Source organism: Shewanella sp. MTB7 (assembly GCF_027571385.1).
Classification (GTDB): Bacteria; Pseudomonadota; Gammaproteobacteria; order Enterobacterales; family Shewanellaceae; genus Shewanella.
The window spans coordinates 4,753,428-4,811,098 of the sequence record NZ_CP085636.1; the positions used below are offsets into that span (position 1 = coordinate 4,753,428).

At 42.5% G+C, this 57,671-nt stretch carries 55 protein-coding genes and 10 tRNA genes (2 of these 65 cut by a window edge); 31 read left to right on the top strand and 34 right to left on the bottom strand.

Annotated elements, in window-relative coordinates:
* The 4 genes from HWQ47_RS20595 to HWQ47_RS20610 form a co-directional block, all read right to left on the bottom strand.
* Window positions 1-311, bottom strand: partial view of a porin family protein gene (locus HWQ47_RS20595; RefSeq protein WP_269967893.1) — the 5' portion only. Its footprint begins 253 nt before the window's first position; 311 of the gene's 564 nt are visible here — the first part of the coding sequence; it begins with the start codon at window positions 309-311; the stop codon falls past the left edge of the window.
* A gap of 200 nt (window positions 312-511) precedes the next feature.
* Window positions 512-1,519 (bottom strand): adenosine deaminase, encoded by a 1,008-nt coding sequence (locus HWQ47_RS20600; protein ID WP_269967894.1) that lies wholly within the window; start codon window positions 1,517-1,519, stop codon window positions 512-514.
* Between the two features lie 119 nt (window positions 1,520-1,638).
* Window positions 1,639-2,499 (bottom strand): sterol desaturase family protein, encoded by an 861-nt coding sequence (locus HWQ47_RS20605; RefSeq protein WP_269967895.1) that lies wholly within the window; start codon window positions 2,497-2,499, stop codon window positions 1,639-1,641.
* A 53-nt stretch (window positions 2,500-2,552) separates the two neighbouring features.
* Window positions 2,553-3,647: a DUF2804 domain-containing protein gene (locus HWQ47_RS20610; RefSeq protein ID WP_442802104.1), complete on the bottom strand. Its 1,095-nt coding sequence runs from the start codon at window positions 3,645-3,647 to the stop codon at window positions 2,553-2,555.
* A 142-nt stretch (window positions 3,648-3,789) separates the two neighbouring features.
* On the opposite strand from HWQ47_RS20610, the gene HWQ47_RS20615 reads away from it, so the two are divergent.
* The 4 genes from HWQ47_RS20615 (at window position 3,790) to HWQ47_RS20630 (ending at window position 6,962) form a co-directional block, all read left to right on the top strand.
* Window positions 3,790-4,356 carry a YajG family lipoprotein gene (locus HWQ47_RS20615; RefSeq protein ID WP_269967896.1) on the top strand — a complete coding sequence of 189 codons (567 nt, stop codon included), beginning with the start codon at window positions 3,790-3,792 and terminating at the stop codon, window positions 4,354-4,356.
* Between the two features lie 49 nt (window positions 4,357-4,405).
* Complete coding sequence (locus HWQ47_RS20620; RefSeq protein WP_269967897.1) at window positions 4,406-4,990, top strand: peptidylprolyl isomerase; 585 nt, start codon at window positions 4,406-4,408, stop codon at window positions 4,988-4,990.
* Between the two features lie 90 nt (window positions 4,991-5,080).
* Window positions 5,081-5,410, top strand: a complete 330-nt coding sequence (locus tag HWQ47_RS20625) for a hypothetical protein (protein WP_269967898.1) — start codon at window positions 5,081-5,083, stop codon at window positions 5,408-5,410.
* Window positions 5,411-5,549: 139 nt separating this feature from the next.
* Window positions 5,550-6,962: an AmpG family muropeptide MFS transporter gene (locus HWQ47_RS20630; protein ID WP_269967899.1), complete on the top strand. Its 1,413-nt coding sequence runs from the start codon at window positions 5,550-5,552 to the stop codon at window positions 6,960-6,962.
* A 92-nt stretch (window positions 6,963-7,054) separates the two neighbouring features.
* On the opposite strand, the gene HWQ47_RS20635 is transcribed toward HWQ47_RS20630, so the two are convergent.
* Entirely contained in the window at window positions 7,055-7,540 is a 486-nt protein-coding gene (locus tag HWQ47_RS20635; protein ID WP_269967900.1) for a YajQ family cyclic di-GMP-binding protein, read from the bottom strand.
* Between the two features lie 168 nt (window positions 7,541-7,708).
* Here HWQ47_RS20635 and HWQ47_RS20640 point away from each other — a divergent pair, with 168 nt between their 5' ends.
* The 4 genes from HWQ47_RS20640 to HWQ47_RS20655 all read left to right on the top strand — a co-directional run bounded on the left by HWQ47_RS20640 (window position 7,709) and on the right by HWQ47_RS20655 (window position 10,824).
* The gene (locus HWQ47_RS20640; protein ID WP_269967901.1) at window positions 7,709-8,086 is read left to right on the top strand and encodes a VanZ family protein; all 378 of its coding nucleotides are present in this window, start codon (window positions 7,709-7,711) and stop codon (window positions 8,084-8,086) included.
* 16 nt (window positions 8,087-8,102) lie between these two features.
* Window positions 8,103-9,074 (top strand): ketopantoate reductase family protein, encoded by a 972-nt coding sequence (locus HWQ47_RS20645; RefSeq protein ID WP_269967902.1) that lies wholly within the window; start codon window positions 8,103-8,105, stop codon window positions 9,072-9,074.
* 164 nt (window positions 9,075-9,238) lie between these two features.
* On the top strand, window positions 9,239-10,723 hold the full coding sequence (locus tag HWQ47_RS20650; RefSeq protein WP_269967903.1) for a sodium-dependent transporter: 1,485 nt from the start codon (window positions 9,239-9,241) through the stop codon (window positions 10,721-10,723).
* Window positions 10,720-10,824, top strand: coding sequence for a MetS family NSS transporter small subunit (locus HWQ47_RS20655; RefSeq protein WP_269967904.1), 105 nt, complete (start codon window positions 10,720-10,722; stop codon window positions 10,822-10,824). Before HWQ47_RS20650 ends, HWQ47_RS20655 begins: the two co-directional genes overlap by 4 nt.
* A gap of 3 nt (window positions 10,825-10,827) precedes the next feature.
* Here the strand turns inward: HWQ47_RS20655 and HWQ47_RS20660 are convergent, their stop codons facing one another.
* Window positions 10,828-11,664, bottom strand: a complete 837-nt coding sequence (locus HWQ47_RS20660; RefSeq protein WP_269967905.1) for a LysR family transcriptional regulator — start codon at window positions 11,662-11,664, stop codon at window positions 10,828-10,830.
* Window positions 11,665-11,830: 166 nt separating this feature from the next.
* On the opposite strand from HWQ47_RS20660, the gene HWQ47_RS20665 reads away from it, so the two are divergent.
* The 3 genes from HWQ47_RS20665 (at window position 11,831) to HWQ47_RS20675 (ending at window position 14,988) form a co-directional block, all read left to right on the top strand.
* A complete protein-coding gene (locus HWQ47_RS20665; protein ID WP_269967906.1) occupies window positions 11,831-12,211 on the top strand; it encodes a DUF413 domain-containing protein in 381 nt (126 codons plus the stop codon).
* Window positions 12,198-14,225, top strand: coding sequence for a flavohemoglobin expression-modulating QEGLA motif protein (locus HWQ47_RS20670; protein WP_269967907.1), 2,028 nt, complete (start codon window positions 12,198-12,200; stop codon window positions 14,223-14,225). Before HWQ47_RS20665 ends, HWQ47_RS20670 begins: the two co-directional genes overlap by 14 nt.
* Window positions 14,226-14,346: 121 nt before the next feature.
* Window positions 14,347-14,988 (top strand): phosphatase PAP2 family protein, encoded by a 642-nt coding sequence (locus HWQ47_RS20675; RefSeq protein ID WP_269967908.1) that lies wholly within the window; start codon window positions 14,347-14,349, stop codon window positions 14,986-14,988.
* On the opposite strand, the gene HWQ47_RS20680 is transcribed toward HWQ47_RS20675, so the two are convergent.
* From HWQ47_RS20680 to hemA, 14 genes are all read right to left on the bottom strand, one after another.
* Entirely contained in the window at window positions 14,985-15,857 is an 873-nt protein-coding gene (locus HWQ47_RS20680; protein ID WP_269967909.1) for a DMT family transporter, read from the bottom strand. The two genes, HWQ47_RS20675 and HWQ47_RS20680, sit on opposite strands and share 4 nt — an antisense overlap.
* A 207-nt stretch (window positions 15,858-16,064) precedes the next feature.
* Window positions 16,065-16,913: a 3-deoxy-8-phosphooctulonate synthase gene (gene kdsA, locus HWQ47_RS20685; protein WP_269967910.1), complete on the bottom strand. Its 849-nt coding sequence runs from the start codon at window positions 16,911-16,913 to the stop codon at window positions 16,065-16,067.
* Between the two features lie 64 nt (window positions 16,914-16,977).
* The gene (locus tag HWQ47_RS20690; protein ID WP_269967911.1) at window positions 16,978-18,231 is read right to left on the bottom strand and encodes a DUF819 family protein; all 1,254 of its coding nucleotides are present in this window, start codon (window positions 18,229-18,231) and stop codon (window positions 16,978-16,980) included.
* A 136-nt stretch (window positions 18,232-18,367) separates the two neighbouring features.
* Window positions 18,368-19,114, bottom strand: a complete 747-nt coding sequence (locus HWQ47_RS20695; RefSeq protein ID WP_269971815.1) for a transglutaminase family protein — start codon at window positions 19,112-19,114, stop codon at window positions 18,368-18,370.
* Between the two features lie 41 nt (window positions 19,115-19,155).
* Window positions 19,156-19,551, bottom strand: a complete 396-nt coding sequence (locus HWQ47_RS20700) for a SirB2 family protein (RefSeq protein ID WP_269967912.1) — start codon at window positions 19,549-19,551, stop codon at window positions 19,156-19,158.
* Window positions 19,552-20,016: 465 nt separating this feature from the next.
* Entirely contained in the window at window positions 20,017-21,186 is a 1,170-nt protein-coding gene (locus tag HWQ47_RS20705; RefSeq protein WP_269967913.1) for a hypothetical protein, read from the bottom strand.
* 320 nt (window positions 21,187-21,506) lie between these two features.
* On the bottom strand, window positions 21,507-22,670 hold the full coding sequence (locus tag HWQ47_RS20710) for a hypothetical protein (protein WP_269967914.1): 1,164 nt from the start codon (window positions 22,668-22,670) through the stop codon (window positions 21,507-21,509).
* A 454-nt stretch (window positions 22,671-23,124) separates the two neighbouring features.
* On the bottom strand, window positions 23,125-24,312 hold the full coding sequence (locus HWQ47_RS20715; protein ID WP_269967915.1) for a hypothetical protein: 1,188 nt from the start codon (window positions 24,310-24,312) through the stop codon (window positions 23,125-23,127).
* 416 nt (window positions 24,313-24,728) lie between these two features.
* Window positions 24,729-25,922, bottom strand: coding sequence for a flagellin lysine-N-methylase (gene fliB, locus HWQ47_RS20720; protein WP_269967916.1), 1,194 nt, complete (start codon window positions 25,920-25,922; stop codon window positions 24,729-24,731).
* 19 nt (window positions 25,923-25,941) lie between these two features.
* Window positions 25,942-26,376 (bottom strand): CPBP family intramembrane glutamic endopeptidase, encoded by a 435-nt coding sequence (locus tag HWQ47_RS20725; protein ID WP_269967917.1) that lies wholly within the window; start codon window positions 26,374-26,376, stop codon window positions 25,942-25,944.
* A 36-nt stretch (window positions 26,377-26,412) separates the two neighbouring features.
* Window positions 26,413-26,700, bottom strand: a complete 288-nt coding sequence (locus tag HWQ47_RS20730) for a hypothetical protein (RefSeq protein ID WP_269967918.1) — start codon at window positions 26,698-26,700, stop codon at window positions 26,413-26,415.
* A gap of 526 nt (window positions 26,701-27,226) precedes the next feature.
* A complete protein-coding gene (prmC, locus tag HWQ47_RS20735; protein ID WP_269967919.1) occupies window positions 27,227-28,069 on the bottom strand; it encodes a peptide chain release factor N(5)-glutamine methyltransferase in 843 nt (280 codons plus the stop codon).
* Window positions 28,070-28,128: 59 nt separating this feature from the next.
* The gene (prfA, locus tag HWQ47_RS20740; protein WP_269967920.1) at window positions 28,129-29,214 is read right to left on the bottom strand and encodes a peptide chain release factor 1; all 1,086 of its coding nucleotides are present in this window, start codon (window positions 29,212-29,214) and stop codon (window positions 28,129-28,131) included.
* Window positions 29,215-29,227: 13 nt separating this feature from the next.
* Complete coding sequence (gene hemA, locus HWQ47_RS20745) at window positions 29,228-30,478, bottom strand: glutamyl-tRNA reductase (RefSeq protein WP_269967921.1); 1,251 nt, start codon at window positions 30,476-30,478, stop codon at window positions 29,228-29,230.
* A gap of 275 nt (window positions 30,479-30,753) precedes the next feature.
* On the opposite strand from hemA, the gene lolB reads away from it, so the two are divergent.
* The 3 genes from lolB to HWQ47_RS20760 all read left to right on the top strand — a co-directional run bounded on the left by lolB (window position 30,754) and on the right by HWQ47_RS20760 (window position 33,268).
* On the top strand, window positions 30,754-31,407 hold the full coding sequence (lolB, locus tag HWQ47_RS20750; RefSeq protein ID WP_269967922.1) for a lipoprotein insertase outer membrane protein LolB: 654 nt from the start codon (window positions 30,754-30,756) through the stop codon (window positions 31,405-31,407).
* Window positions 31,400-32,254, top strand: coding sequence for a 4-(cytidine 5'-diphospho)-2-C-methyl-D-erythritol kinase (ispE, locus tag HWQ47_RS20755; RefSeq protein ID WP_269967923.1), 855 nt, complete (start codon window positions 31,400-31,402; stop codon window positions 32,252-32,254). The genes lolB and ispE overlap by 8 nt, the downstream gene beginning before the upstream one ends.
* 66 nt (window positions 32,255-32,320) lie before the next feature.
* Window positions 32,321-33,268 carry a ribose-phosphate pyrophosphokinase gene (locus tag HWQ47_RS20760; protein ID WP_269967924.1) on the top strand — a complete coding sequence of 316 codons (948 nt, stop codon included), beginning with the start codon at window positions 32,321-32,323 and terminating at the stop codon, window positions 33,266-33,268.
* Between the two features lie 1,089 nt (window positions 33,269-34,357).
* Here the strand turns inward: HWQ47_RS20760 and HWQ47_RS20765 are convergent.
* The 13 genes from HWQ47_RS20765 to HWQ47_RS20825 all read right to left on the bottom strand — a co-directional run bounded on the left by HWQ47_RS20765 (window position 34,358) and on the right by HWQ47_RS20825 (window position 39,375).
* Window positions 34,358-34,432, bottom strand: a tRNA-Gln gene (locus tag HWQ47_RS20765).
* Between the two features lie 46 nt (window positions 34,433-34,478).
* Window positions 34,479-34,563, bottom strand: a tRNA-Leu gene (locus HWQ47_RS20770).
* Window positions 34,564-34,784: 221 nt separating this feature from the next.
* Window positions 34,785-34,859, bottom strand: a tRNA-Gln gene (locus HWQ47_RS20775).
* A gap of 21 nt (window positions 34,860-34,880) precedes the next feature.
* Window positions 34,881-34,965 (bottom strand) — tRNA-Leu (locus HWQ47_RS20780).
* A 100-nt stretch (window positions 34,966-35,065) separates the two neighbouring features.
* Window positions 35,066-35,140 (bottom strand) — tRNA-Gln (locus HWQ47_RS20785).
* 46 nt (window positions 35,141-35,186) lie between these two features.
* Window positions 35,187-35,271, bottom strand: a tRNA-Leu gene (locus HWQ47_RS20790).
* A 125-nt stretch (window positions 35,272-35,396) separates the two neighbouring features.
* Window positions 35,397-35,473, bottom strand: a tRNA-Met gene (locus tag HWQ47_RS20795).
* Window positions 35,474-35,492: 19 nt separating this feature from the next.
* A tRNA-Gln gene (locus tag HWQ47_RS20800) sits at window positions 35,493-35,567 on the bottom strand.
* A 46-nt stretch (window positions 35,568-35,613) separates the two neighbouring features.
* Window positions 35,614-35,698 (bottom strand) — tRNA-Leu (locus HWQ47_RS20805).
* A gap of 79 nt (window positions 35,699-35,777) precedes the next feature.
* A tRNA-Met gene (locus tag HWQ47_RS20810) sits at window positions 35,778-35,854 on the bottom strand.
* Window positions 35,855-36,143: 289 nt separating this feature from the next.
* Window positions 36,144-37,235, bottom strand: a complete 1,092-nt coding sequence (gene ychF, locus HWQ47_RS20815; protein WP_269967925.1) for a redox-regulated ATPase YchF — start codon at window positions 37,233-37,235, stop codon at window positions 36,144-36,146.
* 150 nt (window positions 37,236-37,385) lie between these two features.
* A complete protein-coding gene (gene pth / locus HWQ47_RS20820) occupies window positions 37,386-37,970 on the bottom strand; it encodes an aminoacyl-tRNA hydrolase (RefSeq protein ID WP_269967926.1) in 585 nt (194 codons plus the stop codon).
* Between the two features lie 265 nt (window positions 37,971-38,235).
* On the bottom strand, window positions 38,236-39,375 hold the full coding sequence (locus HWQ47_RS20825; protein WP_442802111.1) for an FAD-dependent monooxygenase: 1,140 nt from the start codon (window positions 39,373-39,375) through the stop codon (window positions 38,236-38,238).
* Between the two features lie 253 nt (window positions 39,376-39,628).
* Here HWQ47_RS20825 and HWQ47_RS20830 point away from each other — a divergent pair, with 253 nt between their 5' ends.
* The 6 genes from HWQ47_RS20830 (at window position 39,629) to lnt (ending at window position 45,620) form a co-directional block, all read left to right on the top strand.
* On the top strand, window positions 39,629-39,931 hold the full coding sequence (locus HWQ47_RS20830) for a hypothetical protein (protein WP_269967928.1): 303 nt from the start codon (window positions 39,629-39,631) through the stop codon (window positions 39,929-39,931).
* Window positions 39,932-40,030: 99 nt separating this feature from the next.
* Window positions 40,031-41,455, top strand: a complete 1,425-nt coding sequence (gene miaB / locus HWQ47_RS20835) for a tRNA (N6-isopentenyl adenosine(37)-C2)-methylthiotransferase MiaB (protein ID WP_269967929.1) — start codon at window positions 40,031-40,033, stop codon at window positions 41,453-41,455.
* Between the two features lie 143 nt (window positions 41,456-41,598).
* Entirely contained in the window at window positions 41,599-42,642 is a 1,044-nt protein-coding gene (locus HWQ47_RS20840; protein WP_269967930.1) for a PhoH family protein, read from the top strand.
* Window positions 42,632-43,108: an rRNA maturation RNase YbeY gene (gene ybeY / locus HWQ47_RS20845; protein WP_269967931.1), complete on the top strand. Its 477-nt coding sequence runs from the start codon at window positions 42,632-42,634 to the stop codon at window positions 43,106-43,108. The genes HWQ47_RS20840 and ybeY overlap by 11 nt, the downstream gene beginning before the upstream one ends.
* A gap of 51 nt (window positions 43,109-43,159) precedes the next feature.
* Complete coding sequence (corC, locus tag HWQ47_RS20850) at window positions 43,160-44,023, top strand: CNNM family magnesium/cobalt transport protein CorC (protein ID WP_269967932.1); 864 nt, start codon at window positions 43,160-43,162, stop codon at window positions 44,021-44,023.
* 52 nt (window positions 44,024-44,075) lie between these two features.
* The gene (lnt, locus tag HWQ47_RS20855; protein WP_269967933.1) at window positions 44,076-45,620 is read left to right on the top strand and encodes an apolipoprotein N-acyltransferase; all 1,545 of its coding nucleotides are present in this window, start codon (window positions 44,076-44,078) and stop codon (window positions 45,618-45,620) included.
* Window positions 45,621-45,753: 133 nt separating this feature from the next.
* Here the strand turns inward: lnt and HWQ47_RS20860 are convergent, their stop codons facing one another.
* Complete coding sequence (locus HWQ47_RS20860) at window positions 45,754-46,254, bottom strand: zinc ribbon-containing protein (RefSeq protein WP_269967934.1); 501 nt, start codon at window positions 46,252-46,254, stop codon at window positions 45,754-45,756.
* Between the two features lie 120 nt (window positions 46,255-46,374).
* On the opposite strand from HWQ47_RS20860, the gene leuS reads away from it, so the two are divergent.
* The 11 genes from leuS to HWQ47_RS20915 all read left to right on the top strand — a co-directional run.
* The gene (leuS, locus tag HWQ47_RS20865) at window positions 46,375-48,966 is read left to right on the top strand and encodes a leucine--tRNA ligase (RefSeq protein WP_269967935.1); all 2,592 of its coding nucleotides are present in this window, start codon (window positions 46,375-46,377) and stop codon (window positions 48,964-48,966) included.
* A gap of 89 nt (window positions 48,967-49,055) precedes the next feature.
* The gene (locus tag HWQ47_RS20870) at window positions 49,056-49,562 is read left to right on the top strand and encodes an LPS-assembly lipoprotein LptE (RefSeq protein WP_269967936.1); all 507 of its coding nucleotides are present in this window, start codon (window positions 49,056-49,058) and stop codon (window positions 49,560-49,562) included.
* A 61-nt stretch (window positions 49,563-49,623) separates the two neighbouring features.
* Window positions 49,624-50,664 carry a DNA polymerase III subunit delta gene (gene holA, locus HWQ47_RS20875; protein ID WP_269967937.1) on the top strand — a complete coding sequence of 347 codons (1,041 nt, stop codon included), beginning with the start codon at window positions 49,624-49,626 and terminating at the stop codon, window positions 50,662-50,664.
* A gap of 6 nt (window positions 50,665-50,670) precedes the next feature.
* Window positions 50,671-51,306 (top strand): nicotinate-nucleotide adenylyltransferase, encoded by a 636-nt coding sequence (gene nadD, locus HWQ47_RS20880; RefSeq protein WP_269967938.1) that lies wholly within the window; start codon window positions 50,671-50,673, stop codon window positions 51,304-51,306.
* A gap of 116 nt (window positions 51,307-51,422) precedes the next feature.
* Window positions 51,423-51,752, top strand: coding sequence for a ribosome silencing factor (rsfS, locus tag HWQ47_RS20885; protein ID WP_269967939.1), 330 nt, complete (start codon window positions 51,423-51,425; stop codon window positions 51,750-51,752).
* On the top strand, window positions 51,752-52,222 hold the full coding sequence (gene rlmH / locus HWQ47_RS20890; protein ID WP_269967940.1) for a 23S rRNA (pseudouridine(1915)-N(3))-methyltransferase RlmH: 471 nt from the start codon (window positions 51,752-51,754) through the stop codon (window positions 52,220-52,222). Before rsfS ends, rlmH begins: the two co-directional genes overlap by 1 nt.
* A 97-nt stretch (window positions 52,223-52,319) precedes the next feature.
* Entirely contained in the window at window positions 52,320-54,176 is a 1,857-nt protein-coding gene (gene mrdA, locus HWQ47_RS20895; RefSeq protein WP_269967941.1) for a penicillin-binding protein 2, read from the top strand.
* Window positions 54,173-55,279 carry a rod shape-determining protein RodA gene (gene rodA, locus HWQ47_RS20900; RefSeq protein ID WP_269967942.1) on the top strand — a complete coding sequence of 369 codons (1,107 nt, stop codon included), beginning with the start codon at window positions 54,173-54,175 and terminating at the stop codon, window positions 55,277-55,279. The genes mrdA and rodA overlap by 4 nt, the downstream gene beginning before the upstream one ends.
* Window positions 55,280-55,418: 139 nt before the next feature.
* Window positions 55,419-56,426 (top strand): lytic murein transglycosylase B, encoded by a 1,008-nt coding sequence (mltB, locus tag HWQ47_RS20905; RefSeq protein ID WP_442802110.1) that lies wholly within the window; start codon window positions 55,419-55,421, stop codon window positions 56,424-56,426.
* A complete protein-coding gene (locus HWQ47_RS20910; protein WP_269971816.1) occupies window positions 56,416-57,210 on the top strand; it encodes a septal ring lytic transglycosylase RlpA family protein in 795 nt (264 codons plus the stop codon). The genes mltB and HWQ47_RS20910 overlap by 11 nt, the downstream gene beginning before the upstream one ends.
* A gap of 170 nt (window positions 57,211-57,380) precedes the next feature.
* Window positions 57,381-57,671 carry the start of a serine hydrolase gene (locus tag HWQ47_RS20915; RefSeq protein WP_269967944.1) on the top strand. 882 nt of this gene lie beyond the right edge of the window, so the window shows 291 of its 1,173 coding nt (coding positions 1-291); the start codon lies at window positions 57,381-57,383; the stop codon falls past the right edge of the window.

A 57,671-nucleotide genomic window follows, 5' to 3' on the forward strand; every position in this document is an offset into this window, starting at 1 on the left:
ACTTGCCCATAAATCGCACCTCGAAAACCTGTATAACTAATATTATCCACACTGGAAAATATACTGGATATCGCACTCACAATACCACCAGTACCGGCCATAAGCCCCGCTTCAACACCAAAGTGATTATTCAACATATATCGATAATAGATATCAGTGCTTAAGCTGTCCCCTGCACCGAACTCCTTACCATTATCGGACTCAAAATCCTGAGTTCCGTAACCAAGACTTCCGCCAATAATGTGGTTGGACTCACTGGCATAGGCTGGTACGCCCAACAAACATACAGCCACTAACAACGCCTTTTTCATGATCATTCCCTGTTTATTATTAAACCACTATCCTACGATGACACTGATAGGCAGCATCAAGTCAAACCACAAGCAAGTCACATTAGCTCTAGATAACTTTGCCACCCAAAATATAACATGCCATCTGAATTTGGAAACTGTACTGAAACTGAACGAATTGACATTGAATATATAAATAACGGATCAATCACGGTCTTAAGTTAACTATTGGTTTCCAAATAGGCCAGGGTACACGTCTTCATCACGGCTTTGGCATCATCATTGATGAAACTGGCTTCGATAGCATTAAGGGTAAATTGCGTCAGCTCCGCTTTAGTTAATGGTAATGCCTCAGCGACAGCATTAAAATTATCGGTCATATAGCCGCCAAAATAGGCGGGGTCGTCCGAGTTAATGGTGACACACAGACCATGACGCAAAAGCTGGGCAATATTGTGCTGATCCATGTTATCGAACACCTTAAGACGAGTATTTGACAGAGGGCAAACAGTCAGCGGCACACGGCTTTTCGCCAACAGCTCCATCAACACGGCGTCTTGAACACAGCTGACGCCATGATCGACTCGGCTCACTTTTAGCATATCCAGTGCATCATGAATATTCTGCGCAGGCCCCTCTTCGCCGGCATGGGCCACGGTCAAAAAGCCATATTCCAACGCCCTTTCAAAAACCCGTTTAAACTTCTCTGGTGGATTTCCCTGCTCGGAAGAATCTAACCCTATGGCCACTATTTTATCTTTATGAGGTAGGGCTATCTCCAATGTAGCAAAAGCAGCCTCCTCATCCAGATGACGCAGAAAGCACATAATCAACTGGCTGCTGATCCCAAGCTCACTTTCAGCTTGCAACAGCGCCATGTGGATCCCCTTAACGACAGTGTCGAAACAGATCCCTCTATCAGTATGGGTTTGTGGGTCGAAGAAAATCTCCGTGTGCATCACATTGTCCTGCTGACAACGCAAGAGATATGCCCAAGTCAGGTCAAAAAAGTCCTGTTCATGAATAAGTACATTCGCACCTTGGTAGTAGATATCGAGAAATGATTGCAGATTATGAAAGTCGTAGGCAGCCCTAACGGCCTCTGGAGTATCGAAAGGAATTGCCACCTTATTACGGTGCGCCAATTCAAACATCAACTCAGGTTCTAGGGTTCCTTCAATATGAAGATGTAATTCCACTTTGGGCAATTCTGAAATAAATGCTTTCATAGTCAACCTATTACATGATTACATGAGACATCAACCTTATCACACCTTGTTATTATTCAAAAAGTTAACTTTGCTTGCCATATCTCAATTTTTAAATATCACTTATAACAGAATACAGATTAATCTCGCTCTCGAGTCTGGGGTGGGGAGAACAAGCGACGCCATCTCTCGCCTATTGTTAACCCTGACGCAAATGCTTCACTCAACATATCTCGCCACTCTCTAAAGGTCACCACCAAGGGATTAAAACTGTTGACAGGTTTAGTGATCCCATACTCGACAGTCTCCTCCTCTTTGGCATAGGTACCAAACATCTTGTCCCAAATAATCAGCACGCCAGCATAGTTCCTATCGATATATTGCGGATTTCGTCCATGATGAACTCTGTGATGGGACGGAGTGTTAAAGATTAACTCTAAGGGACCCAATGATCTGACCGCCTGTGTATGAACAAAAAATTGCAAACCAAGATTGAGCAAGACAACGAATACCACCCAATTAGGATCAAAACCCAGTACCACTAAAGGAAGCCAAAATAGCCACATCCCTGCGAGGGGATACATAAGGGATTGACGAAACGCCGTGCTAAAGTTCATGGTTTCTGAACTATGGTGAGCCACATGAGCCGCCCACATCCAACGGATCCGATGGCTAGCTCGATGGAACCAGTAATAACAGAAATCCTGTGCGACCATGAGCAATATGAAGCTAAAAATCCCCATCTGAATATCAAAAAGACGCCAACCAAAAAAAAACAGATAGAGTTTTGCTATCAGCAAGCCCGTGAGGATATCAGTCCCTTGATGCAACCCAGCAAGGGACAGGTTACACAGGACTTCTGGCAAGCGATATTTTGCATTGGCGGGTAACTTATTACGCCTGTCTCCCAGATACCACTCCAGTAAAATGCAGATGAAAAAGAGTGGCGCTAACCCTAGGAGTAATAACTCTGGGTGAGCGATAAGCGCATTGAAATCCATATCATAATCCTAATCTAAATTTTATTATTATTGTCCAGATATGTCGATATCTATCACCAGCGTGCGAAGTGATCTTCTGTTAACCCCAATACTTTGTCTAGGGTATGCTTAGTGCCTGAATTGTCGATGATATAACCTGAGTAGTAACCGATATACTGCCTAAAATTACTTTTTAGCAAGAGTAAATTTAGCTTTTCTTGACGGCAGTTCTGTGACTTAAAAGAGAGCTCGATCTGACCGTTATCAGAATATATTCGCCATAACTCCCCCTGCTTACTTCCCTGTTTATCTCCTCTAAATCTGGCAAAGTCAAAATGCACAGATCCTAGCAAATGCCGCTCGCCATTAACCCAAAATACGTTTTCGTTGCAGCCTGTTTCATTGACCCCTGCGGCTAAGTTTAATCCGATTACCCCTTTGTCACTGTGCGCATTAATACAAGCCCAACGCCAGCTAGTTTCGCGGCGCATATAACCTGCAGAGAAATCATAACTGCCCAGTACTTGATTCAAAGGTTGAGGTTCATCATTTATCGTTAACTGACCTTGTGGTTTTAGCCCGTTATGCTTTTGGGTATAGGTCCAGCCGCTATAACCTGTTGGATTACACATGGCCATGGGCAAACTGAGTGCTGGTGGCAGCAAAGTCAATTCAGCTTTAATGTTTGATGTATCGATAGATAAAGACCAGATACCTTGGACTAGATTAAAAGCCACGGCTCCCTTGCGCCCAACAATTCTAGCAGTTCCATCCATCGGGGATGGCGCTAAGCTGTAACCCAAACTGGGAGGTTTAAGCCAACTAGTCTCAATAAGCTTGTTCTTACTGATATCGAAAAGGTAACAAAATGCACTGCCAACATAACGAATATCGGCAATCGCTACGCCAATAATGTAGTGCGGTGTCACTAAGCTGACAAACTGAAACTGTTTATAGTGAAAATAACGACTCAGAACCGAGGCGGGTCTATCCATCTCATTAACGTAATTAAACAACTCAAGCCCAAGCGAGGCCACTGGCCCATCAAAATAACCAAAGCTTGGTACTCCTCTTTCCGAGATAAGACTCGAGGGAGCAGGCCTACTCTCTATGTGCATAGGGGAAAACTCATTCACGCCCATCTCCAGATTAAATTCAATGTTGAACATTTACTCTAACCTGATGTTAACAAAGTTCAAAGCCTCTTAACGACTACCAATAGTCTCGGGGCAAGGAACAATGGCATCCAAAAGCATTTCTGGTATGCTGATACCATTCAGTTTTGTTCATTTAAATTAAGATAAAACCATCATGAAACGTTTATTTATTTCGCTAACTGCCGCGATTGCTCTATCGGGTTGTGCTTCTCAGATGCCGAGTCATATCGCGCTCAATCCTCAAGTCCCAAACATCGAATCCCAGCTACAATTGCCTGAACAACTAGCCATAGAGACCATAGATACTCGTTCGGCTAACTTTATTGTTCGATTCAATAATGACGACCAAGCAGCCAAGCTGATCAGCCCTTCTGAGGCCCCAAGAAAGCAATTGGATGACGTATTTCGTGAAGGATTTACTAAAGCCGGTTATCAAATAGATCCCAGCTCAACAAAACAGATCCAGCTCCAAATAGAGCAGTTACTAACCGATGTAGACACGGGCACATTCAACTACGAAGCCAACAGCAATATCATTATTAATATCATCGCAAAAAATGATAATCACACACTGACAAAGCGCTACACGGCCAAAAATACAGTAACGGGGCCATTCAGTGCCGATTTTGCCACTCTAGAGCTCGCCATCAATAAGCTACTCGATGAGCTAAGCAAAAAAATAATAACCGATCCTGAGTTAAATGAATTTTTGCAGCAGTGATAATCCATTAGTTAACGCCCACTAACAGAAGCAATAACAAGGAAGCCTTATGTTCCGTTTATTTAACGCCCTAATTTTATTGTGTCTAAGCCAAGCTGCGCTGGCTATCGACATTCAACCCAATACTCTCTACCCACAAGTGCAACTCGATACGAGTATGGGCAAGATAGTGGTTGAGCTCGACAGAACTCGAGCACCGATCACCGTCGATAACTTTCTCACCTACGTCGTTAATGGCCACTATGATAATACGCTTTTTCACCGTGTTATTGCCGAGTTTGTCGTGCAAGGTGGCGGTTTAGATCTTAAACAAGAAGAGAGACCTGTTGCCTCCCCTATTGTCAACGAATCAGGTAATGGATTATCAAATACCTTTGGTACTATTGCCATGGCAAGAGATCAGAACCCTCACTCAGCCACCAGCCAGTTTTACTTTAATGTTGGCGAGAATGACAGATTGGACCCATCATCCAGACGTTGGGGCTATGCTGTATTTGGTGAAGTAGTTGAAGGTGCTGAGATTATTCAAGCAATGTCGAATGTAAAGACTGAACAAAATTTGAAACTTCAATGGCCAGACTTTCCTATAAAAGACATTATCTTAGAGAAGGCAACTTTGCTGCCGAGAAAATAACTCTTCCATTACTCATTATTATTCACAAATAGTCAGCAATTACGTCTCATTTGCATCTATACTCAATGAGCACTAATAAGGAGGCGACCGATGACACCTAATGAGTTCATCGATAATAAAGCGCCCCAGCTGGCCCAATATGGAAAAGCGTTTCTGAGTAATCAGCTCGATTTTAATGAGGTACAGCTATATTTATGGGACACCCTAGAAGAGTGGCAACAGTTCAATCATCAGGGTGACGCGCAAACGGATGTAGAGCGAGTTTTTTGGCACCTTTTACATGCCTTTGACCGATGGCCCGACTGGATGATCCGCGGCAATCAATATCTACGTAAACAGATAGATGAATGTTGTGATTTTCTCAGTATCGGGGGGCAAATACCTAGAGGATGTATAGGTAATAGACCCAGCTTCGAGTAAGTTAAAAAAACAAAACCCAGACAACTTGTCTGGGTTTTTTATATTAAAAGTGTTTAATTGCGGCTGGTAACACTTTTTACCTTGAACCAAATTACGCCCCCCCTTAAGCTAGTCCTAATAACAACTTAGAACCTCTTTTATGTCTTTAACAGCAAACTCATCGCTTTCTCGCTTCAAAGATGCGCTCTCCATTTATTGCCATAAACGAGTTTTAGTCCTATTACTACTTGGCTTCTCAGCAGGCCTTCCTTTGATGCTGGTCTTCTCTACTCTCTCCTTTTGGCTTAGAGAGGCCGGAATCGACAGAACAGCCATAGGTTACTTTAGTTGGATAGCCCTCGCTTATGGCTTCAAATGGGCATGGTCTCCCTTAGTTGATAGGCTTTCATTGCCAATATTAACCCGTCTGTTAGGCCGCCGCCGAGGCTGGATGTTATTTGCACAAATACTGTTAGTAGCAGCTATCGTAGGCATGTCATTTAGCGATCCCGTTAAAGATTTGCAACGACTCGCTCTCTTTGCACTGATGGTCGCATTTGCCTCGGCCACCCAAGATATTGTCATCGATGCCTTTCGTATTGAATCTGCTCCAGAAAAGATGCAGGCCGCCCTCGCTGCCGCGTATCAAGTCGGTTATCGCAGCGCCATGATTGTGGCCACAGCAGGCGCCCTGACCATTGCCGCTTGGATAGAGCCGAGTAGTGATGCATATAATCTCATGGCTTGGCAAACCGCCTATCTGATCATGGCAGGCCTGATGTCGGTGGGGATTCTTACCACCCTTTTTAGCAAAGAGCCTGAAGTTGAAATGAAACTTGCTGATGAACAAGAACAGCAAATTAGAAAAGAATTTAACCAGCGTTATCCTAAAGTAGTTGCTAGTACCTTATCTTGGTTTTACACCGCCAGTGTTTTACCTTTTTTAGACTTCTTTAAACGTTATGGTCGCAATGCAATCCTTATTTTACTGCTGATCTCATGCTACCGAATATCAGATATAGTGATGGGAATTATGGCCAATGTTTTTTATGTGGACATGGGTTTTGCTAAAGATGAAATTGCCGCAATAAGTAAAATATACGGTCTAATAATGACCTTAGTCGGTGCAGGATTCGGGGGGATATTGCTGGCACGTTACGGCACCATGAAGATCCTATTTCTGGGTGCCTTGCTGGTTGCGGTGACTAACTTGCTCTTCGCCTATCAGGCCGTGATCGGTTATGACATCCCTCTACTCACCGTTATCATCTCTATCGATAACTTTAGTGCAGGTATAGCAACCGCAGCCTTTATTGCCTATTTGTCCAGCTTAACCAGTACAGGCTACAGTGCGACTCAATATGCCCTGTTATCTTCAATAATGTTGCTATTTCCCAAATTCATTGCCGGTTTCTCCGGCGCCTATGTTGATGCTTTCGGTTACATCAACTTCTTTATTACCGCCAGCGTGATCGGTTTTCCCGTATTATTCCTTGTCTATATTGTCGACAAACGCACTCGTCATCATGATGTTCTAAATAAGGTTAATGATAATAGAGACACATCCGACTAAAGCTTCTATGACTAAGACTTAGCTCTTACTAAAAAGAGGTTTAAAGCACTATTCTTTAAACCTCTTTTATCTTAATTTTTCACAAAAAAAAATTAATCTCGGAAATTATTAAACTGAAATGGCTGATCTAGACCTGATTCACGTGCTAATGCCATTACCGCTTGCAGATCATCACGCTTCTTGCCTGTGATACGAACAGAATCGCCCTGAATTGAAGACTGTACCTTTAACTTACTGTCTTTAATCATCTTAACTAATTTCTTAGCAGTAAGAACTTCAATGCCTTCTTTAAAGCGAACTTTCAATGAGAATGTCTTACCACTGTGCACTGATTTATCGTCGACATCCATAGAGGCCGGATCAACATTACGCTTGCTCAGTTGCATACGTAAAATATCCACCAATTGTAGACACTGAAAATCATCTTCTGCCGACAGCGTTACGATATGATCTTTATATTCGATACTCGCTTCTTTGCCGCGAAAATCAAAACGTGTTTTGAGCTCACGCACTGAATTATCTACAGCGTTTCTTAGTTCAACTTCATCGACTTCTGAAACTATATCCATTGAAGGCATTTCATGTGTCCTATACCTGTATTTATCGTGGCCGTAGTTTACCTCAGAAGTCTAATCGAGACTAGAAACGTGGTAGATAACATATACGATTAAATTTGTTATTTTTATAGGTGACAAGGAAGCAACATTTTCCTATGATGGCTCAAATGACCAAATGCGCCTGAACCAGTGATATCTAGACAAAATATTTTTAAGTTGGCTTTGCTCGTAACACTTATGGCGATCAGTTATCTGGTGTTTTCCCGACCCAACTACCCTTTTATGCTCCCTCAGACCATCCCCAACATGGATAAAATTGGCCATTTTGGTAGCTTTTTTTGCCTCTCTTATTTGACTCATCTCGCCTTTAAACCCAAATGGTATCTGCTCGCGATAACGCTTGCTTGTTATGGTATTTTTATCGAATTAGTGCAATCGACATTGCCCTACCGCAGCGCTTCAATAGCCGACTTTGTTGCCGATATGCTTGGAGTTTTACTATTCTATTTTTGTCATTGGAGTTACCTACGATATATCAAGGCGTCTGGTATTTCTGAGCCCGAATAAGTCAAGGAAACCCGTTATGAGCAAAGACAAATTGACATCAACTTTGGCATCAGAATCAGAAATCGCAATCTTAGGTGCCGGAGCAATAGGGCAACTCTTGTTCCATCAATTGATGGCGATAGGCTGCGCGCCCTACTTTATCACCAGAACGATAAATACAAGTAAGCAAACACTTACTTTTACCTCCTTAGAAAATCAAATATCCAGCTTATCTGCCCCATTTTGTTCCTCAGTAATTCAGCCAGGCGTTGATGACAAATTAGCTCACATAATGCAAGACACCCAACTCATCATTGTCTGTGTAAAAGCTTATCAAGTTAATGAGGCCATCGACTCAATCCTCACTCGCCTTCCTAAGCACTGTCATATCCTATTGCTGCATAACGGGATGGGGCCACATCTTCAGGTGAAAAAGCGGCTATCTACTCATGGATTAAGTGTAGGAACAACTTCACAAGGTGCACTAAAGCTTGCCAATCTGCATATACAGCAAACTGGTTGTGGCAGTTCTCAATTAGGACACGTTAGCGGGCCTCGACTCTCAAATAAACTTAAGCAGCGATTGCTTGATGCTATTCCACTGAGTCAATGGTGCGAACCTATTTTGCCTTTGCTTTGGCAAAAACTGGCTATCAATGCGGCTATCAACCCACTGACAGCGATAGAAGACTGTCGCAATGGCGCCTTAGTAGATATTCGCTATACGCCAATTATCAATCAGCTCATCTCAGAGCTGGTTATGGTTGCTAAAGCCGACGGGATTGAACTCGACGAGTTAGTACTTACCAACCGGGTGTATGAGGTGATTAAACTCACCGCTAACAACTTCTCTTCAATGCATCAAGATGTCGTGAACAAACGGCAGACTGAAGTGGGTTCGATTAATGGCTATATCATAGCGCGTGCACGAGTCCACGATATGGCCTGTAAAATCAATGAAGACCTATATAATCAAATCACCACAATTGAATCCATGTATCCGACCTAGGTCCTTTCAACCTAATTATTCCGCTAAATTTAACTTAACGCAAAAACAGCAGCGAAATAACACATGCAACACCTGCTCAACAAAATAGCTTGAAAAATAAACGTCAGACGGCATACTCATATCTAACTACTGTGTTAAAAAATAATTAGATAAAAGTAGAACTTATGCAAAGAGAACAATGGAATTCACGGGTTGGCTTTATACTCGCCGCTGTGGGCTCAGCAATCGGACTTGGTAACATTTGGCGTTTCCCCTATATGGCTTATGAAAATGGCGGCGGGGCTTTCTTCATTCCCTATCTTTTTGCCATGCTCACTGCTGGGATCCCCTTCATGATTATGGAATTCAGCCTAGGTCATAAGCTACGTGGAGCTGCGCCTAAAGTTTTCGCTAAGTTGGGGGAGAGTTATGGCCTCAGGCTTGAATGGCTTGGGTGGTTTCAAGTCTCTATTGCCGCCGTCATTGGCATCTACTATGCGGCCGTCATAGGATGGGCAATCTCCTTTCTGGGTTTTTCGTTTAATCAAAGTTGGGGCGTCGACACCAATGCTTTTTTCTTCAATGAATATTTAAAGATAGGGGAGCACTCTCCCACCAATTTAGGCGATTTCCAGCTCAACATTGCCATACCAATGACCTTAGCTTGGTCCATTACCTTAATGGCTATTTTTACCGGTGTAAAAGGGGGAATAGAACGCGCCAGTAAAATAATGATGCCCCTACTCTTTATCATGGTGTTACTCCTGATCGGAAGAATGGTCTTTCTACCTGGCGCCTTAGAAGGACTTAACTATCTATTTCAACCAGACTTTAGCAAGATACTCGATGCCAAGGTATGGTCTGCAGCCTATGGTCAAATTTTCTTCTCCCTAAGTGTCGGCTTTGCCATCATGTTGGCTTACTCAAGCTACTTACCTGAAAAATCAGACATCAATAATAATGCCTTTATGACGGTTTTAATCAACTGTGGTTTCTCTATTCTTGCAGGCATACTCATTTTTGCCATACTCGGTTACATGGCTCAAGAACAAGCGAAACCTTTAACAGAGGTGGTTTCATCGGGTGTAGGTTTGGCCTTTGTGACCATACCTGCAGCGATTAACTTACTCCCCGCTCCCTACATTTTCGGTCCGATCTTCTTCTTTGCCTTAGTCGTTGCTGGACTCAGTTCTCACATTTCGATCATTGAAGCGGTAACGTCCGCCCTGATGGATAAATTGTGCATGCCACGAAAAAAAGCAGCACTCATCGTCTGCGGAACTGGGTTCACTATCTCCATGGCATTTGCGACAAATGGCGGGTTGCTACTACTGGATATAATCGATTACTTTATCAATAATGTCGCTTTACTCGCGAGTTGCTTCATTGAACTAATCATACTGGCTTGGTTGTTTAAAATTGCCGATATTCGACAATACGCTAATCAAATTTCTGACTTTAGTGTTGGCCGTTGGATAGACATTTGTTTACGCTTTATCAGTCCGAGTATGTTGGCAATTATTTTAGTTAAAAATCTTATCAATACATTTAATAATGGCTATGGAGATTACCCCATTACAGATCAACTGCTATTAGGCTGGGGACTGATTGCCTTTATGCTGTTTATCTCTCTATTAATCAATCTAGCAACCAAACAGGAGGAATTATGAGTACAGGCGCCATAATCATGATGACATTTGCCCTACTTATTACTTGGGGCGGCGCTGGCATCTGTATCGCCATTGCAATGAAAAGAGCAAAAAAACAGTGACACTCATGTCATCACTAAACGCTCTATTTTAACGATGGCATCATGTGAAATAGTGTCCCGTCTATAGATGAGGTAAACAGGTCTATCCCATGGCTCGCTCTCTTTAACATGATAGAGTTGTTTAGTCGTGAGATAAGGGGTTGTAATTGAGTTTGGCAAGTAAGCGGCTCCGCCTTTTTGCAGGATAAAAGCTAACGCAATCCCTCCTGTTGAGGTACGAAGGTAAGGCGCACTCTTTTGACCATGGCGCTCAGCATGCTCGGACGAGAAACGAGTCCCCCAATCAACATAGACATACCGCTGAGATAAGGCTTCATCAACTGAGCACTGAGAAGTAGCCACTAACTCAAGTCTAATATCGACTATTTTCTTGCTGACTAATTCATCACACTTAAGCGGTTCAAATGCAAACGCCATATCTAAGGTTCGTTCTAATAAACGCCGATTCAACAATTCACGACTCAGAACTTCCGCCTGAAATCCATAGCCACAAAAGGCTTCAGCCACCTCACTTAAACATTGTTGCAAGTAGGCATCCCAAATATTTGGGGTTCCCCCAAGCGTCAGTTGCAGAGTTTTATTATCAGCAAGCGTTAACTCATTTTTAGCATGTTCAAGAGTGCTGACCATCACTTCGGCATAGACAATTAACCGCTCTCCGGATGGGGTTAACTTGATACTGTTTCGATGTCGGATAAATAATGTCCGTCCAAAGAATAATTCAAGTTGTTTTATTCGTGCACTCACAGCAGCTTGAGTGATATATAAATTCTCGGCAGCACGGCCAAAATGGCGAGTTTTAGCTACCTCTAAGAAAGTTTTAAATACTTTGACGTCCATCGACTTTTCTTATGTCGACTCCATTTAGAGCCCACTGGAGAATAACAATAAATTCTTATGGTTACGACAAAAATATATTGTTTCTCTTTTTGGGAAAAAAATTCTAATTTCAAATTAATCTAACGTTTAAAAACCATTAATAATAATAAAATTTCTGAGGTCTACTATGTCTGAAGAGTCAATTCGTTGCGGTCAAAAATGTTTTATCGATAATACCAACTTTCCTCGGGGATTTAGAAAGTGCGGAGACTTTTCATTAGCAGAGTCTGAACTACTCAGTCTCTATGGTGAGACCCTTTTGAACTTGGAATCAGGTTTATTTTCACCACAAACCTTAGAAGAAGACCACTTTATTCGTGTATTAACCCAGCCTGATCAAGCAAAAACTAAACTCGAACTAGTGTGGATGAAATACATCAAACTATCGCGAGAACCCAGGCAGTTTCATACTCTTAACAGCACTTACTCTTACAAAGCTCCTGCTGAGATGATGCCAATAACAAACATAAAATCTGATGAGAGTGCACAACTAAATGCAACGATATAGCCTTGAAGAAATTTTAGATTTTATCAAACAAGGCGAGGTTTTTGCAGGACAACTCTCCTCTTCAGGTTGTTATATTAAGATAGAGCAATACCTTCCAGTTGTTTGCACAGCCATCCATACGGGTCATGAATTACGAGAAGATCGACTAAAATACTGTTTACTTACCGCTGAAGAGCGTGATAGTCATGAAGCTAGATTGACCTATGAACTCATCGCCTCACAGCCTATCACGCTAAGCAGCCTTGACTCACGACTTGAATATGATCTCGATTATCCAAAAGCATTGTCAACGTCCTACAAGCTAATGACAGAACAGGCGCTTTGGAAGAGACCTCTGAGTGCAACGCAAAGATTAATAAGTCATAACAAGCACGACGCATTTTTTCAGATCTACACCGCCTTAATTACGAAATTAGAATCCCTGTTTGGCAAGGTTATCGTATTTGATATCAAAGCCTATACGCCTCAGGAAGCTGATACATCAGCGCCACTGTTCGATATTTCGACCACTCAAATTGATATGTCGAGATGGCAATCAGTGGTTAATAAGTTTCATTCAGAACTGACAAAAACATCTGTACCCAATATGGACACATCAGTTGCGCTAAATGTCATCAGCCGTGGTATGGGATACCTCACCACCCACACTAATGCGCATTTTGATCGCACTCTAGTCCTAGCCATACACATAAAGAAAGTCTATTTAGATGCTCAAAATGGGGATGTATTTCCTCTGGTTGTTGACGCACTTAAGCTGGGGTTAAAACAGTCATTAAGTGAAACCAGTGCTTTTTTCCAACGAAAAATAAATCAAAAGAACAAAGTATGCGGAGCTAACATGCTCAGCTCTGCGATAGAGCCTGCCGTGCTTAATGTCGACGCTTTGATATATAAGTTAGCTCAGGGAGTGGAGACCCTAAAATATGTAAATCCGGTTAACTTAACCATGGAGCGACATCGATTTGAGCGAGCTCCTAGCCGATTTAAACCCAATTTTCACTATCGACAACTGCCCATCGATGCCAATGCATTCAAGTACAATTTATATCGAGTACCAATAGAAAGCATCTTAGATCCAGCCATGAAGCAGCTCTATTCAGATATGATCCACTCTCTAAGCGAGCAAATAGATCTACTGTCAAGCGTGGGTCAAGAGGCCTTTTTATACAACTCACTTCGCCATTATGGAAGACCCGACGCTCAATCCATTAATAACGCTAAATTCCTGCTTTACGCGAAAGAGATAGAGGAAAATAGCGGCGAGATCCTAGATGCTAAAAGTGCTTGTGAGCTAATGAAGCAGCAAGCAAGTGACTGGGGAATGAAGTGTAAAGTTAATCTAAGCAGCTCTATTCTAGCTCGCGCTATGGTGAGCTCAACCCCACCGCAACTTAAAGTAAATACTCACGCAAAATTTAGCTATGCAGAGGTTCAGCGGTTAAACCATCATGAACTAGGTGTTCATATGGCGACGACATTAAACGCTCGTCACCAAGCATTAAAAGCACTACGTTTAGGCCTACCGGGAGCGACCGAAACCCAAGAAGGCTTGGCCATCATGGCGGAATACAATGCCGGTTACATGGCTCATAACAGGCTTAACACCCTTGCTTATCGAGTACTCGCGGTAGACTCCATGCTCAAAGAGCAAAACTTCTACCAGACTTACAGCTATTTAGTCGATGAGCTAGGGATGAAAGAAGATGATGCCTTTGTCACCACAACTCGAGTATATCGAGGTGGTGGATTAACCAAAGATCATCTCTATCTAAGCGGATTTGTCACCATAAAACAGCTATCAGCTGAACGTGATCTAACTAATCTTATGATCGGAAAAACGGGTTCTCAATATTTGGATCTTATCGATGAATTAGTACAACGAAACTGGTTAACACCACCTAAGTTTGTTATCCATAATCAGCAAAATAATGATTCTGAAATACATAACATAAGTGATATTGAAGCCAATAAGACGTCTAGTTTGAGTTACTTGATTGAGAGTTTAAGAGGTTAAGGAATTAACTCAATTGATGCATGCCATAGTCTAATGATTTAAATCTTATACCATTAAGCATGCATCTCTTACTCAAAAAAGGTAAATTAGCCAACATTGAATTAATCTTAGAGTCAATACCATGCCGACACCCCAATACCTCTCTCCTTTTTACTCTGTAAAAAAAAGCGCCATCTTCTACACAGGCATACTTTGCCTCACACTGTTGAACATTTTTTTCATTGACCGTAATTTAGCCGACTTCATTTATCAACAAGACTTTGCCAATTCATTCACTAAATTGCTCAGTAATATCCCACTGTTTCTGGAAGGTCTTGCCGTGGTTGTACTAATAAGCTGCATCGCCCCCAAAGTAAGAAAAAGGTTTTCCGATTTAGCCATCCATTTAGTGCTCACTCTTCTGCTGGCATCGATAATCCGCATCGGAGCAAAAGCTCTCTTCGGCCGTACTTGGCCGCAAACTTGGGTCGATAACAATCCCTCTTGGATTAATGATCGCGTTGAGGGGTTTCATCCATTTGCTGAAGGCCTAGCGTACAACTCATTTCCTTCTGGCCATGCGCTTTTTACTTTCGCGCTGGCCAGCGTATTCTGGTATCACCTACCCCGCTACCGCCTACTTTGGATAGTAACCATGCTAGGTGTATTTATCGGTCAGCTCGCGCAAAATTTTCACTACTTAGGCGACCTGTTAGCCGGTGCAGGCATAGGCATTTTTTGCGCGCAGATAGTTATCGCCTTAAGTCAAAAATTGAGCCGCTAGCCCCACATGACCAACATTGCAGCAATCGCTATCAGTATCAGCCCCAGCATATCCTTAATTTTCATCCGCTCTTGAAGCCAAAAAATGGCAATTAATAAGGTAAAGAAAATCTCTATTTGACCCAATGTTTTCACATAAGGAACCGCCTGCAAAGACATGGCGCTAAACCAACCGATAGAGCCTATACAACTGGTAGTACTGATTAATAGAGTAAGCTTAGGCCTATGCCAAAGCATGGCGAATGTGTCGCTCTCCTTCACCGAGATGTAGATCAACAACACCACGGTCTGAATAGAGATAACCAGCAGTAATACCCAAGCAGCACTATAGGGAAAGGGTAAAGCTAAACTCAAGCTTGCCTCTCGTACCCAAAGTGAAGTTAATGCGAACGCGGTACCACAAGCCAAACCAGTAAGTGCAGTTGGCAAAGAGATATCTTTAAGTCCCTGACGGCTGCTCATCAAAAACACAGCTAAACCACCAATCAAGACGCCTAACCAACCTAGCAGTGATAACTGAGTACCAAAAAAAATAACCCCGAGTACAGCGGCGACTAAGGCTTCACTCTTCGCCAAACCGGCACCAACGGCAAAGTTTTTCAATTTAAATAACTTTACCATCAAGGCCGTAGCAAGGATCTGCATCGCTGATGCCCCTAAGACATAGAAAGCAAACTCGACAGTGAAGCTAGGTAACGCCACAGGCCGCCACAGTTGAAGTCCGGCAAGATAGAGTACTGCGATGGGGCCAGCCCATAGAAAGCGCGTCAGAGTGACTCCTGCAATACTCACCTCTTTACTCAGCTGACTTTGAAATGCATTACGCCATGCCTGCATAGCAGCTGCGAGGAAGGTAAACAAGATCCACATATATAATTGATAACTTCTAGGAGGGTATTAATTGAACTAAGGATATCCCATCGCCCGTGGACAAACGACCGAGAATAGCGAAAAATTACGTATACTCACTATCAACGAAATGAATAATAAAAAGCCAGTAGTAAGTTGCTACTGGCTCAGTAAAAATCGTCAACCAATGTTAGTACTAGGAAAATATCTAGATACGGTCAAAAGGTCTTATTTGCTGGTATCAATCGCATCGAATGACTTAACTAAATCATCGACAGCCTTCATCTGTGTCAGATAATTCTCTAATTGATTCAGTGGCAGCGCACAAGGGCCATCACATTTAGCATTGTCAGGATCTGGATGCGCCTCGATAAACAGACCTGCAAGACCAAGAGCCATACCACTACGAGCAAGTTCGGTAGCTTGAGCGCGACGACCACCAGCACTGTCTGCACGGCCACCTGGACGCTGAAGCGCGTGAGTAGCATCAAAAATCACTGGATAACCCGTCTGTTTCATCTCATCCATGCCAAGCATATCAACCACTAAGTTGTTGTAACCGAAACTTGAACCACGCTCACACAGGATGATCTTGTCATTGCCAGCTTCATTAAACTTACTGATGATGTGACGCATCTCATGGGGAGCTAAAAACTGAGGTTTCTTTACATTGATGATGGCCCCCGTTTTAGCCATAGCCACAACCAGATCGGTCTGGCGTGCTAGGAAAGCCGGCAACTGGATAATATCAACCACTTCAGCAACAGGTGCACACTGGTAAATCTCATGTACATCGGTGATCAATGGCAAGTTGAAGGTTGATTTGATCTCTTGAAAGATCTTTAATCCCTCTTCCATACCTGGACCACGGTAAGAGTTGACTGAAGAGCGGTTAGCCTTATCGAAAGAGGCTTTGAATACATAAGGAATACCCAATTTCTGAGTGATCTCGGCATATATTTCTGCAATTTTCATTGCTAAGTCACGAGACTCAAGTACATTCATACCGCCAAACAACACAAAAGGTTTATCGTTTGCGATTTCGATTGAACCTAACCCTATGGTTTTATTACTCATCAGTATTTCTCTCTTAAAGAGCCAAGGCAATACCTTGGCGTTAATCAATTTAGTAACGGCTAACTTAGCTCGCTATTGCCTGCAAGATCTGGCCGCATATCCAAGCCATATAAGTGCCGACAGCATAGCCTAATACCGCCAATAATACACCGACTGGCGCCAATGAAGGGTGGAAAGCTGCCGCGACCACTGGAGCCGATGCCGCGCCGCCAACATTAGCCTGACTACCCACCGCCATATAAAACAGCGGCGCTTTTATCAATTTTGCCACAATCAACATCAGACACGCGTGAACCAGCATCCAGATAATACCGATAGCAAAATACCAAAGGTTCTCGGGATCAAACAGTTTAGAGACATCCATGTGTAAGCCGATGGTTGCCACTAAAATATAAAGAAATGCCGTAGCCACTTTAGAAGCCCCTGCCGCCTCAAGATGACGGACCGGGCTAAACGACATGGCTAAACCAATTGTTGTCACCGTCACTATCAACCAGAAGAACTTAGAGGTCAGACTGTAATCTCGCGTCCAAGGATAATTTAACTCAAAGAAAGGGCCCAAGAAATCGGCAATCACATGAGCAAGCCCAGTGATACCGAAACCAATTGCCACGATCATCATCAAATCTTTAAGACTCGGAATGCGGGCATTTTCAGCGTGATACTTCTCCACTTTATCTTTTAATGCTTGCAGTGCGGTCGTATCCGCTCCTGTTTTCGCATCAATCTGCTTCGCTTTGGAGGCCATAAACAGCAAGACTGCCATCCAGATATTCGCCACGATTACATCAACAGTGACCATGATAGAGAAGATGTCACCACCCGCCTCATAGATCTCTTTCATAGCAGCTTGATTGGCGCCACCACCAATCCAACTTCCCGCTAACGTAGTCATACCCCGCCACACAGCTTCTGGTCCTTGAACACCCAATACTTCAGGGTTCATCGCAGAAACGATAAGTAACGCTATAGGGCCACCAATCACAATGCCGACAGTTCCCGTTAAAAACATGATAAGCGCTTTAGGGCCTAAGGAGATAATGGCCTTAAGATCAACGCTTAAAATCAGCAGCACTAAACAAGCTGGTAAAAGGTAACGCGAAGCGACGAAATAGAGTTGCGATGTGTGACTGTCGATGATGTTGAAGGTGTTAAGTAGTGAAGGTAAAAAGTAGCACATCAGCAGTGCAGGAATAAAGGTGTAGAACTTCATCCAAAATCGGTTTTGACTATTGCTTGTGTAAAATACAAATCCCAAAATAACGGCCAAAATGCCTAGGCCTGTGGCATCATTAGTTACCAGTGCAGTACTGCTCATAGCGGTGTGTTCTCCAATCCATAAATTTATTATTATTTTAATTTCTATTTATTTATTTTTGATTTTTAGCTATTTAATATTTCTAGAAATATCGCGTTAAACGGTAGGTATGACCTACCGTTATTAACGTGTCGAACTAATGATATACCTCTTGCTCTTCTCGTAACTCCTTCAGCTGCATCTTCACCAACTCAATAACAGGATCATGGGGACTGTTATCAACAAAATGCTTAAGATCAGCCGCGGCGACACTGATACAACCCAATTGCTGAGCAATAAAAGCACGCTCACGATTCAAATTAAGATCATCAGGATGCCACTGTAGCAATAAATTACAGCACTCCATGGCAGGTTCAAACTTGTGCGAAACGATACAACCCGCTTTAAGCTCATGGATCATTCTCGACACCAAGCGCTTCAAACTGACAGGCTTAAGATAGCTAGCTTTAAACGGCACGCCGTTACCCAACTCACCACGAACTAAAACATGTAACTGGTGACGAGTTAACTCATTGCCGTTTAACGGATCGATATATTTAACCACATCATCGATTTTACTACTAAGTACAGTGGTGCCCGGCAGAAGAAGAGGTTCCAGCTTAAGATCTAACTGTTTGGCAAGCAGCATCAATACCGTCGCTAACGTAGTGCTATTTCCCTGACGACTACTAATACACGTCCCCAGATCTGCCGCTTCAACACTGAAATAGGGCTCACGTATACAAAAGCCTAAATCTTGGTAGAACCAATGTAATAATTTGGCAAGTCGTTCATGTCGATCGACAACATAATGGCTAAGCACTGAGCCTGCAAGTTCCAGCCAAGCCCAGTTAGCAGACTCAACTTTAGAAAAGTTGAGATGTGCGCCGATCTCAAATGCCATTTCAGGCAGTTCAATCTCATTTTTAAGTGGCAAAGTGGTTATTATCCTAACAACATGGCTTGTTTAAACACGGCTAGCTTAGCGGCGTATACCACCCAAGCAATAGCACCTAAGGCTGCAAAAACTTTAAATAGCTTATTGCGATTAGCCTTTAGAGCTATCGTAGCTAATACAATATAAGCGGCTACTGCACCTAGTTTTTCTGTTAACCAAGGATCCACAAATGGATATTGATTGATAATGAAGCACAAGGTAAGGCCGGATAAAATTAAAAAAGTATCAATCACATGGGGAGCTATTTTAACTAGCTTCTTTTCCATCACAGGAGATTCACGAAGGTGTAGCACAAAACGTACGATAAAAAAGAGTACGCTCGCTGCAACCAGAGTCAAATGAAGGTGCTTAATCACCGGATACAGATTGTTCAAAGTTTCCATTTTTATACTTACTTCGCTGACAAAGGCGCTAGTGTACCTGATCCCCATCATCTAAACCAATAACAGGCTCCCATCGAGCAAGTTTATAACAAAAAAACTCACGTTTGCTCTACCTTAGTGAATATATACACAAGCGACTTGGAATTGCAGGATTCAGCGGGAATTTAATACACTCTAGGCAAGGCCCATAATATGCTCCAGCATGACTGACATTCACATCATGGTGATTACATTGTTTGTAGTTAATGGTTGCTCCCTTAGCAAAATCAATAACGCAGAATAAAGTGCATTAAACCCCATCGAAGAAGGTATATCTATCGTCACGTTTTATTTACATGACCTTCAATGACTATCACTATTTCTTATGACTGACAATGGCGGATGACCATCACGCCATCGTCATTAAAATTCCCATAATCTATTGCAAGGCAAAACATCATGAAAAGTAAAAATTCAAGTAAGATATTAGTATTTTCTCACTATAGAACCGAAGAGTACCTGCGCTTTCTTAATAAAGAGTCTGGGGTTCGACATGAATATGGTGCCAAAACCTTGCAGTTGCATGCTTCGCTCTTTTTGATAAAGCTCTTTTGCATACTTTAAATTGATTTCTCCCCATATTTTTGCAAGAGCGCCTCTATTGAGTAAAACAGGTGAAACTTCTTTTTTTGCTTTCTTAAACAGTCCAGAATTAATAGAAAGCCAGAGACCCATCCCTCTTACAAAGATATAGTCATTCGGATCTGCATTCGCAACAACAGGGGCCAATAGCTTCGGATATAAGATCTGCAAAAAATCGAGTTTTGGCGTCATAAAACAAAAATTCCAAGTGTGATATAAACTGCACCACTCTTGGGATAGCTCCAACTTAAGAGATCTATCTCCCTCAGAGATACTGACATTTTTGATTTTAATTGCGCCGATAACTGCACCACTTAACGCATTGTTTTTGTAACCGGCAACAAAGTCAGCTATAACCGCCTCTGAGATATTAACTGTTAGGAAGTTTCTACGGCCTCTAATTTCATTATCATTAATTACACCTCTGGTTCTAACTGTTATATATTGCTTAAAATCAGCATCTTTTGTTTTTGTCTTGATGACTGAGAATATATCGCCCGTTAGTTTATAAATATCAATAGCCGACCGAATAAAACCAGCTCTAATACCGCATGTGACCCTTCTTTTTTCCATGATATGTATATAAACTTGGTGCATAAACCTATGATCTTTCACCATAGCTTTGAGTAACAAATCTAATAAATATGTATAATGTAAAGTTCGTGTGATCAGTACATTGTTGGGCTCAGAGATAAGATCATCACGAACGGCGATAACAGCAAGCTCACACAGAGCAGGATGTTTGCTTACAATCCCCGAACGCACCTCCTCAAGAAAGAGAGCCATATCTTGGGGACAAGTAAGCCTTCCCCCTAATAAATCTATAAATCCTTTTAAATCAGATAAGTACATATCATTCTTTAATATATCATTGAGAATGTTGGGATCTGATTTCATATTCATATCAACATTCAGCTTTTCAATCACACAGTCTAACGTATAAGGCTTATTTACCTTGAAAATAGAAACGTTTTTTGTAATCTTGTTTGTCAGCGTTAACTCTTCAATTTCCATATTGCCTCCGATAAATTCTTCATGATGTCAAAAGAATCTTCTATTTTTGTTCACTTATGCTGCTATATAGCAGCATAAGTGAACAAAATATGCAGGCAGTTAGACAAAGACATCTTGTTAATTTTTATAGCATAAAACTAAATAGTATGAGGTATGCTGATATGCATCATACTTCTAAAAAATACTCGCAGATAATGCAATGTTAAACGCGACGATTAATAACACTGCTCTAGCCACAAAAAAGCCCTAAACGAGTCAGACTCGGCTTAGGGCTCAGCAATGTTAGAATCGTTCAATTAAAGTAACCAACACTCAACAGATTAATCCTTTAACTTTTCACGCTTATTTTGCATCATTTTACTACCCAAATAGCTGTCATCATAGTTTTTAAACGCCTTCAGCGTAGGGAGTTCAATCATCTCAACATGACTATTTTTAATCCCCCAACCAATAATGTTGTGGATTAAACCTGAGCCTTGGGCAATTTTCACATCTGTCTGGAAGTAAAGAGGAGCCTTAGACTCGTTGTTTTTACGGTATTTACTGGCGGCATAATAGATAGCATGTTGATCATTAGTAAATGCGTTGGCGTCTTTGTCTTCCTGCTCCAAACTGTTATTTCCGCTGACACAGGTCTCGGCTTTACGACATGTCTCAACAGTCTCCTTCATCACACTGGTATTTAATGGCCAATCAGATTTTTTAGGTGATGTCTCCATCTTCTTAAACTGTCTGAAATGGGGTCGTGCCACAGATACCCATGTTGTATCCCACTTTCCAGCAACTGCATTAATTTGCCAGTTTTGACAAGTGCGATCTTTCTGCCAAGTTAATCCTGCATCAACCAAAATGTTAATATTCTGATACTCACTGCGCGCCCTATGCATATCGGCATTCTTTATCATACAAGCCGATATTGCTATCTCTTTAATTAACGGCTCTGAATCATATTTGGCGGCCAGCAAATGATGTAGCTCTTTGTAACGAGTCTTAAATTTAGTTTTCCAAAAATGAGGGTAGTCCCCATCAAAATTGCTACGTTTAAAGTCCAGCGTGGACGACCCTGCCTCATCTTTAACCCAATAAATACCCGCAAAGATCCGCAGCTTAATCCCAAGCTGGTTGTTACCATCAACATCATTCCACGTCTCAACTTCATCAATTGCATCATCAATCCAGCTCGAATCCAGCACAGCTTTCTGATTTGAGTTAAGCGGCGCATCTGGTTGCAATTCAGACCATTCTAGCTGTACAACAATACCATCAACACTCTCTGCCCAGTCCGTAGGCTTTGATAAATCCGTCACATTTGGGTTGTCGAAACCATTACGAGAGCCGGGTACTTTAGACACATCGCCACGGGTATAAAATCCTGCTGCACGGTCTTTAGCTTCAACCTCCACACTTATGCCTGTACCTAAGATACCAGCGATCACAAGGGAGAGAATGGGGAAAACAGATTTTGAATTATTCAGTTTGTACATAACTGCCTCTTTATTCTGTATATGTATGCTTAATTAAATAACCTCATATCTACAGCTATAAATACCGTCACTTATTCCATATTGTAATATTAATAGTATTTATAAGGCGTAAAGCGTCAAGTTAACACTGCAAACAAGCTGCATCAATATGCAAGAAAACACTCAAACTTAAGCCTGAAGTAAAAAAACAGACACGAACACGAATTAGATAATGAGATTCAAACGGTAGGTAAGCAGATATATAGCAAAGAAAATGAAAAAAACAGGAAACTAGCGAGCTTTAAATAGACTCGTAACAGATTCTGTATAACTTCCCCTTTTCTATGTATCAACTTCATGAACGCGACTATTAACACAGCTAAATTAACAAAAAAGCCCTAAACGAGTCAGACTCGGCTTAGGGCTCAACAATGTTAAAAGCTATCGATTAAATAACAGAATAATACTGAACAGATTAATTCTTTAACTTAGTACGCTTTTTTTGCATATTATCGCTTGCCAGATAATTAGTACTAGCAGAATTATTATCATCATATTTTTTAAAGGCTTTTAATGGCGGTAGCTCAATCAGTTTCACGTCACTATTTTGAATACCCCAATGAATAATATTATGTATCAACACAGACCCCTGAACGACTTTAACATCGGTCTGGTAGTAAACTGGCGCCTTAGATTGATTACCGCGGTATTTACCCGCTACATAATATAGGGGATGGCTATCGTTCGAGAATGCATTATCGTCCTTATCCTCTATCTCAAGACTGTTGTTACCGATAATACAATTCGATTCGAGTCGACAAGTTTCTACCATTGATTGCATAGTACTTTTACTTAACGGCCAATCCTTCTTTAAAGGAGGTGAAGTCATCTTCTTAAACTTCCTAAAGTGAGGGCGAGCGACAGACACTCTAGTATTGTCCCACTTCCCCGCGACAGCTGTAATTTGCCACGTTTGACAATTCCGATCTTTTTGCCAAGTTAACCCCGCATCAACCAAAATATTAATATTCTGATACTCACTGCGTGCCCTATGCATATCGGCATTTTTTATCATACAAGCCGATATAGCAATCTCTTTAATAAGAGGCTCTGAGTCATATTTAGCGGCCAGCAACTGATGCAACTCTTTGTAACGAGTCTTAAAAGCACTTTTCCAGAAGTGTGGAAAATCGCCATCAAAATTGCTGCCTTTAAAATCCAACGTCGAAGAACCGGCCTCATTTTTTACCCATTGAGGCGTATAGATCCCTGCAAAAACCCTTAGCTTAATCCCAAGCTTATTGTTACCCGGAACATCATTCCATGTCTCGACATCGTCAATCGCAGCATCAATCCAGCTCGAATCCAGCACAGCTTTCTGACCTGGAGCAACTGGCGCATCAGGTTGTAATGCATTCCACTCTACCTGAACCACAATACCATCAACTTCCTTGCCCCAATCGGTAGGTTTTGATGTATCAGCAATATTTGGATCATCATAGCCATTACGCGAACCGGGCTGATGACTTATATCGCCACGGGTATAAAACCCCTTGGCACGACTTTTAGCTTCAACTTCTACACTTATTCCCGCAGCAACAATACCAGCGACCACAAGGGAGAGCATAGGTAAAACAGATTTTGAATTATTCAGTTTGTACATAACTGCCTCTTTATTCTGTATATGTATGTTTTATTAAATAACCTCATATCTACAGCTATAAATACTGTTATTCACCTCCATATTATAATATTAATAGTATTTATAAGGCGTGAAGCATTAAACTAACATTGAAAACAAGCTGCGTCAATAAGCAAGAAAACAGCCAAACTTAAGCCTGAAGTGAAAAAACAGATATGAATTAGATAATAAGATTCAAGCATTAGGTAAGAAAATATAGCAAAGCCAATGAACAAGAAAATGGAAGTTAAGCGAGCTTTAAATAGCTTGAGTTATTCTTAGACAAGGCATAACAACCTACCACTTAAGCTCATTATTAAATCTGAGTAAGAAGCTTAAAGTTATGCCATTAAGAATGAATAGTACAAATAAGAATGAATAGTACAAAACCCTATTTACTAACGACCACAGCTTTTCAGCAAACTGAGTATCGCTTGTGAGCCAGAGAAGGAGGATTGTTGCAGAATGCTTCTAGCTGACTTTATAAAATTGGGTTTATGTAGTCTCACTACGTGGTAAACCTGAAAACACAAGACGATATCACGTTCACTTAAGCCATTGTACTTTGCAGCCATAACGGCGAGATAACAACGTAACATAAAACAGTCGAGTATCAGTAAGTTGAACGCAGCCAATGGGTTTTTATCTGCTGTCAGCGGAAATTGCAGATGATAAATATAGTAGAGTAGATAACGGCTAAACAGATCCTCATAGGATGCCAATGCCGGAATGGCAATATCATTCCAGGCACTATTTATACGTTCCATATCCAGCTCACCCTTTGTATCTGACATGGCTAAAATGGCATCATTTAACTCACCAAATCTGGGACGAAAACGTCTCGGGTGTTCGTCACAACACATAGTATGAAGCGAAAGAAAGGTATGCAGTTGATGTTGTGGCACATAGGGGAATGATTCAAAAGCCTGTTGGAGTTCCCCATTTTTTGCTATATGTGATAAATACATGAACTTATCATCCAACAAACCTAGCGAAGCTTGCTGCTTAGATACACTATCGGCGCAATTGACCAACATACCTATGGCAAACAAGCTATGTTGCCAGTTTAAATGTTCATCGAGCAACAACTCGATACTATAGTCATAGGCCTTGACAGCCCACTCCGGCACGGATCTAGGAAAAACATCCTTTTCGGTCGCATGACTCTCAAAGATAAAAGCATCCGTACCAAACAATATCTGCCTGGCAGCCTCAGGACAGGACAACGAAAGACTTTCGAATGTATCAGCCCCTCTCACTCTAGAGATCCTGGGGTAACTTCTGCAGGTGTCACTCAAGGCATCTTCTCCCGCGAGAACATGGATCTTACAAAGCTTGTTCTGTTGCAGAAACGGACACTTCCCCTGATCATTAAAGCGAATAATGATCAAATCATCATCTTTGTTGTTAATTAACTGCATCGAATCTTCAGCTAGACTCTTCAACTCCGGATGCGCCATCGTTTTGTGATAACTTGCTTTATCGACATGAACCGACCAGTCGATACAACAGGAATCTTCGCAGTCGGGACCTATGCAGTGAAGTTCACTGACACGTAAAGCACGCTGCTTTTGCAGCCGATAGTTAAACACGGCTGCGCGCGGCCTATCCTTATTTGTAGTGTTTAATGAAGAACTCAGGGAACAAAACCAAACTTGCATTTATTAAAAAATGTATCAGAATTAGAAATTCTAAACGTTTGAATTTATTTAGAATAAAACAAGTCCCAAAAATCAGGCTAAAAACCACATAATTTAAAGTTAGCCCTAAACTTCTAAATTCCCCATGAATAAATACAAATGAAATCGCAATTATTGGTAGTATAAACCAAAGGTTTGGTATTATTCGTTTTAGTCGTGTTAATACAAACCCTCTAAATATCACATCTTCTGTAATAGCAGCTGTAAATGCTAGAACAATAATAGTAACTAAACACTCTAATGTGCTAATTGGGCCAATAAATCCTGCTAGGGATATTGTTGGAAGCTCGTTTCCATAATATATTATTGGAATAATAAGTGCTGAAACTATTAATATAGCTAACATCCCGATAAACCAATGTTTATGTTTAATAAACCATGACTAATCAACTCCAACAGAACTCCAGGTTTCATTATTTTTTATTAACGCATATCTTATAAATAAAAATGAAACCCAATGAAACAACAAATTAGAGAAAACAAAATACCACCATTCAGTTCTTTCATTATTATTATGTAATGATGAAATAAAATCATCTGGTAAAAATGGAAAGAATATAGAACTAAAAAAGTCTGTACTGTATAGAACAGGATATGCAATTAAGCCAACTATCAAGGCGACAACCGTATATTTATCTAAATTGGTTTTCGTATGAATGTCTGAGTTCATCTAATCCCTCGCTTAGTCTGATTAAAATTATCCATTCTCTATAACTTTTGGTAAACGATTTCCGATACACGTTCACCTTACTGAACCTACACACCTTATGTCTGTTACTCAACAGTAAAACCTGAGTTAAAGACTCCGTCAGCAAACCATAATAATCGAAGAGATAACATTCTCGTGAATCAGCAGGTGTAGATGCGTCTGTGACCGTTGACGGCAAGGAAGCTGTCGTCGAGCTTACAAGGACGTACTAGCAGCGTGTCACAGAAACATCTGCACACACCCGCTGGAGGCGATAGAGTAGAATGAAAGTACGATTTTCAAAAACTCACCCAAATACCAAACCAGCAAGAAACTAAATCAGAAAATGTAATCAGCCTTCACTCGAAGGCTAACTAGATTTGTTATTAGACAAACAGAAACGCCATTGGTATTAATGAAATACCAATGGCGTTTAAACTTATTACTGATAACAGTACCGCTCAGGCCAACTCAAGAATAAGCAGCACAAGCCGATGCAGCGGCGAGTTTACCTTGGCCAACGCCCCAACGTACAACGGTCATTGCTACCAAAGTCCCGTACCGTGGCGACATTTTCATAGCCAAGTTCAATCATCTTATCTCTAAGCTGGATCGCTTGCTCAAAACCATGCTCCAACAGTAGATATCCTCCGGGTGCCAGATAATCTCGAGCACTTTCGGCAATATGATACAGATCCCCAAAGCCGTGCTCAGATGCCGTTAATGCACTATGAGGTTCAAACCGAACATCGCCCTCTTCAAGATGGTTATCCATCTCATCGATATAAGGAGGATTAGAGACAATCAGATTAAAATCATAGCAACAAATTGAATCGAACCAATCACTTTGGACAATCTCGACCTGAGGCAACTTCAGGTTTACTCGGTTAGCTTTTGCCAATGCCACCGCTTCGATGATCTTATCTACGGCGGTGATCTGCCATTGAGGCTTCTCATAGGCCAGAGAAAGAGCGATGACTCCTGTTCCAGTGCCTAAATCCAGCACTTTGGCTGTTTCAGCTAAGGGAAGGTTAAGCGCCGTTTCTACTAATATTTCAGTATCAGGTCGAGGGATCAAGGTGGTTGGGTTCACCAAAAAAGGCAGTGACCAAAACTCACGTTCGCCAACAATGTGGGCTATCGGCGTACCGATAACACGTCTGGCAACCATCTGAGTGTATTCAGCGATCTGATCCGATGTTAGACGCTCATCGGGCCAAGTATAAAGGTAACCCCGTTGTTTATGTATGATGTGTAATAACATCACCTCGGCATCAAGCTTAGGTGTATCAGAAACATCGAGCAACTGAGGTGAGGCCCATACTAGGGCCTCGGATAATGTCTGGTACAAATGATGTCCTTAATTTGAAACCTTGCTAAGTAGCTTAGAGTAAGATGAGTTCTTTCGAATTAATCTTCCGCTAACGCCGCTAACATATCAGCTTGATTTTCTAATATTAAGGGATCGATAAGCATGTTTAACTCACCTTCCATAACTTCGTTTAAGCGATACAGAGTCAGGTTGATTCTGTGTTCACTCAAACGACCTTGAGGGAAGTTGTAAGTACGAATACGCTCTGAGCGATCTCCACTGCCTACAAGATTACGACGAGTACTTTCTTCTGCACTACGACGCTTCTCATCTTCTACCGCTTGAATTCGAGCAGCTAACACACTCATGGCTTGCGCCCGGTTTTTATGCTGCGAGCGTTGGTCTTGGCACTCGACGATTATACCAGTCGGGATATGAGTAAGACGGATAGCAGAATCTGTTTTGTTGACATGTTGCCCACCCGCACCTGATGCTCTGAAGGTATCGACTTTCAGATCACCCTTATTAATTTCAATGGCTTCTGATTCAGGAACTTCTGGCATAATAACAACAGTACATGCAGAGGTGTGCACGCGGCCTTGAGACTCGGTCTCTGGTACACGTTGGACTCGATGTCCACCGGATTCAAACTTAAGCCTGCCGTAAACGCCTTCACCTGACACTTTAACGATAACTTCTTTAAAGCCACCATGCTCGCCTTCGTTAGCGTTCATGACTTCTATTTGCCAGCGATTTTTTTCACAAAAACGACTATACATACGGAAGAGATCACCCGCAAAAATCGCAGCTTCGTCACCACCCGCACCTGCACGGATCTCAATGAACGCATTTTTGTTGTCGTTAGGGTCTTTAGGAAGCAGTAAGATTTGCAACTCATCTTCTAGCGTTTCTAGTACAGATTTAGCGACTTTAATCTCATCCTGAGCCATCTCTTTAAGCTCAGCATCATCTTCATTAAGCATCTCTTTTGCAGCTTCAAGATCTTCCATCGCTCGTTGAAAATTGGTGAAAGTCTTCACCACATCTTCAAGCTGAGAATATTCTTTAGAAAGCGCACGGAAACGGTCCTGATCTGAGATCACACTCGGGTCGCTAAGCAAAGCCAACACTTCTTCATTACGTTCAAGCAAGCCTTCAAGCTTGCGGATCACACTGTCCTTCATTAAAACGCTAACCTTAGTTTTTATCTAGTCCGAGCGCACTTCTAAGCTGGCCAATGCTATTCAAATCACCTTGGCGGCTCGCTGCTGTTAAGGCTTGAGTTGGTGCATGGATCAATTTATTGGTTAGCTTATTCGCCAGCTCGAGTAATAGTTGTTCACTATCTCCGCCCTGGGCTAACTTATTGATCGCACGCTCAACTAGTTCATCTTTTATCGCCATACTTTGGGTACGGTATTCACGAATACTGTCGACCGTTTCTAACGATCTGACCCACTCCATGAAAAGATGTGACTCTTCTTCAGCAATTATTTCAGCTTGCTCGGCAGCTTCCCTTCGGGAGGCCATATTCTGTTCAATAATGCCTTGCAGATCATCCACTGTATAGAGGAAGGCATCGTCTAGCTCTGCAACCTCGGCTTCAATATCTCGAGGAACTGCTATATCTACCAACAACATAGGTTGATGACGACGCTGCTTTAGCGCTTTTTCTACCATGCCTTTGCCTAATATAGGTAAAGGACTCGCGGTGGATGATATCACGATATCGGCCTGAGCGAGATAATCTGGTATCTGTTCGAGTGTAATAGCTGTTGCGCCAAACTCTTCACACATGCCTTGGGCCCGTGAAAGTGTCCGGTTTGCAACGACCATGGACGCAACACCGTTATCTTTTAGGTGTCTGGCGACCAGCTCTATCGTTTCACCAGCACCAATCAACAAAACTTTAGTCGATTTAATTGAGGAAAAGATATGTTTAGCCATACTCACTGCTGCAAACGCAACAGACACAGCCGCGGCACCAATTTCCGTTTCCGTGCGCACTCTTTTGGCGACAGAAAACGTATTTTGGAACAAGCGGTCCATAGTGATAGCAACGGAGCCCGCCTCTCTTGCTTTAACAAAGGACTGTTTCACTTGTCCTAAGATTTGTGGCTCACCTAGAATCAAGGAGTCCAAACCAGAAGACACACGCATTAAGTGCTTAACGACTCCTTGGCCCTTAAATTTATATAAGCAAGGCTCTACCTCTTCATGGGAAAGTTGGTGATACTCTTCGAACCAACGAATAATCTCAGCTTCGTCACCAGTATTGGTGTAAAGTTCTGTTCGATTACAGGTTGATATGATCACGGCCTCACCAGTCTTGGTGCATTTTGCCAAACTCTTCATAGCATCATGAATTCTATCTGGCGAAAAGGCTACCTTCTCACGTAGGTCGACCGTGGCTGTTTTATGGTTTATACCGATTGCTACAAGGCTCATCTGACTCGTTCTGGTCTCTAGGATCTGGTTATCTTGCGAGTTGTTATTCATTCTACTGAATTGAATAGACTAAAAACAGAATATGCTTAACAAAACCGAATAATAATCTCAACTCTTATCAATTTTTATCATTAAATGACCTTTTTAGGCTTCATAATGTCTTTACTGCTACATGCTTACAGACTTGGGAGCACAAGGATCGCTATAAATTTACTGATTTCCATTGTATTCTCATCAGTCCCTCGTATCATATTAACCTTCAATGCCAGCAAAAGATGAATAATTTGAGCTACTTCACAAAAACCAAGCTTCTCTGGGTAATATTAAGCCTCTCTTTACTATCAGCTTGTGCCACCAAGACACCCGATAACCTCATCCCGATTCAAGTTAATCATGTATCACAGACACAAGCCTGGGAGATGCAAGGTAAACTTGCAGTGAAAACACCTAACAATAAATTCAGTACTAATCTCTATTGGTTACATACCCCAGATAGCAATGAGCTCAAATTAACCACCATGCTGGGCACCACCGTTCTTTCTCTGACGACTCAACATGGTATTGCAAGATTAGAGGTCGACGGTAAGATTTATGAGCATCACGATGCTCAAGAGCTATTGACTGAGATCACTGGCTGGTCAATTCCTGTCGACTCTTTGCCCCTATGGATAACAGGCCAAACTGATATTGATGACAACATCATCAGTCAAGATCAGCAGTTAAGGCCCCAAGTGTTACTATCATCAAGCGACACGCCTTGGCGAGTCGAGTTTAAAAGTTGGCAACAACAAAGCGGTGCCCAATTACCAAGATTACTGCAACTAACAAAAGACCAGCTTAGACTTAAAATACAGATAAGCCAATGGCAGGCACTTGCTGCAACGACCACTCAACAATCTAATATAAACGATAAAACCATCAATGAGTAATCACATATCTCTCGGCTGGCCAGCTCCCGCCAAATTGAACCTTTTTTTACACGTCAATCACAGGCGTGAAGATGGCTACCATGAACTACAAACCCTGTTTCAGTTTATTGAACATGGTGATGTGTTAGATTTTAAAGTTACAGAGAATTCAGCACTTAAATTGCATTCAAATATCAGCGATGTTGTTGCTAATAACGATAACTTAATTCTTCGTGCCGCAAAATCATTACAGAAAAGGTCTGAAACAACCAAGGGAGCTGAGATTTGGCTCAATAAACGTCTGCCAATGGGGGGAGGGATTGGTGGAGGTTCATCGGACGCTGCCACCTGTTTAGTGGCATTAAATGCACTTTGGAAAACGAATTTAAGTCGAATTGAATTAGCTGAAATTGGTTTAACACTTGGTGCCGATGTACCTGTTTTCATTCATGGTTTATCCGCTTTCGCCGAAGGGGTCGGAGAACAGTTTATTCCCGTGTCACCAAAAGAGTATTGGTACCTGGTTTTAGTGCCGGATGTGCATGTATCAACCGCCGAAATATTCCAAGACCCCGATCTTACTCGCAATACGCCAAAACTAGACCTTAATTCACTAATGAGCAGTCAATGGCAAAATGATTGCCAAGAACTTGTCGTAAAAAGGTACCCTCAAGTTGCCAAAACCTTGGGCTGGCTGATAGAATATGCGCCGTCTAGAATGACAGGAACCGGCGCTTGTATTTTCGGGGAATTCGAGCTGCAGCAGCAAGCACTGGACGTTTTGGCAAAACTGCCGGACGACATGACAGGTTTTGTTGCTAAAGGGACAAATATATCTCCTTTAGAGTTACGTTTAGCGCAACTTTAAAGAAAACACTTTCTGGGGTAACTTATCCCCAGCCATTAAATGAAGCATACGCCTGAGGTTGATACAGTGCCTGACATTAAACTTTTTGCCGGTAACGCAACACCTGAACTCGCTAAGAAGATAGCCGACCGTCTATTTTGTAAACTTGGAGACGCGGATGTTGGCGTTTTCAGTGACGGCGAAATCAGTGTCCAGATAAACGAAAATGTACGTGGTGCGGATGTCTTCATCATTCAATCTACTTGTGCACCGACTAACGATAACCTAATGGAACTTATCGTTATGGTTGACGCACTTCGTCGTGCTTCAGCTGGTCGTATTACAGCGGTGATCCCTTACTTCGGCTATGCTCGTCAAGATCGTCGTGTCCGTAGTGCTCGTGTACCGATCACAGCTAAGGTTGTAGCTGACTTCCTATCTAGCGTAGGTGTTGACCGCGTCCTAACCTGTGACCTTCACGCAGAGCAGATCCAAGGTTTCTTCGACGTTCCTGTTGATAACGTATTTGGTAGCCCTGTGTTACTTGAAGATATGTTAGCTAAGAATCTTGATAACCCTGTTGTTGTTTCTCCTGATATAGGCGGTGTTGTACGTGCTCGTGCCGTCGCTAAACTGCTTGATGATTCAGATCTAGCCATTATCGATAAACGTCGTCCTCAAGCAAACGTTGCTCAAGTTATGCATATCATTGGTGATGTTCAAGGCCGTGATTGTATTATCGTTGACGACATGATCGATACCGGTGGAACTCTGTGTAAAGCTGCTGAAGCTTTGAAAGAACATGGTGCTAACCGCGTATTCGCTTATGCAACTCACCCTGTATTCTCTGGTGATGCTGCTAAGAACATCGCTGAGTCAGTAATTGATGAAGTGATCGTGACTGACACTATTCCATTGAGCAAAGAGATCCAGGCACTTGAGAAAGTCACTCAGTTGACTATGTCGACTTTGATGGCTGAAGCGATTCGTCGTGTAAGCAACGAAGAGTCAATCTCTGCGATGTTTAAGCACTAATTAATTTATTGCTTGCAACATCAAAAAAACGCACTCAATGAGTGCGTTTTTTTATGGCTGAAATAGTAGCTATCGCTAAAATGCTTTCTACATAAAGCTTATCTAATACCAATCCTATTAAATATTTGTTCATTCAGCGGGAATTCAAAGTGCTGAAGGCAAGGTCATATTGCTCCTCGGCTTTTTTCCTGACAATGCTCTATCTCCTATCCCCCTATCCTCGTGCAATATCGACATGCACCACACCTGACCGACATGGATGGAGGAAATGTCTAATGTATGCCTGGAACATACAAAGACCTTGCTGTCGTATATCGAAAGCCTCTAACGTAGTATAAAGGACTTTGCCACTTGCTTTGAACATCAACTGCACTACATGAGCCTCTCAGGTATTCCACTTCTGCTTTGCATTAACTTAAAAGGGAATAACCATTTCTTCATCAATGCGCCTTGAATTAGTTTGCCAAAAAAATTGATCGCTCAGCGAGAATTTAGCGGTCCTGAGGCAAGGCTACGAACGAAGAGCATAGTTATTCTACGGTCAAGCTTGTTAACACAGCATCAGAACCGCTAAAACTCGCCTATAAGGAGTGTTTCTGGCTGCCTACTTCTTCGTTGAATTAACTCATAAGGGAATAACCATTATGTCATCCATTCACCTTGAATTACTTTGCCACAAAACACTCTGAGTAGATCAACTTCTTATACTGATTGGTATTAAAGAGCACGGTAAGTGAACCTTGCCAAGATATAGCCATCGCCCTTACCATCATAAAGCCAAGCAATACCTTTAATCGTCAGCATTCCTTCAAGAATGGCATAGCGAATTTTATTAGTGCCTTCAGTCGCTGTAGATATCTCCTTATGAATAGCTCGAATATAACGCTCACAGGACTTTGGCTTGACCTCCCTCTTGATTTAAAGCGGACTAGGCTCAACCTGTAACGTAGGGGAAAGAAGATACAATATAAGAAAAACTAACATGAATGTTGAATTGTAATCGAGATGAATAACATTTGGATAAATAGAAGATGCGAGTAGAAATTTCAGGCACAAAAAAGCCCGTCATAAGACGAGCTTTTTTGTATTTGGCTGGGATACCAGGATTTGAACCTGGGAATGCCGAGATCAAAACCCGGTGCCTTACCGCTTGGCGATATCCCAATCTAACTTTTCAAACAACTCACCTAAGTAGGCTGCTTTTAATAAATGGTACGGGAAGAGAGACTTGAACTCTCACACCTTACGGCACCAGAACCTAAATCTGGCGTGTCTACCAATTCCACCACTCCCGCACTGCATCAATTTTATATCTTGATTAAGATAGCAGTATATAGAATCTGGCGTGTCTAATATCAACACCACCACTCCCGCACTACATCAATTTTACATCTTGATTAAGATGGCAGTATATAGAATTTAGCGTGTCTAACTATCAACACCACCACTTCCGCACTACATCTAGTTTTACATCTTGATTAAGATAAAAAAAACCTGCTATAAACAGGTTTAAATATGGCTGGGATACCAGGATTTGAACCTGGGAATGCCGAGATCAAAACCCGGTGCCTTACCGCTTGGCGATATCCCAATAAATCTAATTAAAACTCGATGGTACGGGAAGAGAGACTTGAACTCTCACACCTTACGGCACCAGAACCTAAATCTGGCGTGTCTACCAATTCCACCACTCCCGCATCGAATTTCAGTGCAAGTTTCCTTGCTTCGTCTTTAAATAGTAATAAGGCAGACCTTAATCAACTATCAAGACAAGGTTAAAAATAAACCTTTTAAAAATGGCTGGGATACCAGGATTTGAACCTGGGAATGCCGAGATCAAAACCCGGTGCCTTACCGCTTGGCGATATCCCAATCTAACTTTTCAAACAATTCGCCTAAGCAAATCATCTTTAATAAATGGTACGGGAAGAGAGACTTGAACTCTCACACCTTGCGGCACCAGAACCTAAATCTGGCGTGTCTACCAATTCCACCACTCCCGCACTGCAACAACCAAAACCAGCGTGTCTAATATCAACACCACCACTTCCAATCTGCATCAATTTTACATCTTGATTAAGATGGCAGTATTTAAACTGCAGCCTTCATTTTACATCTGAAGAAAAGATGGTAGCAATAGCGGGACTTGAACCTGCGACCCCAGCATTATGAATGCTGTGCTCTAACCAGCTGAGCTATATTGCCATATTAACCACTTTAAAAATGGCTGGGATACCAGGATTTGAACCTGGGAATGCCGAGATCAAAACCCGGTGCCTTACCGCTTGGCGATATCCCAATCTAACTTGTCAAACAACTCGCCTAAGCAAGCTGCCTTTAATAAATGGTACGGGAAGAGAGACTTGAACTCTCACACCTTACGGCACCAGAACCTAAATCTGGCGTGTCTACCAATTCCACCACTCCCGCACTGCAACAGCCAAAACCAGTATGTCTAATATCAACACCACCATTCCTGCACTGCATCAATTTTACATCTTGATTAAGATGGTAGCAATAGCGGGACTTGAACCTGCGACCCCAGCATTATGAATGCTGTGCTCTAACCAGCTGAGCTATATTGCCATCGTTTTACTTCTTACTCCTCTTGCTGAGGAACGGGGCGTATTATGCTTATTCAACTCATCTAGGTCAATAGCTTTTTTCGCTATTCTTTACGATCTCAATCGTTCGGCTATAACTTCACCAAAGTGATGGCTAGATGCACAACTCAAGCCTGTTCAACCCCATTATTTCAATAAAAGAATCAAGTTTACTGGGCACTAAAAATGATAATGACTCAATATTTCAATTGAGCCATTATTTTTTGTTACCTTCAGGCTACAGACTATAACAATAACTAGAGCGTGGTACTTTATACATTAAACAGGAAATGCATCACATCACCATCTTTAACAATATAAGTTTTACCTTCTACTTTTAGTTTACCTGCTTCCTTGGCGCCAGCTTCACCTTTGTAGGTAATAAAGTCATCATAAGCCATCACTTGAGCACGAATAAAGCCGCGTTCGAAGTCTGTATGAATAACACCAGCAGCTTGTGGACCTGTAGCACCAATAGGTACGGTCCAAGCACGCACTTCTTTAACACCCGCTGTAAAGTATGTTTGCAGTTTCAACAGATCATAACCGGAACGTATAACGCGATCTAAACCAGGCTCTTCTAAACCAAGGTCCACCATAAACTCTGCACGATCCTCTGGCTCCATCTCTGCAAGCTCAGATTCGATAGCAGCACATACTGCAACGACTACGGCATTCTCTTTAGCAGCGATTTCACGAACGACATCCAAATGAGGATTGTTCTCGAATCCATCTTCAGCCACGTTAGCAATATACATAGTTGGCTTAAGTGTAAGGAAGTTTAAGTATGCAACTGCAGCTAACTCCTCCTTACTAAGATCCATTGCGCGTAACATCTTGCCGTCATCGAGGATCGGACGCATCTTTTCAAGTACGGCCACTTCAAACTTAGCATCGGCGTCACCACCTTTAGCACGCTTAGCTTGACGAAAAATAGCACGCTCACAAGAATCAAGATCCGCTAACGCCAATTCAGTGTTAATCACTTCTATATCGTCAGCAGGAGAAACCTTATTAGCAACGTGAACAATGTTGTCATCATTGAAACAACGAACCACATGACCAATAGCGTCAGTTTCGCGGATATTGGCTAGGAACTTGTTACCCAGACCTTCACCTTTAGAAGCACCGGCAACCAGACCAGCAATGTCCACAAACTCCATAGACGTAGGTAAAACACGCTCAGGGTTAACTATCTGCGCTAATGCATCCAAACGGGCATCAGGTACAGGTACTACACCAGTATTTGGCTCAATAGTACAAAACGGGAAGTTTGACGCTTCAATTCCCGCTTTAGTTAACGCATTGAATAAGGTTGATTTACCTACGTTTGGCAAGCCTACAATGCCACATTTAAAACCCATATTGTTTACCTTAAATATCAATTACAAACTAACAGTTGCACTGTTAGTTAAGTACTTATACAAATATACAAAGCCGCTATGTGCGACTTCATCAAATTCGTCCCACTTTACTCACAAAGAGCCTCTATGAGAAAAGAGGAGTGATAGCCCTTAAGCCTTATAGGAGTGCAACCGATTCATGGCCTTTGCCATATCTTCATTAATTAGCACTTCTGTTGATCTAACCGCCTCATCAATCACTTCTTCAATCGCTGTCTGCTCTGTCCCGGGCGCTTTCCCTAAGACATAGTTACTCACTTGGCTCTTATCACCAGGATGACCTATACCGATACGAAGTCGATAGAAGCCTTTATTATTTGCAAGACTAGCAATGATATCTTTCAAGCCGTTATGACCACCATGACCACCGCCAAGTTTAAACTTAGCCACACCGGGCTCCATATCCAGCTCATCATGAGCCACTAAAATCTCATCAGCTTCGATACGGAAAAAATTGGCCATTGCCCCTACAGACTTACCACTGAGGTTCATGAATGTCGAAGGTATGAGTAAACGTACATCTTTGCCATGTAAGGTCACTCTGGCTGTTAAACCAAAATATTTACTATCCGCGACTAAGGTTGCACCGCTCGCGCGAGCTAGCTCTTGTACATACCAAGCTCCGGCATTGTGCCTAGTCTGAGCATATTTCTCACCTGGATTGGCGAGTCCAACTATCAGTTTTATATTACTCATACAACCTATTATTTCGTTCAGTGCGACTCAAGGCAACGACCCTTTTTAACGTTAGCGAGAGTGCTAATCGCAAAATGTGGCGCAGATAAAAACGCGGCATTTTAACACTCAATGCCCGAGTCAACAAACTATTAGAAGATCGCTCTCGTTATAATGAAAGCTCAAAGAGGATATAGGCTAAGAAGGAAAGCTTTAAATCCGAGGGTCAAGAGAGCCTTAAGGCTTTTATTACCAACAACAAAAGCCTTTGTACTAAAATTGGGAATTACTTAAGTCCCATCGCATACTTAAGTACTTTATTTTTAATAGACGAGTCTATATTCGCGACCTTCAGAGCTGCATTACGGATAAATTTCAACGGCAAAACATCATTACTAAAACCCGCATAAAACAGATCCATTGCCGTCATCATTAACAGGTTATCCTGATAACGAGACTTCTCATAAGTGGCTAATGCCCTCTGTTCCCACCAAGACTCACCTGAACTCAATTTAGACGATACTGTCGCGATAAGCGCTTCAACATCTTTAAAACCAATATTCACCCCTTGGCCAGCCAATGGATTAATCGTATGAGCTGCATCCCCCAGAATCACCACATTATCTGAATAGTAAGATTGAGCATGACGTCTCGTAAGTTTGAAACTTCCCTTTTGCAGTACTTCAAAATCTCTATCTAATCTTGCTGGGAAATGGCGCTTGATCTGTTCGGCTAGAGCCTTATCATTCATCTGTGAAAGTTGGGCTATTCGAGCCCCATCATCATACCAAACCAAAGAAGCATGCTTACCAGGCAGAGGAAGCAAAGATCGAGGTCCGCTTGGCGTAAACTGTTGCCATGTCACATCTTGCTGCTCTTGTGCCGTTTTGATGTTTATTAACATCGCAGATTGAGCATAATCCCACCCAGTCAAACCAATTCCGGCCCATTGTCTAACCAGTGAATTAGCCCCATCAGCCCCAATAAGTAATGGAGCCACGATACTGATTCCATTGCTAAGGAAAACCTCAACAATGTTGTCTTTGCGACTAAAGCGATCAACGGTAACAGGACTAAGGAGTTCGATATTATCAAAAGCCTCAAATTGCTTCCAAAGCGCCAGTTGAATAAGACGATTCTCAACGATATGCCCCAGATGAGTTGCCCCAACTTGCTCTGCATGAAATCGAGTGATACACCCTTCAATCTCCCAGGTTTCTAATCCTAGATAAGCCGCTCTGCGCATCTGGCTTAAGCTTGTAAGTGCACCTAGACGATCCAATAAGTTTTCAGATGCTACGCTAAGCGCCGATACCCGAAGATCCAACGCTTGTTCATGATGATAAGGTTTAGGTTGAAACGCTTCGATAACAACAACATTCAGCCCTAGCTGTGCTAAACCGATAGCGGTTGCAGCCCCCACCATGCCGCCTCCGACGATGATGACATCTTTACTTATTGCCCTAACTTGTGACTCACTCACGATTGAATTCCCATACCACTATCTCTTTTATCTGGATTTAACCGCTTATAGAGCGATCAATTATGACTGGAATATTTAAATAAGTGTGTAAATGTTGCTAACCCCAGAAAAGCTCACACCCTCTTACAAACAGATCCATTTGCACACAGAAACATGTTCTACACTTTGCCCACCAAATAATATAAGTGAGCAAATAATGAAAATAATGACACCTTTGGTCCTTCTCGCAGTTAGTCTCTTACCACTCACAGCAACAGCTGAATTGATAAAAGAACAAAGCATCAATAAAACGATGGAAACCATGACTGTAACCTATAGAACACTGCTAGATTATGCCCTATATCAATATACGACGGAAATGTTAGTCAATTTTAGGTTGCAGATCCAAGCTGATATCTATCATCAAGCTCACTCAAGCATCATGAGAATGGCCAGCTCATCACCCTATATGTCAGTGATGAATAACCCTATTAAAGAGAAAATAAACGGCGCCGAATAGATAATTTTTAATAAAACAGTCCAAAAGCTGGTCAGTACCTTGCTCAAGAGGTAAAATGTTGCGCTATTTTTCCTGTGGTTCCAAGAGTGATGTAAACTGATGAGTAAGAAACTCCATATTAAAACCTGGGGCTGTCAGATGAATGAGTATGACTCATCTAAGATGGCCGATCTGCTGGACGAATATAAAGGGTACACATTAACAGAAGACCCTGCTGAGGCAGATATCCTCCTGTTAAATACCTGTTCTATCCGAGAGAAAGCTCAGGAAAAGGTGTTCCATCAACTTGGGCGCTGGAAAAAATTAAAAGACAAAAATCCCAATCTAATCATTGGAGTCGGTGGCTGTGTGGCATCACAAGAGGGCAAAATGATTAAAGAGCGTGCTCAATGCGTAGATTTAATCTTCGGCCCTCAGACCTTGCACCGTTTACCTGAGATGATCGATCAGATCAGACAAGGCGGTAAAGCCGTTATCGATATCAGTTTCCCTGAAATTGAAAAATTCGATCGTCTACCTGAACCACGTGCCGATGGCCCTAGTGCATTTGTCTCCATCATGGAAGGATGTAGCAAGTACTGCTCTTTTTGTGTCGTGCCTTATACACGTGGTGAAGAGGTCAGCCGTCCACTTGATGACGTTATTCTTGAAATTGCGCAACTCGCAGCTCAAGGTGTGCGCGAAGTGAATCTTCTGGGTCAGAATGTTAATGCTTACCGCGGTGCAACTCATGATGATGAGATCTGTAGCTTTGCCGAACTACTGCGTTATGTTGCGGCAATTGATGGTATCGACAGATTGCGTTTCACCACCAGCCATCCCATCGAATTCACTCAAGATATTATTGATGTTTATGAAGATACACCAGAATTGGTGAGTTTCCTGCATCTTCCTGTTCAATCTGGCTCAGATAGAATCTTGACTCAGATGAAACGTGGACATATGGCTATTGAATACAAATCAATTATTCGCCGTCTTCGCAAAGCTCGTCCTGGTATTCAAATAAGCTCTGACTTCATCATAGGTTTCCCTGGTGAATCTAAGCAAGATTTTGCTGATACCATGAAATTGATTGAAGATATTCAATTTGATCATAGTTTTAGCTTTATCTACAGCGCACGTCCAGGTACACCTGCTGCGGATCTACCCGATGATGTTAGCCTAGATGAAAAGAAAGAGCGTTTGGCTATCTTACAAGATAGAATTACCCAACAAGCGATGCGCTTTAGCCGTCAGATGTTAGGCACAGTTCAGCGTATCTTGGTCGAAGGCCTTTCAGTTAAAAATCCGATGGAGCTTAGAGGCCGCACAGAAACCAGTCGTGTGGTTAACTTCGAAGCCGATCCTAAGCATATTGGTAGCTTTGTCGATGTCGAAATCGTCGATATATACACTAACTCACTTCGTGGTACCTTTATTCGTGGGGAAGATGAGATGGATCTAAGGCGTTCACTACGTCCGTCTGATATTCTGGCTAAACATAAAAAAGATGATGATATTGGCGTTACTCAGTATATTCCTTAACACATCTAATCAGATAAAAAGCGGCACGATTCATGCCGCTTTTTATCTCTAATCACTCGCAGTTGAGCAACAAATAGAATTAGCAATTGTCCTGTTTCGCTCGTAAACTGTGAGTATATGTTTATGCTCATCTGGAGTTATTTTTGTCTAACAAATTAACCACGCTTAATCTATATCTTGAGCCTGCCGATACGCGACGTTTACAATCTCTATGCGGACCTTTTGATGACAACATTAAACAACTAGAGCGTCGGATCGGTGTTGAAATTTGCTACCGGGATAATCATTTTCAAATTGTGGGACAAGCTAAGAACTGTTTGAGTGTAAATAACCTGCTTAAAGCTCTCTATGTAGAGACTCAGCCTGTTAAAGGCAGTACGCCTGACATAGAGCCTGACACTGTCCACCTTGCGATTCAGGAAGCAGTAGCACTCGAAGCTGCATTACCAAGGGATGACAAGGCACTCTATATAAAGACTAAACGTGGTGTCATTAAACCGCGTAACCCAAATCAAAGTGACTATATTGCCAACATCACTACCCATGACATCACCTTTGGTGTCGGTCCTGCTGGCACAGGCAAAACCTTCCTTGCCGTAGCGGCAGCTGTCGATGCGCTGGAGCGACAAGAAGTACGACGTATATTACTGACTCGCCCAGCTGTAGAAGCGGGAGAAAAACTGGGCTTTCTACCTGGCGATCTCAGTCAAAAGGTCGATCCTTACCTGCGCCCACTGTATGACGCATTGTTTGAAATGTTAGGGTTTGAGAAAGTTGAGCGTTTGATAGAGCGTAATATCATCGAAGTCGCACCTCTGGCGTATATGCGCGGACGCACACTGAATGACGCATTTATCATTCTCGATGAGAGCCAAAACACAACGGTAGAGCAGATGAAGATGTTTCTAACCCGCATTGGCTTTAACTCGCGTGCCGTTATCACAGGTGATATTACTCAGATAGATCTGCCAAAACATCAAAAATCGGGGTTACGCCAAGCAATTGAAGTATTAAGTGAGGTCGAAGAGATCAGTTTTAACTTTTTCCAAGCAAAGGATGTGGTTCGTCACCCCATTGTTGCCAGAATAGTTGAAGCTTACGAAGACCATGAGCAACGGGCCCTACAGGCAAAAAACAAGCGTGAAAATCAATACAAGCTTCAGGAAATATCAGAAAATGAGCACTAGTCACGCAGATATTGAATTGGTTCTGGATCTACAGATAGCCTCTGACAGTAACACATTGCCGACAGCAGATAATTTTGAACTTTGGGTGCGAACTGCACTCGGAAATACCATGACCCAAGCTGAATTAACGATACGAATCGTTGATGAAGCAGAAAGCCAAAGCCTTAACAGTACCTATAGGGGAAAAGATAAGCCGACAAACGTGCTTTCATTTCCCTTCGAAGCACCACCTGAAATTGATATTCCTCTGCTGGGTGATTTAATCATCTGTGCATCGGTTGTCGAACAGGAAGCAATACAGCAAAACAAGCCCTCACAAGCACATTGGGCTCACATGGTTGTACATGGTTGTCTTCATCTGCTAGGGTATGATCATATCAACGATGCCGAGGCTGAAGAGATGGAATCACTAGAGATCCAACTCATTGAAAACCTAGGTTTTAACAATCCATACAAGGAGCTATAACTGATCAACATTTAGCAACATATGCTAAATGTTTTAGATCAAGTAAACACTATGAGTGATGACATCCCACCGAGTACCAGCGCCCAAAAGAAGAGCTGGTTAGAAAAAGTAAGCCAGCTGTTTCAGGGCGAACCTCAAACTCGCAATGATCTTGTTGATGTAATTCACGGCGCAGAGCTTCGTGAAGTTATCTCTCAAGACACACGAGAAATGATTAAAGGCGTCTTAGAAGTATCCGATCTACGAGTAAGGGATATTATGATCCCAAGAGCGCAGATTGTAGCACTTCAAATAGATGATTCGGTAGCAGAGCTTCTCACAACTGTCATAGGAACAGCGCACTCACGCTTCCCTGTGATAAATGAAGACAAAGATCACATCGAAGGTATTTTGCTTGCAAAAGACCTGCTTCAATATGGGTTTAAGAACAGTGATGAACCTTTCTCATTAAAACAAGTTATCCGTCCTGCTGTCGTTGTTCCTGAGAGCAAACGTGTTGATGTACTGCTCAAGGAGTTTCGCTCCCAAAGATACCATATGGCGATCGTCGTCGATGAGTATGGTGGCGTTTCTGGATTGGTGACGATTGAAGACATTCTCGAAGAGATCGTTGGCGAGATCGAAGATGAATTCGATCACGATACAGCTGAAGAAACTGAGATCCGTAAGATTAGTAAACTGGTCTATATGGTCAAAGCGTTAACGCCTATTGAAGACTTCAACGAGACCTTCAAAACACAGTTTAGTGACGAAGAATTCGATACGGTTGGTGGTTTAGTTTCCCATGCTTTTGGTCATTTGCCAGAACGTAATGAGAAAGTCGTCATCGGTGGCATTGAATTTACAGTCGTTAGCGCAGACACTCGCCGATTACTGCAACTCAGAGTCAAACTCCCGGATCCAGATGCCGAATAAAAAAACAGTAATACGTTTTTAATTAGGTAATTTTTTCTATGATGAGGCTGGAATGCTGAATACACTTCGGGCATTCGCCCATCATGCAAAAATGCGATTGGTACTGGCATATTTTGCCGGTGCCAGTACCGCACTTGCTTTTGCTCCTTACTCAATATGGCCAATCTACTTAGTTGCCATGGCAATAACTCTGCATCTTAGTCGTGACTTATCACCCAAAGAGAGTTTCATTTTTTGGCTTAGTTTCGGCTTTGGTTGTTTCTCTGTTGGGATCAGCTGGGTTCATGTCAGCATGGATAAGTTCGGTGGACTTCCACTTATCGCTTCTATCGGATTAATGGCGCTACTGGCTATTTACCTTGCACTTTACCCCGCATTGAGTGGTTACCTGCTACAGAAATTATCCCCAAAAAACCAGCTCATTAGAAACCTGTTGCTCTTTCCAGTGGTATGGATGTTAACCGAGTGGGCCAGAGGTTGGGTGTTGACTGGTTTTCCTTGGTTATGGGCTGGTTACTCTCAAACTGAGGGACCAATAAAAGAGATTGCTAGTGTTATCGGTGTCTTGGGACTTAGTTATCTTATTGCTATGTTTGCAGGGGCATTAGCCTTATGTTTCCAGAAACGCTGGCATAGCATGGCATTAATGTTGCCTTTATTAGCCCTCGCCACTTATATTAGCCCTATGTTTTCGAGTGTTGAACCAAATGGGGAATCAGTCAAGGTCACGCTAGTACAAGGCAATATTGCTCAAAGTATGAAATGGGAGCCTGAAGCCTTATGGCCTACCATGCTCAAATACATGGATCTATCTCGACCTGAACTGGCCGATACCGATATTTTCATCTGGCCCGAAGCCGCCATACCGGCTCCAGAATCTATGGTGTCTGATTTTCTCGACAATGCTAATAAAGTTGCCAACTTAAACAACAGCGCCATTATTACCGGTATTATCAGTAACCAACAAGAGAACTTCTATAACTCACTTATCGTGCTTGGAAACCATAATCAGTCTAAGCAAAACCAAGCTGATTATAAAATCGGTGGAACCAATGAATTTAGGAAACACCACCTGTTACCTATAGGTGAGTTTGTTCCCTTTGAAGCCTTGCTTAGGCCTATCGCCCCACTTTTTAATCTGCCTATGTCCTCTTTTGTCCGTGGTGAATACCAACAAGCAAACCTAAATGCAGTAGGCTATCAGATAGCACCAGCCATCTGCTATGAGATCGCATTTCCGGAGCAGTTAAGAGCTAACGTCAATGAAGATACGGAACTATTACTGACCGTATCTAATGATGCATGGTTCGGCAGTTCAAACGGCCCATTGCAGCATATGGAGATAGCGCAAATGCGCTCGATAGAATTAGGCCGTCCTTTAGTCAGAGCTACCAACAACGGCGTAACGGCCGTGGTAGATGAAAAGGGCAATATTACCCATAGACTGCCTCAATTCGAGGCTGGTATTCTTGTCGCTGATATACCACTAATGAAAGGGGTAACAGGTTTTTCTAAGTGGGGAGAGTGGCCGATACTTATCTGGTCATCAATATTGTTTGTGCTATTCCTGTTTAGGTTTGTAAAACACCGATCATGACTACTTTTTCAAATAAAATACCCGCTGAGGCGGGTATTTTTACTCAAACCACTTCAATATGCACCATTCAGCATGTCGAAGTAGCTTGTAGGCAAATGAAATTTTAGCTCTCCAAAAAAATGTAACGATATTGCTATGGTGCCAGCGCCTCTCGGGTAAACTCACTCTTATCACACTCAGGACAATCAGAGATCACACCGGGAAATTCAATCTTCATCTCATGACCACAGTGCACGCACACCATGTTCCCTTGACCGACAATTTCACCACTTTGATAATGACCTTGGTGTTTAAAATCTTGCAATATTTCATGCCATTCAATCTGACTACGGTCAGTAATACCACTCAACCAATGCCAAACCGTGTTCTCAACAGTGATCATGGTAGGACTGTGGCTCAAGTCGGTATCATTTTTTTCTTGAAGATAGTTAGCAATATCACGTTTTAAAAATTGTTCAACTAAAGCTAACTCATCTTCTTTAGCCTGTTTCTTAAGAGATAGAAACGCTTTCCCATTGGTAACAACAGAAAACAACTCCTTTACAGTCATGGAGTTATCGTTAAGGTAGTCGATTTTCACTTTCGCTAATAGTGCTTCATAAAGCGATAGTAACTCCGCACTTCTTGCACTCATATTCAATACTCCTTCATCCGAACCTTTTTAATGACTCACTTCTAGTTTATTCTATGCGGAACTAACTCGCGCGGAAAGTGCGCAAGATCAAATAATGGGCGACATGTCCGGGAAATATTGATGCAAGAGCTATATCAACCTTCAGAAATTGAAGCCAAGGTGCAGCAGCACTGGCAAGACACGAAAACCTTTGAAGTCACCGAAGATGAGAATAAAGAGAAGTTTTACTGTCTCTCTATGTTCCCATACCCATCGGGCCGTCTGCACATGGGTCATGTCCGTAACTACACCATAGGTGACGTTGTCGCCCGTTACCAGCGTTTGCAAGGGAAAAATGTTCTGCAACCGATTGGTTGGGATTCATTCGGCCTGCCAGCTGAGAATGCAGCGATTAAAAATAGCACTGCACCAGCGCCTTGGACTTACGAAAATATTGATTACATGAAAAACCAGCTAAAAGCGCTAGGTTTTGGCTATGACTGGAGCCGTGAAATCGCCACTTGCACACCAGAATATTATCGCTGGGAACAATGGTTCTTCACTACGCTTTTTGAGAAGGGCTTAGTCTATAAGAAGACAGCTTCTGTGAACTGGTGTCCTAATGATGAAACCGTACTCGCCAACGAACAGGTACAAGACGGATGTTGCTGGCGTTGTGATACCCCTGTGGTACAAAAAGAGATCCCACAGTGGTTCATTAAAATTACCGCTTACGCTGAAGAACTGTTAAACGACATCGACAAGCTCGATGAGTGGCCTGAGCAAGTTAAGACCATGCAGCGTAACTGGATTGGCCGCAGCGAAGGCATCGAGATGACGTTCCAAGTTGTCGATAGCGATGAGTCTTTCGACATCTACACTACACGTCCTGACACAGTGATGGGGGTTACCTATGTAGCCGTTGCTGCTGGGCATCCTTTGGCAGAAAAAGCCGCTGCGAATAATCCAAAGCTGGCTGCATTTATCGAAGAGTGCAAGAACGCCGATACCACTGAAGCTGCGATGGCTGCAATGGAAAAGAAAGGTGTTGCAACCGGTCTGTATGCCATTCATCCATTAAGTGGTAAGCAAGTCCCTATCTGGGCTGCTAACTTCGTATTGATGAACTACGGTACAGGCGCTGTGATGTCAGTTCCTGCTCATGATCAGCGTGATTATGAATTTGCAGTTAAATATGACTTAGCCATCGAAGGTGTTATCAAGCCATCTGATAGAGAGTTGGACATCAGTGCAGAAGCCTATACTGAAAAAGGTGTCGTATTTAACTCTGGTGACGCTTTCCCTGAATTAGACGGACAAGACTTTCAAGCGGCATTCGACGCTATCGATGCTAGACTAACGGCTGAAGGTAAAGGTAAACGTCAGGTTAACTTCCGTCTACGTGACTGGGGTGTATCTCGTCAGCGTTACTGGGGAGCACCAATCCCTATGGTCACACTTGCTGATGGCACTGTCGTTCCAACACCTAAAGATCAACTGCCAGTCATTCTTCCTGAAGATGTTGTCATGGATGGGATCCAAAGCCCAATCAAAGCAGACAAAGAGTGGGCTAAGACTCAGGTTAATGGCCAGGAAGCGTTTAGAGAAACAGATACCTTTGATACCTTTATGGAATCATCATGGTACTACGCGCGTTACTGTAGCCCACATGCCGATGAGATGTTAGATCCAGCTAAAGCAAACTACTGGTTGCCAGTGGATCAGTATATCGGCGGTATTGAGCATGCGTGTATGCATTTACTTTACTTCCGCTTCTTCCACAAATTGCTACGTGATGCAGGGTTGGTGAACTCAGATGAGCCAGCAAAACGTCTACTGACTCAAGGTATGGTGTTAGCTGATGCTTACTACTATAACAATGAGAAAGGCGCACGGGTTTGGGTCTCTCCATCAGATGTAACCGTACAGGAAACGGACGATAAAGGTCGTACCGTCAAAGCGGTTGATAGCCAAGGACATGAACTTGTCTATACCGGCATGAGCAAGATGTCTAAGTCTAAAAACAACGGCATTGACCCTCAAGAGATGGTCGATAAATATGGCGCTGATACAGTTCGCTTGTTTATGATGTTTGCAGCCCCGCCAGAACTAACACTTGAGTGGCAAGAGTCGAGCGTAGAAGGCGCACATCGCTTCATTAAACGTTTGTGGAAAGTCGCTCATGACCACGTAGCTAAAGGTGTGACTGTAGCGCTGGACGTTAAGTCACTTGATGCCAAGCAAAAAGAACTACGTCGTGAACTACACAAGACTATCGTTAAGGTCGGTGACGATATTGAACGTCGTCAGATGTTTAACACCGCTATCGCATCTGTCATGGAGCTGATGAATCGTCTTCAAAAAGCACCAACTGAAACAGAGCAAGATAGAGCCTTGATGCAGGAAGCTCTGTCTGCTGTTGTACGTCTACTTTACCCTATCATTCCACACACTAGCTTTACTTTGTGGAACAACCTTGGTAATCCAGAGAATATCGAAGACGTACGTTGGCCCGAAGCCGATCAATCGGCACTTATTGAAGATAGCAAACTGATCATCGTTCAAGTAAACGGTAAGCTTCGCGCTAAAATCACAGTGCCTGCGGACGCAACGCAAGAAGCTGTCGAGGAACAAGGTTTTGCAGAGGAAGGTGTCATTAAACACACCGAAGGTAAAACCGTTCGCAAAGTGATCTACGTACCGGGAAAATTGCTCAATATCGTAGCTAACTAAACTAGCACTACATGACTGGCATTGGGTTTTACCCAGTGTCAGTCAGCTAGAACTAAATGACATCAGCCAAAGGAATACATGTCTCGATTATGCTTATAAAACGCCTATGTTTCGCAACAATAACCATAACAATGGCATTGAGTATTTTGTTCAGTGCTGGTTGCGGCTTTAAACTGCAAGGGAATTATTCAATTCCTGAGCAATTAAGAACCCTACATCTGAGCAGTCAAGATCAATACAGTGAACTCACACGTCTAGTGCGTGAGCGTTTGCGCCTGCAAGGTATTAAATTAACCAAAGATGTCGAAGACATACCTCAGCTACAGATATTACATGACTCACTGGATAGAACGACGCTCTCTCTCTACCCTACGGGCAATGTAGCCGAATATGAGTTGACCTACCAAGTCACCTTTGCCGTCACACTTCCTGATCAAGACTCTCAACAATTCGATGTTGATATTCATCGTGACTATCTGGACGATCCTCGAACCGCTCTAGCAAAGAGTCGTGAAATGGAGATGTTGTTAAAAGAGATGCGTATTCAAGCAGCAGATCAGATGATCCAGACGCTTGCCACTATTGAAGTCAAGTGATACTCAGGTATCGCGCCCCTCAATTAGGCACTACACCTCATAACTTTGTTAAGGTAATTTGATGCGGGTTTACCCAGATCAACTTTCACGTCATCTCAAACCTCTTCAGCAATGCTATCTTGTTTTTGGCGATGATCCTTGGCTGTGCGAAACTAGCCGAAGTCAAATCTACGCTCAAGCTAAGAAAGAGGGATTTGAGGAGAAGATACAACTAACCCAAGAAACAGGTTTTAACTGGGGTGACTTAGTTGATCAATGGCAAGCCATGAGCCTATTCTCAAGTCGGCGCATTATAGAGCTAATCTTACCCCAGGCAAAGCCTGGCAGTGAAGGCGGGGCTATGTTTCAAAGCTTGATGCAGATGCCAAACCCTGATGTTCTTCTCATCATCACAGGACCTAAACTGACCGCTGAGCAGACCAAAAGTAAATGGTTTAAGACGTTAGATGCCCATGGCATTTATATTCCCTGCGCAACTCCCGAAGGAGGACTATTTCAACGCTGGCTCGATGAACGGATAAATCACTTCAAACTCACACTCACTCGTGATGCCAGAGAGATGCTCTTCAGTCTCTATGAAGGTAACTTATTAGCAGCCGATCAATCCCTGCAGTTATTACAACTGTTAAGTCCAAAAGATCGAATTGACAGTCATCAGCTTACCTCTTATTTTGAAGATCAATCGCGCTTTAGTGTGTTTCAGCTCACCGATGCCATGCTCAATAATCAACAAGATAAGTCGTTGCATATTCTCTCCCAACTAAAGGCTGAGGGTGTCGCGATGCCCATCATCTTATGGGGCGTGTTTAAAGAGCTTTCCATACTGCTGCAACTAAGAACCGCGATGGACTGTAATCAATCACTACAATCTTTATGGGGTAAGCTGAGAATATGGGATAAACGTAAATCTTTATATCAATCGGCGCTTAATAGGCTCACCTTAGTTCATATAGAAAAGTTACTTGCCAGTACGTCAGCTGTTGAGCTGAAACTTAAGCAGCAAGGCATCGAAGATTGGACTGGTATGAGCCACCTAAGCCTGCTTTTCGATCCCAAAGCACATCAGGTGTTAGCTCACATAAAACTTAACGAAGAGGAGTAATCAGTTATGCGTATCGGTATCTTAGGTGGCACATTCGATCCGATACATTTCGGCCATATTCGTCCTGCAATAGAAGTAAAACAACTGCTGAATTTAGATAAAATTTGGCTAATGCCGAATCATATACCTCCTCATAAAACAACCCCATCAGTAAATACGCAGCATCGTGTCGAGATGGCACAGTTAGTTTGCGATCAATATGCTGAATTTGAACTGTGTGATATTGAAGTAAATCGGCAGACACCCTCCTATTTAGTGACCACTCTTGAGCAGATAACCCTAAATAATCCAGATGATGAGTTCTACTTTATTATGGGGATGGACTCACTCATCACATTGACTAATTGGTACAAATGGCAGTCTCTGTTTACCCTTTGCCACCTCGTTGTCTGCCAGCGCCAAGGCTGGAACTTGGCTCCTGATAATGCCATTTTTAACGAATATCAAACAAGGTTAGCGTCACCACAAGCGATAACGGCTCAAAAATCAGGGCTTATCATCCCCATTAAAGTCACACCACAGGCATACTCTTCCACCGAAATTCGACAACAATTGTCTCAAGGAAGCACGCCTACAGATGCTTTACCCAACATAATCTCTGAATATATTAAAGATAAAAATCTGTACCAAACATCAGCTTAATGTTCAAAATTGATTCTTACTTAATCAAATTACACTTCTATAGCAGCAATCGCTTATGAGAATTGATATAACCTGTTATACTTCCGCGCTGTTAAAAAATTATTAAGGAATAACGCGTGGAAAGCGCCGAGCTAAAACTGTTTGTGATCGACAAAGTCGAAGATTTAAAAGCAAAAGATGTCGTGGTTTTAGACATCTCAGAACGTTCTAACCTAGCTGATTTTATGGTGGTTTGTTCAGGTACTTCAAAAACTCACGTGAGAGCTATCGCAGAAAACCTAGTGGTTGAAGCTAAGCGTGCAAACCTTCACATCAATGGTGTTGAAGGCCGTGAAAGTAGTGAATGGGTACTGGTTGATCTTGGTGATGTGATCCTTCACGTTATGCAAGATAAGACTCGTGATTATTACGAGCTTGAAAAATTGTGGACTGAAAAGCCAGCTTAATGAAGATACAGCTGGTCGCAGTAGGCACGCGTATGCCAGATTGGGTAACCACAGGCTTTAAGGAATATCAACGACGATTCCCTAGAGATATGGCACTCGAACTGGTAGAGATCCCAGCTGGCAAAAGAGGGAAAAATGCTGATATAGCTCGAATTCTACATAAAGAAGGCGAGCAGATGTTAGCAATAATCCCGAAAGGAAATCACATTGTCAGCTTAGATCTACCGGGTAAAACATGGACAACCCCAGAGTTGGCTACTCAACTAAGTCGTTGGCAACTAGATGGACGCGATGTCAGTTTACTCATTGGTGGTCCAGAAGGTCTAGCTCCCTCCTGCAAGCAAGCCGCAAGCCAAAGCTGGTGCCTATCTGCATTGACCTTACCTCACCCCTTAGTCAGGGTCGTTGTTGCTGAAAGCCTCTATCGAGCATGGAGCGTTAATACTAATCACCCCTACCACAGAGAATAGTCTGGGGAATTAAGTAGAAACGAGTTAGCGTCTTGAGCTAGGCTATGTATCAAATAGTTATACCAATTACATTACATCTAAGCTGGAGAATCTGTAAGTGGCGCCAAGAAAGCGGATAACGATGCATGACCACGCAGCAGAAGCTTCGCTTTTCAAACGAAGAGCTTTATTTACTTTTGTTTGTGTTGTTCTTTTATTAGGGATATTACTGAGCAATTTATATCACCTACAAATTCTCTCTTATACCGCTTATGAAACCCGCTCTAATGACAATCGGATTAGGGTTGTACCTGTCGCACCCAGTCGCGGCTTGATTTATGATAGAAATGGCAAAATCCTTGCCGAAAACTTGCCTTTTTTCACTTTAGAATTGACCCCTGAGAAAGTTAAAAACATTCCAGAAACCTTAGCCAGACTAAGCAAAATTATTCCTATCAGTGCTGATGAAGAGGAAGATTTCACTCAATCCCTCAAATACCATCGACGCTTTAAACCCTTGACTCTTAAGACTCCACTGACAGAAGATCAAGTGGCTATTTTTAGTGTTAACCAGCATAAGTTCCCAGGGATCTCTGTCGTTGCAGGTTTGAAACGTCACTATCCTTATAATGGTTTGATGACACACGCATTGGGATATGTAGGTCGCATTAATGACAGAGATAAACTTAGACTGCAAAAAGAAGAGAAGTGGAAAGACTACGCCGGCACCAAATATATTGGCAAGCAAGGGGTAGAGAAGTTCTATGAAAATTTACTGCATGGTAAGCCTGGCCACCTCGAAGAGGAGGTCAATAATCGTGGCCGTACTATTCGAACACTCAAGTCTGTCGCCCCAGAACCGGGCCAAGATATCTACCTCACGTTAGATCTCGATCTTCAGAAGAAAGCATTAGAACTGCTCGATGGACGACGCGGGTCAGTTGTGGCTATTGACCCCCGTGATGGTGGGATCTTGGCAATGCTTTCCAGCCCCACTTATGATCCCAATTTATTTGTTCACGGAATAAGCAGCAAAGCATACAGTGGACTCCTTAGTTCACGCGCTCGCCCTCTTATTAACCGAGCGACACAGGGTCAATATTCGCCTGCATCAACGATAAAACCACACCTAGCCCTGCTGGGGTTAGATGAAAAAATCGTTACGCCAAAAACACGAGTTTGGGATCCCGGTTTTTGGCAGATCCCTGGCGTCGAACGTAAATACAGGGACTGGAAACGTTGGGGCCATGGCTGGGTCGACGTAAATAGCGCCTTAGTTGGCTCGTGTGATACTTATTTTTACGATCTTGCCTATAAGACTGGAGTCGATAAGATCGCCAGCTTTATGCAACCTTTTGGCTTCGGTGAACGAACCGGTATCGACATTTTCGAAGAGTCCGCTGGTATCATGCCTTCTAAAGACTGGAAACGTATGCGCTATAACCAGCCTTGGTACATAGGCGATACGATTTCTGTCGGCATTGGCCAAGGTTATTGGACAACCACGCCACTACAACTCGCCAATGCTGCAGCTATCATGGCGAACAAAGGACGGCGATTCGTACCGCACCTGCTCAGATCCATTAAAGACAATACTTCGAGAATAGACTCACCAGTCGATGAGATGGCGCCTATCATTCTGAATGACCAAAACAACTGGAATATCATCAATGAATCCATGATGAATACAGCACATAAATCCCGCTTTAAGGATGCTGGTTATACTGCAGCAATGAAGACAGGGACAGCTCAAGTATTTAGCGTTGCAGAAAATGAAGAATATGATGCTGACACCATAGATGAATACTTGAAAGATAATGCGCTCATTATTGCCTATGCTCCCTATGAAAATCCTAAAATAGTGTTGGCTGTAGTACTTGAAAACGCAGGCTGGGGAGGCGCTAATGCCGGACCTGTCGCCAGAGCACTACTTGATGAATATATGCTACGAGACAATCTGGAGTTTAATCAATGAGTCCGCAACACCATAGGATGAATATATGGCAACGTATGCATATCGATCTGCCGTTATTGCTGGGACTCTTAGCACTAATGTGTTTTGGACTTTTTGTGATCTATTCAGCCGGTGGAGAAGACTTAGCCCTAATGGAACGTCAACTGTTCCGCATGGGATTATCTCTATTCATTATGTTTGTTGTGGCACAAATCAACCCTGAAGTTCTGAGACGTTGGGCATTCCCCATCTATATAACAGGGGTTATATTGCTGCTTGGAGTGCACTTCTTTGGTGAAATAAATAAGGGAGCACAGCGCTGGTTAAACCTTGGTTTTATGGAGTTTCAACCATCAGAACTGATGAAACTGGCCTTCCCTATCACTATGGCTTGGTACATCAGTAAATTCCCACTCCCACCGAAAAAACGTTATCTGGCGGGAGCTGGCGTAATACTGCTTATCCCGACCCTATTGATCGCTAAACAACCCGATCTAGGAACCTCGATTTTAGTCGCCGCATCCGGAATTTTCGTGCTTTTTCTGTCTGGAATGAGCTGGCGAATTGTCGGAGGGTTTATCGGTAGCGTGCTAGCAATGTTGCCAATATTATGGTTCTTCCTGATGCATGACTACCAACGTACCCGAGTACTCACCCTGCTCGATCCAGAAAAAGATCCTCTTGGCGCTGGCTATCATATTATCCAGTCCAAGATTGCGATTGGCTCTGGCGGAATGCTCGGCAAAGGTTGGCTCGATGGCACTCAGTCTCAACTGGAATTTCTGCCGGAAAGACATACCGACTTTATCTTTGCCGTCATTGGTGAAGAGTTTGGTTTGATGGGCAGCTTTTTGTTACTCGCCATATACCTATATATCATTGGACGCGGCTTAGTGATCGCATCTCAGGCACAAACCAGTTTTGCGCGTCTATTAGCAGGAAGTATTACCTTAACTTTCTTCGTCTACATTTTTGTCAATATCGGCATGGTTTCAGGGCTTCTGCCGGTGGTAGGTGTACCTTTACCATTAATTAGTTATGGTGGAACATCCATGTTAACGTTGATGACAGGGTTTGGTATCTTGATGAGTATTCATACCCACAGGCGCTTTGTTGACAGATAAACTCAATTTCCCATGCGACCATAACGATTTCATGGGTGATTAAGGTAAGTCAGTTAATATCTAACTAATATATCTTCTGCAACGGTCTAACAGTGCAGCCTATTGACTTGCTGTTATATTGGGAACTGAATAAGTGAAAATGATGCTTAAATTTTTAACCACAATACTCTTGGCCACACTCTCTATAAGCTCTTCTGCCACGGCAGCTTTAGATGTAAACATCGAAGATGAAGCATCATCATTAAAATCTGAATTCTTGGCAACTCAATTCGCCTTGGGGTTTACTCATGAAGAAGTAAACACCTTTCTGTCGTCGGCTAAGTTCGATCAAAGCGTGATAGACGCCATGACAAAACCGTGGGAAGCTAAACCCTGGCATCAATACTACCCCATTTTCCTCACCGAAAAGCGTTTAAAGACTGGTCTTGAATTTTGGAAAAAACATAAAAGTACCGTTGATCGCGCCGCCAAAGAGTTTGGTGTCGATCCGCAAATTATTATCGCTATAATAGGTATCGAGACCTTCTACGGTGGCTACATGGGAAACTACCCAGTCGCCGATGCCCTATATACGTTAGGTTTCTATTACCTACCAAGAGCCACTTTCTTTAGAAAAGAACTGAGTAATTTACAAACTCTAGCCAAAGAGGAAGGCTTGGATATCAATCAGCTAAAAGGTTCCTACGCGGGTGCGATGGGCTTTGGTCAATTTATACCGTCAAGTTACCGCCATTATGCCGTTGACTTTGACCATGACGGTCAAAGAGATCTACTCAATAATCCTGTGGATGCTATAGGCAGCGTGGCTAACTACTTCCATCAACATGGTTGGGTCGCGGGCGCCCCAGTTGCGATACCGTTAACCGATTCAAATGGGATCCCTGCTTCTTTAAAAACATGGGCTGGGGAACGTTTGCATTATCAAGTCTCTGATATTTTAACGCCGACACTTGCTCTGGCTGAATCCGTCGATCTCGATATATCACAGCCTGCACTTATCGTTGAACTTGAGCTGGAAGCTAAAAGTGAATATTGGATCGGACTGAAAAATTTTTACGTGATCACCCGTTATAATCGTAGTCCGCTTTATGCTATGGCCGTTTATCAATTCAGCCAACAACTAAAAAAGGCACATGATGCCCAATAAAATATCTAACTGGATAGCGATTATTTCCTTCGCGTTACTTATCTCTGCTTGCTCCAGCTCAGACGGCGGACGCTACACAATGGCAAATGATCAGGCACCGAGTAGCGCGCCTGATGTAACAAAAGTTGAAAATGCCCACCCTAAATATGAAGCCTATAGTCGTGGTGGTAATAAGAAAAATTACACCGTGCTAGGTAAGTCTTATCAAGTCATGGATACAGGTAAAGGCTATCGCAGTAGTGGCACCGCTTCGTGGTATGGCAGTAAGTTTCATGGCCACCTGACCTCTAACGGTGAAACCTATGATATGTACTCCATGTCAGCAGCCCATAAATCACTGCCACTGCCAAGCTATGTCAAAGTCACTAACCTCGCCAATAACAAAGAGGTCATCGTTCGAGTCAATGACAGAGGTCCCTTCCATGAAGATAGGATTATTGATCTTTCCTATGCGGCCGCCCATAAATTAGATATGTTAAAAACCGGAACGGCAAAAGTCGCAATCGAAGCTATCTATATTGAAAATCCTGAATCAATCGCGCTAGCTGAATTAAAAGAAACAAAACTTCATTATATTCAAGTTCTTGCGTCTTCAAATAAAGCTAAGGTCAACACTCTTGCAAAGCGTTTAGAAGATAAATACCAAGTCAAAACGCGGTTAAAGCAGAGTAATAACCTCTACAAATTGCAGCTAGGCCCTATAGGCCGTCAGCAGTTGGCGACTAAACTCAACCAGGAACTTAAGTCTAATGGCTTTCCACAGAGTTACTTAATCTCTGAATAACCTAGAGGCAAGTGTTGAAAAACGCTCGGCACCAGATAACGGCTTGAGCTTAAACCCTGATTATTTACAAAAGATTAATGAACCTTCACTGAATTAGCCTGTCGACTAATGATATACTCGCGCAAGCTTACGATCCTGAATATAACCAAATAAGACGTGCCTTAATTGATATGAATTTTTTAAACCGACCTTTAAAATCCTTTATTCTTGCAACTAGTCTTGCATCTTCTTTCGTTTTTGCTGCTCCCGTTGTGACACCAAATGCGCCAACAGTAGCCGCTAAAGCCTTCGTTCTAATGGATTACAATACTGGGCAAATTATTGCTGAAGAGAATGCCTACGAAAGTTTGAATCCGGCCAGCTTAACTAAAATGATGACCAGTTATGTCATTGGTCATGAGATCAAAGTGGGTAATATTTCTCCTGATGACCAAGTCACCATCAGTCAAAAAGCCTGGTCT

Excerpts from the sequence above, each read along its gene's own strand:
- HWQ47_RS20620 (WP_269967897.1), top strand. The coding sequence starts at position 4,406 with ATGTTCCGTTTATTTAACGCCCTAATTTTATTGTGTCTAAGCCAAGCT.
- HWQ47_RS20690 (WP_269967911.1), bottom strand. The coding sequence starts at position 18,231 with ATGAGCAGTACTGCACTGGTAACTAATGATGCCACAGGCCTAGGCATT.
- HWQ47_RS20695 (WP_269971815.1), bottom strand. The coding sequence starts at position 19,114 with ATGGCATTTGAGATCGGCGCACATCTCAACTTTTCTAAAGTTGAGTCT.
- ychF (WP_269967925.1), bottom strand. The coding sequence starts at position 37,235 with ATGGGTTTTAAATGTGGCATTGTAGGCTTGCCAAACGTAGGTAAATCA.
- hemA (WP_269967921.1), bottom strand. The coding sequence starts at position 30,478 with ATGAGCCTTGTAGCAATCGGTATAAACCATAAAACAGCCACGGTCGAC.
- HWQ47_RS20650 (WP_269967903.1), top strand. The coding sequence starts at position 9,239 with ATGCAAAGAGAACAATGGAATTCACGGGTTGGCTTTATACTCGCCGCT.
- HWQ47_RS20860 (WP_269967934.1), bottom strand. The coding sequence starts at position 46,254 with ATGAGTGCAAGAAGTGCGGAGTTACTATCGCTTTATGAAGCACTATTA.
- HWQ47_RS20700 (WP_269967912.1), bottom strand. The coding sequence starts at position 19,551 with ATGGAAACTTTGAACAATCTGTATCCGGTGATTAAGCACCTTCATTTG.
- leuS (WP_269967935.1), top strand. The coding sequence starts at position 46,375 with ATGCAAGAGCTATATCAACCTTCAGAAATTGAAGCCAAGGTGCAGCAG.
- HWQ47_RS20655 (WP_269967904.1), top strand. The coding sequence starts at position 10,720 with ATGAGTACAGGCGCCATAATCATGATGACATTTGCCCTACTTATTACT.
- HWQ47_RS20725 (WP_269967917.1), bottom strand. The coding sequence starts at position 26,376 with ATGTTAGCTATATTAATAGTTTCAGCACTTATTATTCCAATAATATAT.
- HWQ47_RS20870 (WP_269967936.1), top strand. The coding sequence starts at position 49,056 with ATGCTTATAAAACGCCTATGTTTCGCAACAATAACCATAACAATGGCA.
- HWQ47_RS20710 (WP_269967914.1), bottom strand. The coding sequence starts at position 22,670 with ATGTACAAACTGAATAATTCAAAATCTGTTTTCCCCATTCTCTCCCTT.
- HWQ47_RS20830 (WP_269967928.1), top strand. The coding sequence starts at position 39,629 with ATGAAAATAATGACACCTTTGGTCCTTCTCGCAGTTAGTCTCTTACCA.
- corC (WP_269967932.1), top strand. The coding sequence starts at position 43,160 with ATGAGTGATGACATCCCACCGAGTACCAGCGCCCAAAAGAAGAGCTGG.
- mltB (WP_442802110.1), top strand. The coding sequence starts at position 55,419 with ATGATGCTTAAATTTTTAACCACAATACTCTTGGCCACACTCTCTATA.
- prfA (WP_269967920.1), bottom strand. The coding sequence starts at position 29,214 with ATGAAGGACAGTGTGATCCGCAAGCTTGAAGGCTTGCTTGAACGTAAT.
- HWQ47_RS20600 (WP_269967894.1), bottom strand. The coding sequence starts at position 1,519 with ATGAAAGCATTTATTTCAGAATTGCCCAAAGTGGAATTACATCTTCAT.
- HWQ47_RS20715 (WP_269967915.1), bottom strand. The coding sequence starts at position 24,312 with ATGTACAAACTGAATAATTCAAAATCTGTTTTACCTATGCTCTCCCTT.
- HWQ47_RS20615 (WP_269967896.1), top strand. The coding sequence starts at position 3,790 with ATGAAACGTTTATTTATTTCGCTAACTGCCGCGATTGCTCTATCGGGT.
- HWQ47_RS20610 (WP_442802104.1), bottom strand. The coding sequence starts at position 3,647 with ATGTTCAACATTGAATTTAATCTGGAGATGGGCGTGAATGAGTTTTCC.
- HWQ47_RS20625 (WP_269967898.1), top strand. The coding sequence starts at position 5,081 with ATGACACCTAATGAGTTCATCGATAATAAAGCGCCCCAGCTGGCCCAA.
- HWQ47_RS20670 (WP_269967907.1), top strand. The coding sequence starts at position 12,198 with ATGCAACGATATAGCCTTGAAGAAATTTTAGATTTTATCAAACAAGGC.
- rodA (WP_269967942.1), top strand. The coding sequence starts at position 54,173 with ATGAGTCCGCAACACCATAGGATGAATATATGGCAACGTATGCATATC.
- ybeY (WP_269967931.1), top strand. The coding sequence starts at position 42,632 with ATGAGCACTAGTCACGCAGATATTGAATTGGTTCTGGATCTACAGATA.
- HWQ47_RS20665 (WP_269967906.1), top strand. The coding sequence starts at position 11,831 with ATGTCTGAAGAGTCAATTCGTTGCGGTCAAAAATGTTTTATCGATAAT.
- HWQ47_RS20730 (WP_269967918.1), bottom strand. The coding sequence starts at position 26,700 with ATGAACTCAGACATTCATACGAAAACCAATTTAGATAAATATACGGTT.
- HWQ47_RS20680 (WP_269967909.1), bottom strand. The coding sequence starts at position 15,857 with ATGTGGATCTTGTTTACCTTCCTCGCAGCTGCTATGCAGGCATGGCGT.
- HWQ47_RS20705 (WP_269967913.1), bottom strand. The coding sequence starts at position 21,186 with ATGGAAATTGAAGAGTTAACGCTGACAAACAAGATTACAAAAAACGTT.
- HWQ47_RS20645 (WP_269967902.1), top strand. The coding sequence starts at position 8,103 with ATGAGCAAAGACAAATTGACATCAACTTTGGCATCAGAATCAGAAATC.
- lolB (WP_269967922.1), top strand. The coding sequence starts at position 30,754 with ATGAATAATTTGAGCTACTTCACAAAAACCAAGCTTCTCTGGGTAATA.
- rlmH (WP_269967940.1), top strand. The coding sequence starts at position 51,752 with ATGAAGATACAGCTGGTCGCAGTAGGCACGCGTATGCCAGATTGGGTA.
- HWQ47_RS20910 (WP_269971816.1), top strand. The coding sequence starts at position 56,416 with ATGCCCAATAAAATATCTAACTGGATAGCGATTATTTCCTTCGCGTTA.
- HWQ47_RS20635 (WP_269967900.1), bottom strand. The coding sequence starts at position 7,540 with ATGCCTTCAATGGATATAGTTTCAGAAGTCGATGAAGTTGAACTAAGA.
- HWQ47_RS20660 (WP_269967905.1), bottom strand. The coding sequence starts at position 11,664 with ATGGACGTCAAAGTATTTAAAACTTTCTTAGAGGTAGCTAAAACTCGC.
- HWQ47_RS20825 (WP_442802111.1), bottom strand. The coding sequence starts at position 39,375 with ATGGTGGGGGCTGCAACCGCTATCGGTTTAGCACAGCTAGGGCTGAAT.
- miaB (WP_269967929.1), top strand. The coding sequence starts at position 40,031 with ATGAGTAAGAAACTCCATATTAAAACCTGGGGCTGTCAGATGAATGAG.
- HWQ47_RS20605 (WP_269967895.1), bottom strand. The coding sequence starts at position 2,499 with ATGGATTTCAATGCGCTTATCGCTCACCCAGAGTTATTACTCCTAGGG.
- pth (WP_269967926.1), bottom strand. The coding sequence starts at position 37,970 with ATGAGTAATATAAAACTGATAGTTGGACTCGCCAATCCAGGTGAGAAA.
- HWQ47_RS20630 (WP_269967899.1), top strand. The coding sequence starts at position 5,550 with ATGTCTTTAACAGCAAACTCATCGCTTTCTCGCTTCAAAGATGCGCTC.
- ispE (WP_269967923.1), top strand. The coding sequence starts at position 31,400 with ATGAGTAATCACATATCTCTCGGCTGGCCAGCTCCCGCCAAATTGAAC.
- holA (WP_269967937.1), top strand. The coding sequence starts at position 49,624 with ATGCGGGTTTACCCAGATCAACTTTCACGTCATCTCAAACCTCTTCAG.
- lnt (WP_269967933.1), top strand. The coding sequence starts at position 44,076 with ATGCTGAATACACTTCGGGCATTCGCCCATCATGCAAAAATGCGATTG.
- kdsA (WP_269967910.1), bottom strand. The coding sequence starts at position 16,913 with ATGAGTAATAAAACCATAGGGTTAGGTTCAATCGAAATCGCAAACGAT.
- nadD (WP_269967938.1), top strand. The coding sequence starts at position 50,671 with ATGCGTATCGGTATCTTAGGTGGCACATTCGATCCGATACATTTCGGC.
- HWQ47_RS20675 (WP_269967908.1), top strand. The coding sequence starts at position 14,347 with ATGCCGACACCCCAATACCTCTCTCCTTTTTACTCTGTAAAAAAAAGC.